We start from the raw sequence: 57,671 nt of genomic DNA, 5'->3' as shown, positions 1-57,671 counted from the left end.
AAATGTGGTGATCAGATCTAAATCACCATCATCATCTAAATCTACAACTTGGAACTCTGTATTAAAACCATACCCATTACCGTCTATAAAATGCTCAGTAAATGAAAGGGCGCCATCGTTTTCGTACCATGCAAACCTAGTATTAGATCCTAATGGCTGACATAATATATCCATATCACCATCACCATCTATATCAGAAAAAGTTACCGCTCTTCCATTAGCGTGGGTTTCTGACATGTTTTGTGGTATATAGGTTCCCGAACCAGAATTGATATACAAAACAACTCCTCCGCCATTAGTTGCTACGCCTATATCGTTCCATCCATCACCATTCAAATCGGCTACATCAGCTGCGTACGGCGCATAGCCTGAGTTTACTATCACGTTTTCTGAAAAACTGCCAGTACCATCATTTTCATACCAATTGACATAATTAAAATAATTACTTACACCCAAGACATCTGGATAACCATCACTATTAATATCACCTACCTGTATGGTAGTAGGGTTTGCATCATAAACTTCATCGCTGGCACCATAGGAGAAGTTTTCGTCTCCATCATTTTCATACCAACGCATGTTTCCATAATTACCTCCTAATATATCCAAATCATCATCACCCTCTATGTCAGCTATTTGTGTTGCTCCCGCACCTATACTGGTTACCAATTTGGCAAGGCTAAGAGGAGTAGAATATGCTGGCAAGGTCTTGACTCGAAATGTAAATGAAAAACCGTTCGTCAATGGATCGCTTCCAGTAGATTCTATGGATTCGGTCAGCGTCACTTGTATCCGATCTCCATACAAGAAATCATTCGTAGGATTCACTGTGATGACGGCTGTACCTCCGCCAGAAACAGAAAACGGCAAAGCACCTTTGACGGCACTGGTGACGATGATGTTGTCTGCCAAAGTGGTCGCATCAATAGAAGCGTTGAAGGTTATTTCGATATCCTGGTCTATTAACGCGTAATTTTCGTTTTGATTAGGAGATAAGCTCGTAATCTCTAATTGAGCATACCCAGAGAAAAGTGTAAAGACTAATAGAGTGGTAAGTAAGGTTTTCATACAGCGATTTTTAAATATTTAGATCTAAAATCGCTAGATCCCTTTAGCTCACGAATTCCCTTTTAGCAGAGGGGTATTTTCATTTAGTGAAGGGGAGGTTTGAACAAGTAAAGAAATTACAGCATGGATAGCATTTTTAAAAACTCCTTACGATAGGATTTTCCTAGTAGTACTTTGTGTCCTCTTAAAAATACATAGCCTTCTGAGATAGAATCAATATGATCAAAATTGATAAGATAAGATCTGTGGATACGCATAAAACCGAAAGGTAGGAGCTTTTCTTCTACACTCTTCAGTGTGTGGCTGATGATGAATTTGTCTTTTTCTGTATAGACATTGGCATAGTTATCAAAGGCCTCTACGTAGACGATATCTGATGACATCACAGAGACAATCTCTTGTCCGTTTCGCAAGAAGAGTTTCTCAGGAGTTTTGGCTTCTTTCGTGGTTTTCTGAACCCTGGATAGGGCAATTTCTACATTAGCGATGAGGTCACTTTCGTTGAAGGGTTTCACGATGTAGCCAGAGGGGTTAGTCTTTTTCGCTCGATCGAGTGTTTGCTGATCGTAGTAGGATGTCAGAAATACAAAGGGGATATTCAGTTTCCCTGCTAGGTCGATTCCGTCTGCATCTCCTTCTATATTGACATCAAGTAGCGCTATGTCTGGATTGTGTTTGTCAATAGATGCTAAGGCATCTGGGGCTTCATCTACTATGTCTACGACGGTGTACCCGTTTTTCTCAAGAATGCCTGCTATATCATCGGCGATCAATGGCTCGTCTTCTACTACCAACACGGAGGGTTTACTCATACGACTAATTTATATCGGGAAAGGTTCAAATACACGATTGTGCCGTTTTCATTTTTTACTATAATCTCAGCCTTCAGTTTTCGGGAGAGTGACTTAATCATTTTCCAGCCAAATGAGTTCGAGTTTCGCATCGTTTCTTCATCCATACCGACCCCATTGTCACGGACCATGACTTGTAGTATGTCATCTATTTCTTTGATCTCTATGTCCAACCGACCATGCTCAATCCCTCCAAAGGCATATTTCAGGCAATTGGTGATGAGTTCGTTTAAGATGAGACCTAATGGGATGACGGTATCGATATCCATTTTTATTTTATGTGCAGAGACACTGCTTTCCACTCGATCTCTGTCTGTGCCAAAAGCAGTAAAAAGTTCAGAGACCAGATTCTCTATATAGTCATGGATGTCGACTCCTCTGATATCGTCGGCACTGTAGAGTCTTTGATGGATCAAGGCCATTGATTTTACGCGGTTTTGTCCTTCTTTGACTGCATCTATGGCTGCTTCATCGTCTAGCGATCCTGCTTGCAGATTGAGTAAGCTAGAAATGACTTGCAGGTTGTTTTTGACACGGTGATGAATCTCTTTGAGGAGTGTTTCACGATCTTCCAATGCATGGGTGATCTCAATGTTTTTGTTTGTGAGTAGTTCGGAGGTTTTCTTTTTGGAAGTATAGCGTTGGTACAAAAAGCCTGCAAAAATGATAAGGATAGTAAATCCAGAGACGAATACATTGCGTTGGTTCTGAGAGTTGGCCAAAGCCAGTGCTGCATTTTTTTGTTCCAATTCTAGCTCTGTGATGACTCGTTCTTTTTGTTCCGCTTCGTATTTGGCATTGTACTCGTTGATGGTTTCTTTATTCTTGATGTTAATCAACGAATCACGAAGTATGAGATATTCGGACTGTAAGCGGTATGCGTTTTCATAATCCTTCATTGTCTCATAGACTAAGTATTGTGCTTGTTTAGTCTCTATGAAACGACCAATGTCTCCCAGTTTTTGTATATATTCTAGACTTAAAGTGTAGTAATCCAGCGCTTTGAGTAGTTCGTTTTTCTCACTATATAGTTCACCGAGTTTTCGATAGAGTACGCCTAACCCTTCATGATCTCCGATTTTCTTCTGGATGGCCTCAGACTTATTAAAGTAATATTCTGCACTATCGAATTCTTCCATATAGGAGAAAGTACTACCTAAGTTTAAGTAGACAATACTCTCCATCAATTGATCTGCACTCTCTACGAAAGGAGCTAGTGAGCTATGTAGGTAGAAGAGTGAGGAGTCGTACTGTTCTGTCTTGTTAAATATCAGTGCAATGTTGATCTTGGATTTGGCCACTTCCTCAGGGTTATTGAGTTGTGTCCTGATATTCATACTCTTGAGGAAATAAGTCAACGCTTGGTCATAATCATATTGTTGATAATGGAGAGCCCCTACACCATTGTAGGCCCACGCCAGATGTTTAGGAGAATTGATTTGTTCAAAAATCTCAATACTCTCAAAATGTAAGACGAGTGCGTCAGAAATATTTCCTTGAATTTCATCGACTATGGCTAGAGTCTCTTTGGATATCCCTAGTTGTAGGCTGTCATTTTCGTTGATCTCAATGGCCTTTAGTAGAAAGACTCTCGCACTATCCAAATCTTTGTATGTGTATTCATAGGCCAGGTCATTGAGTACGATTAGATTTTCGGGCTGCTCGATGAGGACAGCTTTCAGGCTATCGATATAGCTCTTGTCTTGACTCCAGCAGGTACAGGATAGAATAGATAAGGTGATCGTCAGTGTTAAACGGAAGCGGTTCATTAAGGAAATTTGCGTTAGGTATGACCAAAACTAAGAAAACAATTGAGAAACTAGATTTATGTATCAACAATTGTGCGATTCACCCAGTGCAGATGTGAAGGATTGTAGGTTGATTTGAGGATTGAAACCAAAGAACTGAAATTAATACAGAATATTAAGACATGAAAAACACATTACTAGCCGCTGGTCTATTGGCAATGGTATCTTGCACCGCACCAAAGACCTCCGAAGGGGAAGTTCAAACACCACAAGACGATATCCAACGATGGGAAGCCGAATTGTTTTATGAAGACAAAAACGAGTTAGGCGAAGGGGCCATTTGGAACCACGAGACGAATGAGCTCTGGTCGGTAGATATTGAGGGCAAGAAGTGGTTTCAGCTCGATGTGTCTAACAAGTCTCAGTTGGTACATCAGTTGGTACAGCGGATAGGAACGATCGTACCGTCTGCGGATGGACGTGCAGTAGTAGCACTAGAAGACGGTGTGTACTATTATGATCCTACTACAGGAGAACAAGAACTAATCGTGACACCTGATATGCATACGGGTAAGATTCGCTTCAACGACGGCAAGTGTGACCCGTCAGGCAGACTTTGGGTAGGCTCGATGCATCTCGATCAGATTAGTGATGCGGCAAGCCTCTATAAAATTAGCGCTGACGGTGGCTCAGAGCAGATGCTTGACAGTGTGACCATCTCCAACGGGATCGTTTGGTCATCTGACCAAAAGACGATGTACTATATCGATACACCAGATGGCAAAGTACGGGTATTCGATTATGATGACGAGACGGGTACGATCTCAAACGAGCGTAGTTTGATGGATTTTACGGCATACGGCTATCCCGATGGCAGCACAATTGATGCTGAGAACAATCTGTGGGTGTGCCTATGGAATGGCAACAAAGTGTTGCAGATCGATACCGAGTCAGGAGAGATCATTGGTGAAGTGCATATTCCTGCACACAACATCACGTCTTGTGCTTTCGGGGGAGAGAACTTGGACTCGCTATTCATCACTTCTGCTAGAGTGGATATGAGTGAGGCGGAATTGGACTCTCTACCACACGCTGGAAGTATATTCGTAGCAGTCCCGGGAGTCAAAGGGGTTAAAGCCAATTTCTTCGGTCAGAAGTAAGTTATACTTCAAGTGTAAATGTGATGATTAGATTTTGGCTATACCCACGTATGTGCAAGAGTGTTTTGGTAATGATGCTTAGGCTTGTGACTATCCAGCAGCTTGCTGCGATGCGAGGAAAATAGTTTTATATCTCATCTACTGACAAAAGCCCGACCGAATTCGTTTCAGTCGGGCTTTTGCGTTTGTAAGTAGTCTTTTGTGATCTAATTGATTGTAAATAAGGTTGAGTTGGAAATTATTTAGACGCTGAATATCAGTATACCTGCTGATAGGGGATTCCGAATGCACATTTTGGGATCAACACTTAGTCTCCCGACTCATTTATATGAAGTGTATTATTTACATAGTTATTTGTTCCTTGTTAAGTCAATGTGAATAAATGAATAGTCCAATGTTTTTCCATGCTTCATCTTTAGCGTCGGGTTTCATTATGTGATTGGTTTTAATATTGGATCGGTCTAGTGAAGTCAAATTGAAAGATGTACGATTAAAGACTAAATTATGAAAAAAACTTACTTCGCTATTGTAGCATTGTTGGTTTGCTCACTATGGGCAAACGCGCAACTCGCAGGGACAGTCACCTACGAGTTTTTGGACGAAACCATCATAGACTCAGGTACGAGTACAGATGGACTAGTAGACTGGACCGCTGGATACCACGGGGGCACTTACGGCATGAACATGAAGCTCGGTGACGAGATCAACGTCAAAGTCTCAGGAAGTAGCACCATTCGATTTTTGGGATCAAAACACTCTGGACTAGAACTCACGGGTACCGCTTTCGAATCTGGAGATTTGGGAACTCTGACCACCAAAGTAGAAACAGATCTATCTGACACCTACTCATTTGTCTATTCGGGACCAGAGACCACACTTAACTTCAAAGCAGTAGAAGGAACCGGTAGTGACATCTACCTGCCCTCTATTGAAGTGATCCCCGCACAATCAGGTGCTACAGCGACTACTGCAGAGACCAGTATCATCTACTATTATGACTTGCGAGATGGCAGCATCATCCCTACAGATACCGATGGTCAGTCGGATATCAATGCTGGTTTGATCGACGTGATCGTGGGGACAAGCAACGCATTCGGATACAATGGGGATGATCACGGTTCGGTTTTGAAAACAGGCAACCAAATTGTACTAGATGTAGCAGGCAACTCCTACATCAAAATAGGGGGATGTGTCTACTCTGGAGGCACTATTGCGATCTCTAGCGAATCAGGGGAGTTTGACATCACCGAATCTGACAATACCGCTGGCGAGTATGACAATGACAACTATACGCTAGACATCCTGTATGTAGGCGAAGCAGGGAGCGTAACTTTGGATTTCACAGGCACCAATTACGTCCCCTATTTAGAGGTAGCTCCGATTCCATACGAAGTGCAAATCGGCCCCTCGTACCCGAATTCGAACGGATTGATTGATGTATGGGATTTCGGAGCGGCACAGCTAGACGAAGCTACTTACAAAAATAATCTAACCGTCGACATCATCAATGCTTGGTATGCAGATACCGAAGCAGGCACTGCGGGACCTACACTACCAAGCTTCACGGCAGATGTACTGAGCTGGGTCGGTGGAGGAAATGACAGACTCCGCTCTACCAACGAAAGCCTGACACGATACGATGACAATATCGCTGGTGCAGAAGAGTACACGGGACGAGTCTACGTCAATGCTTCTGCAGCGACCACACGATACATGAGTTTGACTCTCTACGAAGACGATGAAGTCACGATGATTGTCAAAACCGACGCAGGTGGAAACCTAAACTTCGACTATGCAGAAGACCCTACGCTCCAATCCGATCAAATCGAACTCGGAAGTGATATCGTCGAAGTAAAATTCGTGGCTCAGCACAAAGGAATTTACCACATCTACGATGACTTAGGCAAACCAAGCTACTATAGGATCTACCGCAAGGATGCTACGTATGCAGACTTGACAGGTAGCATAGACGTCACAGCCGCGACAGACATACCTGAGGGCTACTCGATCTCCTTTACCAATGAAGTCGGCAAAACTTGGGTCGCAGATCAATCGAGCAACAGCTACAGTGTTTCATTGCCGGCGGGCTACAGCTATACCTTGGGACTGACAGATGCCAATGGGTACGTGATCAGTACGGAGAGCACATTGGCTGTGACAGCAGAAACGACTACTTATGATTTGACACTTGAGAAAGTAGAGCTCTACACCGTGACAGGGAGTATCACTGGTCTCGACGATCAGCTCATGGACTTGGAGTTGAACTACAGCGCAGATGGCAAAATCTACCAACCAGAACCAAGTATAGATACAGAAGCTGGCACATACAGTGTGCAACTCGAGCCCAACACGAGTTACACGATTACAGCCAAAGGAGTCAACGACTATGAATTGACCGAAAGTACAGTATCTATCACGGCAGATGCGACACAAGCCATTGCTTTCACAGAGAAGGCGCTCTTTGATGTTGTCATTACTACAGAAGGACTGACTGACGACCAGGTCGCCAAATTAGGCCTAGTATTCACCAACCTCTACGAGGAAGGCTATGAATATGATTTCCCATCAGCAAGTGATGTTCAACTAAGAACTGGAACTTACTCGGTAGCCTATACAGGACTGGACGAGTCGCCAGTGCAGTTGGCTCCCACTTCGAATCTGACAATAGAAGCAGCGGATGTCAGCAAAACACTTTCGTTCACCACTGTGACCCAATGGAACTTTGACGATCAAGTCATCGAAAGTGGTACAACTACAGCCTACAAGGGGCTGTTGTTCTCAGGAGCCATCGCGAACCAGATCAGCAAAGGGCACTTGACAGCAAAAGCAGACGCCACGATCCAAGTCCCTGTCAACGCGGGAGACAAAGTGACTATTACGTATTACTACGAGGCGGACTTTTCCATCGAAGGGGGTGAAGCAATCACGACTACCAGTGGCAGTACGAGCACCTTGGAGAGTGTGGACTACAACTACACAGGTTCAGAATCTGGGCACATCACGCTGACCATCGGCGCAAGTGTAGGGACGACATATATCACGCAGATAGCGACACAGCAAGCCGTAGACTATAGCGAAACATTGACGGTCGGCGCAAACAAGGATTTTGAAACGATCAATGAGGCTTTAGACGCAGTCTCAAGAATGGCTCGTGAAAGTGATCAGCGCGTCACCATCATGATTGATCCAGGCAACTATGAAGAGATGTTGGTGATCCGTGTGAATAATGTCACCTTGAAAAACGCAGCAGCTATTCCAGATATCTCCCTAGCCAACGCAGGTGTGGATATCTCTGATCAAGCCGTCAGAATCACTTCTTACTATGGGCACGGCTACAGCTATTACAGTATGGGCAATGACCAAAAATGGAATGAAGACGTACTCCGTGTCAACAAAGCCAACGGTTCACTCTCCTATGAGAATGCTGGAAGTGGCACCACCAACGGTTCGTATTGGAACGCTACGGTGGTCGTGAGTGCAGATGGGTTCGAAGCTGAAGACATCATCTTCGAAAACTCATTCAACCAATACATATCCAAAAAAGAATCCGAAGATAAAGTTGTCATGTGGGCATCAGGTAGCAAGGGAGAGAGACCTACTACTGCTGGTAGCACAGAGGTGCAAAACAAGAGTTTTGTAGAAAGAGCCGCTGCGATAGCCATTACGAACGACGTAGACAAAGTGGTACTAAACAAATGCCGAGTGGTTGGTAGACAAGACTCCTTCTATGGAGGTACAGGATCAAGAGTAGTCGTCTACAAAGGTGCTATGATGGGGGCTACAGACTACATCTTTGGTGGCATGACAGCCGTATTTTACCAAACTGACCTGGTCATGAATACCAGCGAAGACAAAAATGACAGATGCTATATCACCGCCGCCCAACAAAGCAGTGGTCGTGGGTATTTGATGTACGAATGCACCATCACCTCAGCGACTCCAGGCTCAGAAACTGCCTCAGCGTATCGCTCTAAGCCTGGGTACTTTGGGCGTCCATGGCAGGGGGCAACCAGTGAGGTAGTCTTCTACAACACGACCATCGAGACCACCAACTTCCCAGACAACGACGGAGAATCGTTGATCGCTGCAGAAGGCTGGTTGAGTACGCTGGGAGGTGAGTCTCCAGGTATGTATGAGTTTGGGACGACCGAACTATCAGGTGCTGATAATTCGGGTAGTCGAGCGAGCTGGTCTACACTCTTGACCGAAGCAGTGCTCAGTGACGATAGTGAAATCTCGAACTTTACCTTTACCAAAGGAAATGACGATTGGGATCCGTTACCGGGGTTGGTGACGGCCGAAGAGGAAGAGTTAGAGGAGGAAGAAGAAGTCCTATCTACTCCTTTGATTCCAGTTTCAGGTGTTCAAGTTTACGCTTACGAAAATCAGGTTCACGTTGGCAATGTGATGTCCAAAACACAAGTACATGTATATAACCTCATGGGACGTAAAGTGAAAACTGTAGAAACAAACCATGATATTAATTTTAGTCTCAACAACGGGCTTTGGATAGTCATGATGAACTCAGCTGACGGTCAAAAGGCAGTGAAAGTGTTAACGCGCTGATCTTAAATGTTCAAAGTGTTAGAAGAGGGTGTCTATATAGACACCCTCTTTTTTTTGTCTTAGTTACCGATCAATCACAAATTATAAAGTGTATTTTGTACACGTTATAATTTGTGCTACATTTGACGTATGGATTCAGGTCTTGAAGTAGCTAAATGGTACTGTGAAGTATTGTAATCAAGGCTGGTGCTCCCTAAAGAGGTGTTTAGGCATTGTGAGTCCTATTTGAAGTATCGGTGAAATAGAATTGAAGGGGGCTTGCAGTAGCGTGGTTTACTTGCGTTTTGGGATTAATATCCACCTTTGAGGTTATAAATAATAGATTTTTAAATTAGTTTTGGGTTTAGTAAATGCCTTGGATTTAAAAGATTTCCGAGGCATTTTTTAATTTCTAGAAACAGTACAAATGAAGACAGTAGACTTACAGGCAGCAGACAACATTAGGGCACTAGCCGTTTCGATGGTAGAGAAGGCAAAATCTGGTCATCCAGGTGGACCCATGGGAGGTGCAGATTTCATGCACATTTTATACTCAGAGTTTTTAAGATTCGATCCGGACAACATGAGCTGGCATGCAAGAGACAGGTTCTTCATGGACGCAGGCCATTTGTCTTCACTGATGTATGCGCAGTATAGCCTGTTGGGCAAGTTCTCGATGGAAGACCTCTCCAACTTCAGACAGTGGGGATCGGTCACTCCAGGCCACCCAGAAGTAGACGTAGAACGCGCGATAGAAAACACCTCAGGGCCACTCGGTCAAGGACACGCTATGGGAGTAGGAGCGGCGATCGCTGCGAAGTTTCTCCAGGCGAAGTTTGGCAACTGGATGGATCAAAAAATATACGGATTCATCTCTGACGGAGGGATCCAAGAAGAAATCTCTCAAGGGGTAGGACGTATCGCGGGTCACTTGGGATTGAACAACTTCATCATGTTCTTTGATAGCAACGACGTGCAGCTCTCTACGATGACTGACGAGGTGACTACTGAGGATACTGCGATGAAATACGAGTCATGGGGATGGAAAGTCGTCACAATCGACGCACACAACCACGACGAAATCAGAAAAGCACTCAAAGACGCAAACGCTGAGACGGAGAAGCCAGTACTCATCATTGGTAAGACCATCATGGGCAAAGGCTGTGTGACAGCTGAAGGCGAGATGTTCGAAGGACACTGCGAACTACACGGTCAGCCAATCGGCGCGACAGGTGCGGATTACGAAAAGACATTGGAGAACCTAGGATCGGATCCTAAGGACCCATTCAAAATATTCCCTGAAGTAGCTGCACACTATGCGCAAGTACTGAAGGATAAAGCGGCTGCTGCTCAAGAAGCTTACGCGAAAGAAGAAGCGTGGAGAAAAGACAATGCAGCACTCGCAGCGAAACTTGATCAGTTCTTGACAGGTAAGATGCCAGAAGGAATTGATTTTAGTGAGATCGTTCAAAAAGAGGGAGTAGCGTCAAGAGCAGCAGGCTCTGCGGTATTGGCTTACCTCGCGGACAAAGTAGAAAACATGATCGTGTCTTCTGCGGATTTGTCTAACTCAGACAAGACGGACGGTTTCTTGAAGAAAACAAGAGCCATCCAGAAAAATGATTTCGGTGGCGCTTTCTTGCAGTCAGGTGTGGCTGAGCTGTCTATGGCGGCTATCGCCAATGGGATGGCACTGCACGGTGGTGTGATTCCAGTGGTGGGTACGTTCTTCGTATTCTCTGACTACATGAAGCCCGCGATCAGACTCGGAGCGATCCAAGAGCTACCGGTGAAATATGTATGGACACATGATGCGTTTAGAGTAGGAGAGGATGGACCGACTCACCAGCCGATCGAGCAAGAGGCTCAGATCAGATTGATGGAGAAAGTTCAAAACCACAGCCACAAAAATAGCTTCCTTGCACTTAGACCTGCAGATGCTGCAGAGACAACCGTAGCGTGGAAAATGGCTATGGAAAACACAGACGTCTCGACAGGTTTGATCCTATCGAGACAAGGAATCAAAGACTTACCAGCTGTAGGTGCTTCGAGATACGAAGATGCGCTCCAAGCGGAGAAAGGTGGATACCTTGTGCAAAAAGTAGAAAATCCAGACGTGGTGTTGATCGCCAATGGTTCGGAAGTGGCGACTTTGTTTGCGGGAGCAGCTTTGCTCGAAGAGAAGAAAGGATTGAAAATCAACATTGCTTCGATTCCTTCTGAGGGACTATTCAGAAGCCAAGACAAAGCTTATCAGGAATCAGTAATCCCTACAGACAAGCCTATCTTCGGTATGACGGCTGGATTGCCTGTCAACTTGGAAGGACTCGCGGGACCAAACGGTAAAGTCTTTGGATTGGGACATTTCGGATATTCTGCTCCTGCTGGAGTATTGGATGAGAAATTCGGATTCACGGGCGAAAACGTATACAACCAAGTGGTTGAATTGTTGGGACTTTAATTCCGATGGTCTTCTTGGTTTGTTTATGACGAGCCAAGAAGATCTGATACATAGAATAAAACTTTGACTATAAACAGACAATAGACATGCAATTTTTCATCGATACCGCCAATCTTGATCACATCAAGGAGGCATATGACTTAGGAGTATTAGACGGTGTGACCACCAACCCATCGTTGATGGCCAAAGAAGGCATCACTGGTGAGGAGAACATCAGAGCACACTACAAGAAAATCTGTGATATCGTAGATGACAAGGTAAGTGCAGAGGTAATCTCTACCGAATTTGATGCGATGCTTAAAGAAGGGCTGGAACTAGCAGCGATCGATCCAAAGATCGTCGTGAAAATCCCAATGATCAAAGACGGTATCAAGACCATCAAGGCGTTGAGTGACAAAGGGATCAGAACCAACTGTACGTTGATCTTTAGCCCAGGACAAGCAATCCTTGCTGCGAAAGCGGGTGCGAGCTATATCTCTCCATTCATCGGGAGATTGGACGATATCGGGTTTGACGGGATGAACCTCATCGAGCAGATCGTAGGCATCTACGATAACTTCGGTTTCGAAACAGAAATCCTAGCGGCATCTGTGCGCAACCCACTACACTTGATCAAGTGTGCTGAGGTAGGTGCAGACGTAGTGACCTGTCCATTGAGTGCGATCATGGGCTTGTTGAAACACCCATTGACCGACAGTGGATTGGCGACTTTCCTAGCGGATTACGCCAAAGGAAACAAGTAAGGGGTTTACTTTCTAGAAATTAAAAAAGGGATACATCATTAGATGTATCCCTTTTTTGTTTGATACGAAGTGGTAGTTAACACTTCGTTGGCTTACTGTGGGGCATCTTTAGTGATGTTTGGGTTCCCAAATTAGTCTTACGAAAGAGCTTAATCTTTCATTTTCTCTTCTCACAGGAATTCCTCCCACTATTCCAATCAATAAATGGTCTGTAATACCTAAACGCATCTGAGGACGAATGGTCATGTCAAAATCACTCTCGTCGATGGTTTTATTAAATTCAACACCAATAAAATTGCGTGTACCTGGAATCATATAATGAAAACTTGTATTGACGTCATAAGTCGTATGGAATTTGTTGGTATTGAAATGCTGCTCAATCATTGGCCCTGTATAAATCAATGAATGAAAGTTGTTTCCCCAGCGTTTGGCAATCACAAAGAATGGATTGTAGATATTGCCAGTAATGAAAGGCTTTCCAAAATTCCTAAAGTCAGAGAGTTCAAATTCGTTAATGTACCCAAGCGCCATTGAAGTTGCCATTGGTTCGCTTACAAAGAATGACCATTGTGTCGCAATTTTAATACTATTCAATTCATTAGCGGGGTTCAACTCCTCACCTGTATCACTTACGGGTGAATAAAAGGTGAAAGGCAGTTCAACCTCTAACCCTAACCTATCCATGGGAGCCCATTCATATTCTATGAGTGCTTCATATGAATCAAATTTTAAATTGTCCGTGAGCCCAAATCCTAAGTTCCACTCTTTTTCACCTTTCCGTGCACCTAAATCCCGTATCAGGTCTACATAGAGAGGCTCGGCATGCAGTACTTTATCAGGTTCTTTATCGTCTTCTATTGTTTGAATGTAAATTTCATCCCTTTCAGATTTGGTCGTTTGAGCGACTGAATATATCGAAGATGCCAATAGTGTAATTAGCATCAATTTCTTCTTGATGTTCATATTGATTTGTTTTTTTAAGCATAATAAAATTGTCCCAGCACTACTTTTTAATAGTGGGGATAGTCAATTGTGAAAAAACAAATCATGCTTTCGGTGGAGGAGTGTCTATTTTGTGAAAGCCGTTAATTAGAGAAGTGTTATAGCGGGGGAATGCCCTTTTTACTGAGTCAAAGGACGGTTGATTAATGGTAGAATCAATACTGAATTGAGCAATTAGCTCTATTTTAAAGTTTGCTTTCTTGTTATGATCTTCGGTATCATGATCATCATACTCTTTAATGGCATCATCATAGCCTAGGACTTTCTCCACGATGATTTCAATGATACTTTCTTGATCATTGATTGACAAATCCTCTGGAATATGATCTGGGTACGGGTCTGCCGTATCCACACTTATATTGAGTAGGTACAGCCCCATGAATCCCCAGAGGACTTTTGAAAAGATGCTATTTTTTATTTGATCGATCAAAGCGCCAATTTAATGCTCTTTTTTTAACATTAAGCAATCTGTACCTTATCGTTTTTTTAGCACTCCATCCTTAGCGTTCGTATTTATAATCAGGGTTTAAATGTCTTGGCCGATAGTGTGGTTTATACTTTCGTTCAGTATCAAAAACAGCAGCCGTTGTTGCAAGTAGTTCAGTTACTTGCAACAACGGCTGCTGTTTTATCCGTACGAATGAAGATTGGCCGTTTAGTGATCTGCTTAAAAAGTCAATCTTTCTGTCTCAGTAGGGAAGTTGTTTATGATTACTATTCTTTAAAAGCACTTAAGGTTTCGATCTTACCATTTTCATCGTGCTTTAATTCCATCATCTTGACACTACGTAGGTGCGTTTGGCCTTCTGATAGAGATGTATCGTGATAGAACAAGTACCATTTTCCGTTGAACTCGGTAATGGAGTGGTGGTTGGTCCAGCCATATACTGGTTCTAAAATAATGCCTTGGTAGGTAAAGGGACCATAAGGATTATCACCAGTGGCATAGCAGATATTATGTGTGTCACCTGTGGAGTAGGAGAAGTAGTATTTGTCGTTGTATTTGTGAACCCATGAAGCTTCGAAGAATCGTTTGTCATGGTCATCAGCCATGATAGGGCTACCGTCTGCATCTAGTATCTCTACTTCTTTTACTTCTTCAGCAAATTGCTTCATGTCATCACTTAGTTTAGCCACCCTCGGTAGCAACGCTGGGACATCACCACTAGGCTCCTGAGCAGTAACGCTAGCGTCATAGGTATTGTCATCCCATCGCTGTAGCTGACCGCCCCATACACCCCCAAAGTACATGTAGTATGCTCCGTCATCGTCCTTGAATACAGCTGGATCCATGCTGTAGCTGTTTTTCATCGGTTCTGGCTCGGCTGTAAAAGGCCCTTCTGGTCGATCACTAGTCGCTACCCCGATCTTGAAAATATCTTGCTTGTCTTTCAGAGGGAAGTATAGATAATACGTACCGTCTTTTTCGGCTGCATCGGGCGCCCATAGTTGACGTCCAGCCCAAGCAATGTCCTTCTTGTCTAATGCTACGCCGTGATCGGTGACCTCTCCACCTACTTCGTCCATGGAGAGTATGTGATAATCTTGCATATCGAAATGACTGCCAAAATCATCTTCTGCTATGCCAGACTCCCAATCATGGGATGGATAGATGTAAAGTTTTCCTTCAAATACATGTGCAGATGGGTCAGCTGTATAGATGTGTGTCACGAGTGGTTCACTTTTAAATGCTCGTACTGCTGTGGTATCTATTACTGACGACTCTTCGGACGATGGCTTACTGGTAGGTTGGCAGGCCACCAAAAAAGTTGCAATACCTAGTGTGAGGTACATCCCTTTCATTACTTCTTTCATATTAGTTGCTCTTATTTGTATTTATACTTTGTATGCGTTTCTATCTAAGTAGGGGCTATGCAAACTAGGAGTGCATTTTTCAACATTACGAGTAGGTGGAGAGATTAAGTGTTGCTGTTTTGATTACGGTAACCTTGTGTTATAAAGCTCAAATTTATAGATAGAATGCATATCACGCAACCGATTGCGTTACTAATTTTTCTCAATCTGAGAGAGCATAAATGGCTCTTACTTATTCTTTCTTGATGGACACATAAAACGACAGTATGCCTATTTAGGGACGAGAGTATACATTGTTAGAAACTGGCAGTTTGATTCTTGTATTGACCTACCAGTTAAAGGATTTAAATCTTGAACTGGTACTGTAGTATCCACATATCCATGCGTTCGGTGACTTGGGAGTAGTCACGGGTTTGGTTGCTGTAGATCGGGCGGTTTTGGATGGCTAAGGTTAGTTTGGATCTGTGACCGTCGAATAAGAAGTTAAGCCCATAGTCATACATGATCATTTGGTCATTTAGTCCATCATAGTCGGCAACTTGTATGGAAGCATAGGGTTGAAGGTAAGGCAACTTTTCGTTTGGGCTGATACGTGTACGGTAGCCCAACTGTAGATAGGCGACCTGTCCTGTTCCGGTAGTAGGGAAGGAGTTGCCCGCCCCAGCGTATGAACCGTTCCTCACGCCATTGCTCGGGTTGTTGGCACCAGAGAGGCGGATGTAGTCTTTTCCGAAATCATAGTCGAAGTATCCAAGATAGACGGTGACAGAGCGGCTGTTCTCATTGTTGAGTGGTAGATCCATGAAAAAATCAGCCGCCAGTAGGAGCATGTCATAGCTGATGGTGTCCATCTGTGTGTCAAGTCCTGCCAGTGCGTCCTCTTGATACAAGAACCCTACACTGAGATTTATGATTTTTTTGCTGCCATGGTAGGTGCCTGCCTTGAAAGCACTGGTTTGACTCTCTCTGTCCATAAACTCATAACTGAGATAGGCAGAGTACTGGAGGTCAGGGAAGTTGCTGTAGAAATTGGCCTCCTCACTTAGCGTATTTTGATATACAGCGAGTGGACGAGCGACTACTGCGCGGTAGGCGAAGTGTCCGATGTTGCCTTTGGCATAGAGGCTGAACTTGCGCAGGAGGTCATCGCTGATACCGACTGTGGGCATGGTGAATAGTGGGCAGTCATAGCTGAGGGCAGATGAAGTGGCAGGAGCAGCATAGCGAGAGAGTCCGACGTAGGCATTTTTGCCTCCTCCTATTTCGAAAACATCGGCAAAGCGATAGGAGGTCTCTATATCCAGTATTTTCAGCGTGCTGTTGTTGTTGATGTAGTTGAGGTTGTTGGTTCCCAGTTGGAACTTGACGTACCATCGGTCGGTGATTGATCCAGATAGAATCATTCGAAACCTGCGTATGGATACATCACTGACATAGTCTTTGGTTTCTCCTTGAATGGTCGTGCCAGGGTTTAGTTCGGTAGTTCTGAGCCAGAGCTGAGCAGAGGCAGACAATTTGAGCTGAGATTGGTTCCCTAGTTTTAGCTGTGGGGGAGTGACGGGTTGGGCATAGGACATAGTCGCCCACCCATAGGTCATCGTCAATAACACAATATTCAGTACGTACACGAGTAGCCGTGAAAACTTCTTGTTATGCCCAATCATGGTGTTTGTTTTAAAAGACCAAAAAGTGTTTCTTGATCAAGCACCTCCAAGAATAGTTTGTAGTTAAGTCCTTTTTGGATGATGTATGAGGTCAAGAGTATTTTTATCTTGTGGAGGAGGTCATCTGCCTGCCATGGCTTCTCGAGATAGTAGTCAATCCCCGCCATGTTGATGGCCTGTATCGTGTCCATATGGGTAGCCTGACCTGTGAGGAGGATTTTCTTGGTATCCGAAAACCGCTGGTCATTGTGGAGGGTAGTGAGTAGTTCTACGCCTGTTTTGCCGGGCATCACATGGTCAGATACGACTACTGCGATGAAATCTCCCTTGGTGTCTATCTCTTCTATGAGTTCTTCTGCCTCGGGTGCGGATTCACACTCTTCTATGATCACGTACTGATCCAAGCTGGAGAGTTGGGTAGCGATGGTATTGAGAACCTCTCTTTGATCCTCGACACAGATGATATATATTTTTTCCATGATGTTATGCTTTAGGTAGTTGAATGTTGAAAGCGGTACGCCCCGCTTGGGAGGTCACTGATATGGTACCTCCGTAGCTGGTGATGATTTTTTGGACAATAGATAGCCCGAGTCCCAGGCCAAAGGATAGGCCAGACACTTTGGTGGTGACGTTGGGTTGGAAAATCGTCGATAGCAGGTGATGTGGTATACCAGGTCCATTGTCAATGATTTGGATCTGGATGCTGTCCTGATGCAGTTCAGAAACCAGCCGTATACTAGGGTTTGGCGTATGGGCATTGACTAGGCTTTCGGCTGCATTTTTGATGAGGTTGACCCAGATCTGTATCAAATCTCCTTCGCGAGCGACTAGCATCAATCCTTTTTCGATTGCCAAATCGATTGAGATCGTTCTTGTCATGTTGGACAGGAGTGAGAGTGACTTTTTGAAGGTTAATCGTAGATCGCATGCTTGTACGTTGCTATGGTTTTGAGATCCTAGGTCTTTGATTGAGCGAATGACATGTGTGGTGTGTGTGGATGCCACTTGCATATCATGCAGCGCCATACCTATCTCCCAAAACTCGTCCATCTCTTCGATAGCTGTGCTTTGGTTTTGTTTGGCTATTTGTTGGATTTCATCGTCTGTGAGATTGATCCTTGCTAGTTTTTTGGCTAGTCGGTCGTCTATTTTGAGTGTCTTTTTGATTTGCTCTTTGCGTTTTCTTGCTTCGGCAGTAGAGCAATGTTGCCCTTGTTCGAGCCCTTTGACGAACATCGGGTACACATGATCAAATTCTTTGTGATTGAAAATTGTCTTTAGTCGATCGGTCATCCATTGGGTTTTGTTTTGCAATACACCGATGGCATTGTTTAGTTCGTGAGCTAGCCCTGCAGCGAGTTGTCCTAGTGTCGCTAGCTTTTCGCTTTGCATGAGCTTTTTGAGTGTGACCTCCATTTGGGTAGCATTTCGTACGACGAGCATTTGTCTGAGGTAGATCTCATTGACGATGATCGGTAGGATATGCTCCGAAAACAGCAAGTGGTCGGGGTGATCTTTGGCTGGCAGGTTAGCCTTGCTCATATAGTATAGGGTCGTGTCTTCGTCTGCTGTGACAGTCGTGTAGCTGCATCCGTCTGGAGAAAAGAAACTGTAGATCCCCAATACCGCATCTGCTCCTGTCTGAAATATCAACAGTATACTCCCATTTTCGGGCTGATGGTGGCCACTGAGTTTGCCACTAGCGACATAGTAGATGCGGTCATTTTTCTCTCCCTGCTTCAGGATTGTCTCTCCTTTTTTGAGCAATACTTTCTGTGCGGGATTGGAGAAGAAATGTTTCTTCAACCAACTCGTATCGGTAAAACTGGATAGTTTGTTTCCTTTTCCTTCCATGACGTGCTATAAAAAATTGACTTTGTTCAAAACGTACATGAGTATGCCTATGAGGACTAAACCTACTATGGCCAAGGTGACGCCTACTTTGGACATATGCCGAGATTCTATCATGCCTGTCGCATGAGCGAGTGCATTGGGCGGAGTGCTGATCGGTAGGGACATGCCCAGGGATGCAGCTAGTGTGGTGGCGAGGATGAGCATTTTTGCGCCTCCGAGCGCTTCGAGGCTCATGACTGACACACCTACTGCTGTGATGATGGGCAGTAGCAGGTTGGCAGTCGCAGTGTTGGACATGAAGTTGGCCATGATCGTTGCAAGTATGGCAGCCATCGCTACGATCAACACAGGGGCATACTGATCAAAAGGGATGCTGTTGACCAAGTGTGCTGCCAAGCCGCTCTTTTCTAGCCCTAGGCCTAGAGCGATCCCTCCTGAGACGAGCCATAGGACATCCCAACTCATTTTCTTTAGATCTTCTTTGGTGATGATACCAAAGGCCAGAAAGACAGCCACAGGAATCATCGCGACGGTATAGGAGTTCATACCATGTACGAAATCAAACAACCATAGCAGGATAGTGAGGCCGAAGGTGACATAGACGATGATGGCTTTGCGAGAGGTCATGAATTTGCCTTTGATCTCTAGTGCCAAGTGTTCGGCCTTGGGAGGGAAGAATTTGAGCAAGAGAAACCAGGCTACTGCCAACAGGACGATGACAAAGGGAACACCAAATGCCATCCACTCGCCAAAGCCAATGTTGTTTTCGCCTGTCAGATATTTCAGGGCGAGGGCGTTGGGAGGTGTACCTATCGGTGTGCCTATCCCGCCGATGTTAGCCGCGAATGGGATGCTGAGAGCAAAGGCAATTCGTCCAGGGTCTTTCTCGTCGAAACAGGTCAATACAGGTGCCAGAATAGCCAGCATCATAGCCGTCGTAGCGGTGTTACTCATAAACATGGAAAATACCGCTGTGATGATCATCAGTCCTAGCATGATCATTTTGGGGCGTGTGCCAAAGGGCTTGAGCAGGACCTTGGCCAATCCCTGATCTAGTCGATATTTGGTAGAGGCCATCGCTAGGAAAAAACCACCAAGAAAGAGCAGTATGATGGGAGAGGCAAAGGTGCCCATGATGTCTTTGTAGGCAATCAACTCACCGAAATGGTCGCCCTGATTGTCGATCAGGACATTGATCCCTGAAGTGGAGATCGTCAAGAGCTCTAGTACAATGATCAAAATAGAGGTGGCATAGATAGGAATAGGCTCCAGTACCCACAGCATCGCTGCAAATACGAAGAGTGCCATCACACGTTGCTCGATGACGCTGAGCTGTGCTAGAGGAAAGTACTGGCTGGGGATGAGCACAATGGCGATGGCTACTACCAGACTAAGGATGAAATTTTTAGCTTGTGAGGTCACTTGATTTTGTTCTAGAGGTCAGTAATAGAACAAATGTAGAATCAAGCGTGGATCAAAGAGGTGACCCAAAACATGTGAAGGGCTGATCTTGATCAGTTTTATTGACTAGAAGAATGCGTCAATTTGTTAGGCCATCAGGGCAGTACAAAGGCTGAATTCCTTGGTGGTGACCTTCCTGATATCTAAGTGAGGGCCATATAAAGTATATCAAAAGCGAACGATAACTAAATCTCACTGTAATGAAAAACACAAATCTAAAGTCACTAATGGAAGACATGATCGAGCTAGGCTTAGAGCATGTCAAAGGCGTATTGTGGAATTTGACTCCCGCCGAGTTGATCACAGAAGCAGTCAAAAAAGACGAAGGTGTCTTGACTGATACAGGTGCGCTGATGTGCCGTACCGGTAAGTTCACAGGTAGATCTCCTAAGGATCGCTACATTGTCAAAGACGCCATCACCAAAGACAAAGTGTGGTGGGGCGATATCAATATCTCATTTGATGAGGACAAGTTCGACGCGTTGTACAACAAGATGGTGGCATCACTGGGTGATAAAATATTATATGTGCGTGATGCCTATGCTGGTGCTGACCCTCAGCACCGGTTGAAAGTCCGGGTGATCGATACACAGGCTTGGCACAATCTGTTTTGCTACAACATGTTCATCCAGCCTGAAAACGATGACTTGACGGATTTCCATCCTGAGTTCACTGTTTTGGCTGTCCCAGAGTTCTATGCTGATCCAGAGGTAGACGGCACACGCCAAAAGAATTTTGCGATTGTCAACTTCACCAAGAAAGTGATCATGGTGGGAGGTACGGGCTATACAGGAGAGACCAAAAAAGGAATTTTCTCAGTGCTCAATTTCCTCCTACCAGACAAAGACCATGTACTCTCTATGCACTGTAGTGCCAATATCGGCAAGGAACGTGGCGATAGCGCAGTTTTCTTTGGCCTATCAGGTACAGGCAAGACCACCCTATCTGCTGATCCGAATAGACTGCTGATCGGTGACGATGAGCATGGATGGACAGACGAGGGAATCTTCAACTTCGAAGGAGGCTGCTATGCCAAAACCATCGACCTGACGCAGGAGAAAGAACCAGAGATATGGGATGCGATTAAATTTGGTGCCATACTAGAGAATACCAAATTCTATCCTGGGACCAACACGGTGAATTATGCTGACTGCAGTATCACAGAGAATACACGGGTGTCTTATCCACTCAAAAATGTTAAGAATGCGGTCACGCCATCTGTAGGAGGGATTCCAGAAAATATATTCTTTCTGACCTGTGACGCCAGTGGGGTACTGCCTCCGATCTCTAAACTGACCGTAGGACAGGCCATGTATCATTTTATTTCTGGTTTTACTGCCAAGGTAGCAGGTACCGAGGCGGGAATAACTGAGCCAGTGAGTGTTTTCTCAGCGTGTTTTGGGGCACCATTCATGCCACTACACCCGACCAAATATGCGGAACTTCTAGGAGAGAAAATCAAAACGCATGATGTCAACATCTGGTTGATCAACACCGGATGGTCTGGTGGAGAATATGGTGTAGGACAGCGTATCAAACTGAAATACACCAGAGCCATGATCTCTGCGGCGCTAGAAGGCAAGTTGGATGATGTCAACTATAGCCAGCATCCAGTCTTCGGCCTGGCCATGCCTGATGCCGTGGCAGGTGTCCCCGCTGAGATACTCAACCCTAGAAATACATGGGCAGATCAGGCAGCCTATGACCGAAAAGCGGATAAGCTAGCGAGTCAGTTCGTCGCTAACTTTGTGAAATTCGAGGAGTATGCCAATGATGAGATTATGTCAGGAGCACCCGTCGTAGAGGATTCTGTTTTGGCCTAATGCCTAATTCGTGAGTTGTGGCCACCTTTTACTAGGGTGGCCTTTTTTTTGCCCATTTCTGTATATCGCTAGGTATTTGGTGCCGATATATATTCTCGCAGATCACATTTTTACATTTTGAGCATATTTATTATATTCACTATAGTGTGATGAGTTGATCAATGGATTGATAGTCAGCACTGTTTCGAGATTATATATTGAACTAACCCCTGAATGGCCTCATTCAGACCTAAACGAAACTATGAAAGCTAACCAACTAAAAGAGTACGATAAGGTGCAAAACCAAATCATCGAAGAATTGCTGTCCGACCCACGTTATGAAGCGTTTTTTTTGCAGTATCGTGACAACTCGATACCTCTCTTTGCCAAAGCCTATGCGCACCACAAGGCCAACCTGCTGGTGTATGGCGACTTTACCAAGTTTCAGCAACGCTACCTATGGGATATATGGCAGGATTCGGCATGGTACTGTCTGCGCGAAATCCAGCAAAAAAAGCTCTTTGACCTGTGCTGTCGCTGGCAGGCCGGGCAGGTGACAGACCTACCCGAGATTGAGATTACGCATGATTTTGTGACGGTAGGAGGGCATGTGTTAGATTATTCAGTGCTATCGGATATTTCTGAAGTAGACCTAGATCAGTATATCGATTACTACCAATCCGACGAAATAGATCACCGCGAAGTGTACGAAATGGACTATCAGCAATACCAAGATATACAAGAGCACTACATGGAGGAGGGAGAGACGGGTATTGCCTATTTTGACTTTCACAATACGCACACAGGCAATTATACGCTGCTACAGCAGCCCCCGCTCAGGTTAGAAAAGGAGTTGTTCTATATTAAAAAGAGTATGGAAAGTATACATGCTGACCATGAGGAGAAGGTGAAGAATGCGCCACCCGAAAAACCATACCTGAGTTCTTGTGATGAGGAATTGATCAAATTTGCAGAGCGGTTCAAAGACCGAAAGACCTCTCGGTTTATTACCGACTATAGCCAGTGGCTGAGGGATAATCCTGATTTGGAAATTAAGTATGCTTTGGACTATCTGAAATGGACATCCCCAGAGAAGGTCTCTATCCGAGCCCATGACGACTGGCAAGAGAGCGTCGTAGACGCTGTAGATAGGCACAAGCGACAGAAAGTGATCGAAATACTCCCCACTATCTATGAGGAGTATCTCATGAAAAAGCAAATTGGAATCAGGCTCACCCCAGAAGGTCGAAAAAAAGAATATGACTCTGCCAAATGGATGAAAGACCTCATCCTGAAAGGTCGTAAGCTACAGGGAGAACCTGAGAATTTTGACTTTTGACAAACCGCTGCCCGTGACTTCCATAGCACCATCTGGATGTTGACTCCAAACCTGTGCGGGTTTACGCCTAAACCCCCGCAGGTTTGCGCTTAAACCCCCGCGGGTTTGTTTTCAAACCTGCGCAGGTATGGAATGAAGTCTGCGGGGGTTTATAACAGTACCCGTGAGGACGTTGAGAAGCATGGGCTTGTTAAGACAAGAAAGGCCCCTGAATGAGCAGTAGGTTCGGTAGGTGTTCCTCTGTCAAGGCTCAGCAGTATGAGACTCGAAAGCATCGTACTGCCCCTACTGATCACTGCTAATTTCTTTTGATACTTTGCCGACTTTGGACTATTTTGCTACACCTAGGCCGACGCAGCAACTAAGGTCTATATCTACTGAACCCAAAGGTGTCAGTAGCCCATCGAGAAGAATTAGTGTAAAATAAGTATTGATAAAAACGGATACAGTCCGGGTAACAAGTATGTAAAGACTACTAGGGAAGTGGGATTTGTATGGTTGTTGATGATAATACTACTTAATGACACCCCTCTCCATTTATTTTTTATAACGAATAATCTTATTTGATAAAAACTATCACAAACACTGTATATAGCCAATAGGACGTTCGGTGGGTTAAGAAAGTTTGGTGGTTATCTGTCCCTCCTCTGCTCTTAGCCTCCGCTAAGACCTAGAATAAAGAAGGGCGTCCGTTCTGTTGTGGGTGTTTTCTTCCTGTCGAGCGTTTAGTCTTTTTGGGTGCACTGCGAGACTTGACCCGAGCCTACGATTACCCACTGACCGTCATTGCCCGACCAGGACGAGGGACGAGGACGCAGATCGGAGCAATCCCCCGCTATGGGCAGTACAGTTGTTACACAACTATGGTGTTCACTCCAGCGGATTCCCTTGTCAAGCAAAGGGAATGACGTGTAGCATAGAGCGGTCGAAATGACAAAAAAACAGGATGAGGGCATCTTGCAGAATAGCTAAAGGTTGGCATTGGCCAAAATCAAAGTGTGGAGATAATTGGCCGAATCTACTCCGCTACTACCCACTGCACGGGTGCGAAAGCTTCCTACAAGTTGCAGCGGCTCGTCGCATCAGTATTCTCTATACGAGTATCTTCCCGAAACTCACATATCTCTCTACTACAGCCTCTGACGAGACATCACTTGCCCCAAATTTACCTCCTATTTTCCATCGGTTTGAAAGGTAGTTTTTATACTTGCATCTTAAACCTAAGGGAAAAATGAAATTAGACTATCCTATCAAATTCGAACCGATTCTGAAATACAGAATGTGGGGTGGAGACAAACTAGTAGACGTACTCAACAAACAATCCGACGAAAAGAACCTCGGCGAGAGCTGGGAACTCTCAGATGTACCCGGTGATATCTCTGTGGTAGCCAATGGAGACCTCAAGGGCAAAGACCTCAAACAACTGCTGACGCTATATGGAGCAGACCTAGTAGGGCAGAAGAACCGAGAGCGATTCGGTACGGATTTTCCTATCCTGATCAAATACATCGATGCGAAAGTCCCACTATCTATCCAGCTGCACCCTAACGATGCTCTGGCCAAAGAGCGTCACAACTCCTTCGGCAAGACCGAGATGTGGTATGTCATGGATGCTGAGCCAGACGCAGATCTGATCGTAGGCTTCAACAAAGAAGTGACCAAAGAGGAGTATGTACAGCATGTGGATAACAATACACTAGAGGATATCCTCAATGTCGAGAAAGTCAAAAAAGGCGATAGCTTCTTCATCAATACAGGTAAGATTCACGCCATAGGTGCGGGCTGTCTGATCGCTGAGATTCAGCAGACCTCTGATGTGACCTATAGAGTCTTCGACTGGAACCGTGTCGACAAGGATGGCAAGCCAAGAGAGCTGCACACGGAACTAGCACTCGATGCGATTGACTTTGCGAAGAAGGATGACTTCTGGTTGGACTATACCAAACTGGAGAATAGTTCGAACGAAATCGCTTCATGTCCGTACTTTACCACCCACTATCTACCAGTCAAAGGCGAGACGACACAGGACTACAGTGCTACAGATTCTTTTGTGATCTATATGTGTGTGGACGGAGAAGGTACAGTCACGGCAAACGCGCACAGTGTTGCGATCAAGAAAGGCGAGACTATCCTGCTGCCCGCGGCGATAGATGAGGTGCAGTTGTCTTCCACAGGCATGGAATTGCTGGAAGTGACGGTCTAACAGCCAATGGTAATAAAAAAGCCGTCACAACCTTGATTGATTAGGTGTGACGGCTTTTTTGTGCGCCTTTGGGGAGTCTATGAACCGACGACTATCTCATCTAGTGTCACGACCTTGCCCGCGGCTAGTTGTCCCAAATGGATGTCACCGATGCGAACTCTGATGAGTCGAAGTGTGGGGAATCCCACGGCAGCAGTCATCTTTCGGACTTGGCGGTTTTTGCCTTCCGTGAGGGTGATGGATACCCAGCTAGTCGGTCCGTGTCTCTCGTCTCGCACATGGCGCGAGTTGGTCCAGCGCACTTCTTCATCTTCTAAAGCTTGCGCTTGACAGGGTAGGGTCGTGTAGGTTTCTTGTTTTACGGTGATATCCACGCCTGACTGTAGCTCGGTGATTGCTTGTTCGGTGATGATACCATCTACCAGTGCGAGGTATTCTTTTTCTACTTTTTTGCTTCGCACATCTAGGCTGACTTGGCCATCAGTGGTGAGGAGTAGCAATCCCTCAGAGGCTTCATCTAAGCGGCCTATTGCCATCGTGCCATCGGGAAAGTCGTACAGTTCTCCTAGTTTCTTTTTGTTCCTGCGCCTGCTTTCGTTGCTTACGAATTGTGAAAGATAACCGTAGGGTTTGTGTAGCATGAAGTGCTGGTGTGCGGGCATAGTATAGCATTGGCGTGACATGCGTCAAAATCGCAACGCACGGTGAAATTAGACTGCAAAAATAGTCACGCAGCTGTAGTATCCTATCGAACAGGTGACTATACCTACGGCAAGACCAATGAGTAACCTTTTTTTACGAGATCAAAATAGGCTTCTATATTGAACTGATAGTGGTATGCGCCTTTTTTGGAGGTGGATTTGTCTTTGCTATCGAGTCGATCTAGGTAGCCTGCAGATAGAATCTTCTTTCTGAAGTTTCGATCGTCTAGCGGTGCTTGCAGGATCTCTTGATAGAGCTTGAGCAGTTTCGGGATGGTAAATTTCTCCGGAAGGAGGTTGAACCCAATAGGCTTTCTGCGGGATTCATTTTGCAAGGTATGTAGCGCATCGAGAATCATTTGGTTGTGATCGATGACTAGGTCAGGAATCTCATCGATATGAAACCACTGTGCATGAAAGGACTGGACAAGCTCTTCTTTTTGCTCGTCGATACGAATGAGGCTGTAGTATCCTAACGAAATGACGCGTGCACCAGGGTCTCGGTCAATGTCAGAATAGGTGTTGAAATGCTCCAAAAACACATCCGTCAGTCCAGTGAACTTGGTTAGGATACGCTGAGAAGCCAGCTCGGCAGATTCATCGCTCTGCACAAAGCTACCGATCAATGACCAGTTGCCTGCCTGAGGTTCTACTTGTCTTTTAAACAAAAGCACTTTGAGTTTCTCTTCCACAGGATCAAAACCAAAGATAACATTGTCTACCGCCACTAAAATAGGCGTGCCATCTTGATACGTCTCGTTGTGTTTGGCTAGATTTATACCTTTGATTTCATTCATTTAGTAAAGATAATATAATTAAACGTTTCTTGTACGCTTAAATTAAAAGCGTTATTATTACGTTTAATTAGTAGAGACGACAACTATGGCAGATAAAACAATACTAGTAACGGGAGGATTGGGCTATATAGGAGCACATACCGTGGTAGAACTGATACAAGCAGGTCATCAGGTTCATATCGTAGATGATCTATCCAATACCGAGGAGGTTGTACTGGATAGGATCAAAGAAATTACAGGGGTCAAACCAGCATTTACATTGCTGGATCTGAGAGATGGAGTGGCTGTGGAGGCTTTGTTTTCGTCACAGTTTTTTGATGGAGTGATACACTTTGCGGCTTCCAAATCTGTAGGTGAGTCCTCTACTGACCCACTGCTATACTATGACAATAATATTTCAGGTTTAGTAAACTTGATTGCAAGCATGAAAAAACACGGTGTGTCAAACATCGTGTTTTCTTCATCGTGCACGGTGTACGGCCAGCCAGAGGTGCTACCAGTGACGGAGCAGACACCTATTCAGCCTGCCGAGTCTCCTTATGGGAATACCAAAAAAATCGGGGAGGATATCCTGCGTGACAGTTCACGGGCCTATGAGAATATCAATGCCATCGCACTGCGCTATTTCAACCCTATCGGGGCGCATAGTTCGTCGCTGATCGGTGAGCGACCAAAGGGGATCCCTAATAACCTGATGCCTTATCTGATGCAGGTAGCCACGGGGGAGCGCGAGATGCTCAGCGTCTTTGGCAATGACTATGATACGCCTGATGGGACAGCGGTTCGAGATTATATCCATGTGGTAGACTTAGCCAAGGCACATGTGATCGCTGTTAATCGTCAGTTGGAGAAGAAGCAAAAGACGGCCTATGAGTACTTTAACTTAGGGTCAGGTTCAGGATTTTCAGTGTTGGAAATCATCCAGTCTTTCGAGAAAATCAATGGCGTGAAGGTCAACTATCAAATCGCGGATAGAAGAGATGGAGATATAGAAAAAATATACGCTGACAATACCTACGCTACGGAGGAACTGGGCTGGACAGCACAGTTGTCTCTCGATGACATGATGTCCTCTGCGTGGAATTGGCAATTGAAATTAAAAGGTTAAACGAGAGTTATGAAAGAGGTCAATGCGAAGAAGGAAGCTATAATAGCGTGTTTCAAAGAGAAATTCGGTGGAGAACCTTTGGTGATCAAGTCACCTGGGCGTATCAACCTTATCGGTGAGCACACAGACTACAACAATGGGTATGTCATGCCCGCTGCGATCGAGCAGGCGGCCTATGTAGCCATCGCCAAGAGCGGATCCAAGGAGTGTAAACTGGAAGCGTTAGATTTAGATGAACAGTACAGTTTCTCCATCGACGATGCACTCAAACCTGTAGAGATGGGATGGGTCAACTATTTCCTCGGTGTACTCGATCAGTACAACAAGAAAGGACTGGCTCTCGAAGGATTCAACATGGTCTTTACGAGTGATGTGCCGTTGGGAGCGGGTCTGTCTTCTTCCGCAGCGTTAGAATGTTCTTTTGGGTTTGCAGTGAGTCAGTTGTTCGGGCACGAGGTGTCGTTGGTGGATGTTGCCAAGATGGGGCAGCAGGCAGAGCACAACTTCGCAGGCGTGAAGTGCGGGATCATGGATCAGTTTGCGAGTTGTTTGAGTACTGCGGATCATGCGATCATGTTGGATTGTCGCTCGCTGGAGTACACGTCTATCCCTTGTGACCTGAAAGACTACCAACTGGTGCTATTCGATACAGCGGTCAAGCACAACCTAGCCAGCTCGGAGTACAATGTACGCCGCGAGCAATGCGAATCCGGTGTAGCTGTGCTGCAAAAGAAATTTGAAGGAGTCGAGAGTTTGAGAGATGCGACAATGGAGCAGCTCGATGCGGTCAAGTCGGAACTAGATGCCGTCGTGTACGATAGGTGTGCATACGTGATCAGTGAAAACAATCGCGTACTTAAAGCTGCTGAAGCATTGAAGAGTGGTGATATCGAACTGCTAGGCAAACTCATGACCGAAACGCACGAAGGTCTGAGCAAACAATATGAAGTGAGCTGTGCAGAGCTGGACTTGTTGGCGGACATTGCTAAGGCTAACCCTGACATCATCGGCGCACGAATGATGGGAGGTGGATTCGGAGGCTGCACCATCAATATTGTCAAGAAATCGGGATTAGACACAGCAGTAGAAAGTGTCCTTGAAAGTTATAAAAAGGTCACCCAAGTGGAACTAAAGCATTATATTGTCGCCCCTGGCGATGGCGCCACTTTACTTAAAAACTAATTACTAAAACAAATGAATTTTTCTACGTTAGACTTTATTATTTTCGGCGCATACTGCGCCGTTATTTTGGGGGTTGGATTATTTGTCTCTCGGGACAAAGAAGGGCACGAAAAGAGTGCAGAAGACTATTTTTTGGCAGGCAAGTCTTTGCCGTGGTGGGCGATAGGGGCATCTCTCATCGCAGCGAATATCTCTGCCGAGCAGTTCATCGGCATGTCGGGTTCGGGCTTTGCGCTGGGACTCGCGATCGCATCCTACGAATGGATGGCTGCTATTACGCTACTGATTGTCGGTAAGTATTTCCTGCCGATTTTCATCGAAAAAGGACTGTATACCATTCCTGAGTTTGTTGAAAAACGATTCAGTACCAACCTCAAAACGATCCTTGCGGTCTTTTGGGTGGCCTTGTATGTGTTTGTCAACCTGAGCTCGGTATTGTATCTCGGTTCGCTGGCACTAGAGACCATCATGGGTATCCCGATGATGTACGGCGTGATTGGCTTGGCCTTGTTTGCGGCGGCTTATTCGCTGTACGGTGGGTTGTCTGCTGTGGCATGGACGGACGTGATCCAGGTCGTGTTCTTGGTTCTTGGAGGTTTGATTACGACCTATCTCGCGCTCGACGTTGTCTCTGATGGGCAAGGCATGATGGCAGGGTTTAAGCATTTAGTCGATGCAGCACCAGATCGTTTTCACATGATTTTAGAAGAGACTAATGAGCAATACTCCAACCTCCCAGGGATCTGGGTATTGGTAGGAGGGCTATGGGTAGCCAATATCTACTATTGGGGATTCAACCAGTACATCATCCAAAGAACTTTGGCAGCTAAGTCACTGGGCGAGGCGCAAAAAGGTATCGCATTAGCAGCCTTCCTCAAATTGATCATTCCATTCATCGTAGTGGTGCCGGGTATCGCTGCGTATGTGATCGTCAATGATCCAGCCATGATGGCGAGGTTGGGCGAAATCGCACAGTCCAATTTGCCAAGTGTAGGACAAGCCGACAAAGCGTATCCTTGGTTGCTGCAATTGTTGCCTTCAGGACTGAAGGGGATAGCATTCGCAGCACTGACAGCTGCGGTCGTATCGTCATTGGCTTCTATGCTGAACTCTACATCGACCATCTTTACGATGGACATCTACAAGCAGTACATCAACAAGAATGCTTCTGACAAGCAAATGGTAAACACAGGTCGTTTTGCGGCGGCAGGTGCATTGATCATCGCCTGTATCATGGCACCTCTCTTGGGAGGAATCGATCAGGCGTTTCAGTTTATCCAAGAGTATACAGGGATCGTGAGTCCAGGTATCTTGGCCGTATTCCTACTGGGGCTGTTCTGGAAGAAAACCACCAACGCAGCAGCGATATGGGGAGCGGTGATCTCTGTGCCGATAGCCATAGCATTCAAGTTCGTACCGGGTATGCCGTTTATGAACCAAATGGGTTTGACCGCTGTAGCTACCATGGTAGTGATCGTGATCATTAGCCAGTTGACCGGTGGAGGAAAGGACGATCCAAAAGGTATCGACTTGACCAAAGGATTGTTCAAAACCAATCCGGTATTTAACATTTCGGCATTTGTCATCTGTATACTCACCGCAGTGTTGTATGCGATGTTTTGGTAACATTATAAAAGAAGAATAAAACATGTTTGATTCAAAGGAACATTCTCATAGAAGACTCAATGTACTGACAGGGGAGTGGGTTCAGGTAAGCCCGCATCGGTCCAAAAGACCATGGCAGGGGCAGGTAGAGAAGCTGGAGCAAGAGAGACGACCTGAGCATGATCCGAACTGCTACCTATGCGCTGGCAATGAGCGCATAGGTGGAGAGCGAAACCCTGATTACAAGGACACTTTCGTCTTTACCAATGATTTTGCTGCGCTGCAAGGGGATATCCCCTCAGGAGGTGAGAGCACGGGGCTCTTGCAATCCAAGAGCGAAAGAGGACTGTGTAAAGTGATCTGTTTCTCTCCACGACACGATTTGACCATACCAGAAATGGATGTCGATGGGATCGAAAAGGTAGTGGAGCTTTGGGTCGAACAATGCAAGGAAATAGGAGCGATTGACTACATCAATCATATCCAAATCTTCGAAAACAAAGGCAGTGTGATGGGGTGCTCTAACCCCCATCCACACGGCCAAATCTGGGCGCAAGAGTCGATTCCTGTCGAGCCGATGAAAAAGCAGTTTCAGCAGGAGAAGTACCGGTTGGATCATAAGACAGACTTGTTGGAGGATTATATCCAGCAGGAGCTAGCTGCCAAGGAGCGTGTCCTATTTGAAAACGAGCACATGGTGGTCTTGATCCCGTATTGGGCGGTATGGCCGTTTGAGGCGATGATCTTGCCGAAGCGACGCATGGCGCAGATTATTGAGATGACTGCAGAGGAAAGACGTGCTTTTGCAGAAGCGTATCAGCACTTGACGATCAAGTATGACAACTTGTTCGAGACGTCCTTTCCGTATTCGGCGGGGATACACCAAGCACCGTATGACAACCGAGAGCATCCAGAGTGGCACTGGCACATGTCTTTTTATCCACCGCTGTTGAGATCAGCTACGGTCAAGAAGTTCATGGTAGGGTACGAGATGTTTGCCAATCCGCAGCGGGACATCACTGCGGAGTTTGCGGCGCAGCGTCTGAGAGATTTACCAGCAGTGCATTACGCCCAATCAGGGAATTGATCTTCAGAAGAGAGAAAACAAAGAAAGCCGATGCGATAGCGTCGGCTTTCTTTGTTTTAGAGACATGGTGCGTGTAGATAGATAGGGATTGGTTAGTCTTTAGGTTTGGAATGATTATCTTTAATTGGTGTTTAATAAGCCACCGTTACCATTAAACTCACCTGTATGAAACTAAACTTAATGAACACTCGGCGTATTAAATCTCTGAGTATGATCCTATTGGTCTTGTTGTCCTTTTCGCTAGTAGCGCAGGACACCACCGCTACCAAAGAGGATAAAAAAGCCGCAAAAGAAGCCAAGAAAAACAAAGTGCCTGAAAAAGGTGATGTCTACTTTTCCCCTGTTCCCGTATTGGGCGCTAACCCAGCTTTTGGATTCATCTATGGAGCGGGCGCAGCGGTTAGTTCATTTCTGGGTGAACCTAGCGATACCAAGTTGTCATCCGCGCTTTTAGGTTTGGCTTTTACGACCAAAAAACAAACGATTGTGACGCTGAAGTCTACGGTGTTTACCAGTTCGAATGATTGGGTATTCATGGGGGATTGGCGCTATTTGGATTCTTCACAGCCCACTTACGGTATTGGTACAGGTCCTCAGTCCGCTAGACTAGCCGATGATGGTTTTGAGTTTGATGACAAAAGCTATGATGGTACCTCTGAAGTGGATATGATGGAGTTCAACTTCTTTCGTTTTTATGAAACCGCTTTGCGCAAAGTCAACGACAATGGGTTTTATGCAGGGGTTGGTTTGCACCTTGATTTGTTCAATAATATCAATGACCAACTACTGCGTTTAGCGCCAGGTGATACGGTCATTACACCTTATTATGCATATAACGTATCCAAAGGTTTTGATCAGGACAAAAGCACACTGGTGGGACTATCGCTCAACGGGATGCTGGATACTCGTGACAACATCAACAATCCCTATGCGGGGAGATATGCCCTCATTTCATTCAAAATGAATCCAGCGTTCATCGGTAGTGACCAGAATTCTACCTCTCTGTGGTTAGAGTACCGTGACTACTTCAATTTCACGGATGACAACAACAATATCCTGGCTGTTTGGGCTTTTGGCAACTTCACCACCTCTGGCAATTTGCCCTACATGAACTTGCCAGCTTCAGCTTGGGATCAATACAGCAAATCTTCTGAGCCTTATGCACAAGGACGATTTAGAGGATATGATCTCGTTTTTGCAGGACTTGAATTTAGAAAACATCTAATAGCAACCAAGAAGAACCCTAAGTTCTTCGGTGCAGTAGCCTATGCGAACATGACCACTGCCAGTGGAGATGAAAACGGCATAGACCTGTTCGAGTACATAGAGCCAGGCTATGGGCTTGGCCTTAGGTTCAACATCAGTCAAAAATCCCGCACCAACATCGGTATTGATTATGGCTGGGGCAACTACGGGACCTCAGGTCTCTTCCTCAGACTCAACGAAAACTTCTAAACAACCAAAATATAATTAACCGCACCTTCTTAAGTCAGCCTTCATTATTAGGGATGATAACAGATCTTCTTTGGGAGTGAAACCCTAAGGAAGGTCTTTTTTATAGCAAGGCCTCTAAACCTTATAGATCTATATACAGCTGTGCCGATAGACCTATAAGGTTTGTCATAGAATAGGAGGGCTTACTCCCTAAATGCGGTCTATGCATCACAGGTCTTAGTACAGAGATGGGTTAGATTAGACTTGTCCCTTTGGCTCTATTGGGTTATTTTACTTTCTATTACCGAACCGACCAAGGCATACTTTACACCAGATTCATTAGATAAAGCATGTTTTGAAAAGAAAACAAATTAAAAGATATAAGGCGGATATGTGGCAAGGTGTTATATATCTGGTTGTTGTGTGCCATGCGAGAACGAAGAAAAACCCACCGCACATTTTAGCACATTTGTTTTTTACCAACACACAAACCCCTCCCCCAAAAAACCAAAAGAGCTAAAATCTCCCACCGCTCGGTGAAGTGTGATAATTCATCTCATTTTATAGTGAATATTCTCACAGACATTCTATATTTATATTTTTTGAAATAAAAGAAAATGAATCGCATAAAAGAAGTTCTGGAAGAACAAGGAAGAAGTCAAAAATGGTTGGGTGTTCAGATAGGCAAAAGCTATAATATGGTCAATGCCTATGTTCAGAACAGACAGCAGCCCAGACTAGAAGTACTTTATGAGATAGCAAGAGTATTGGATGTCAATCCAAAGGATTTATTGAAAGAAGGTTTGAATGACTAAAGAACATCAAATAGAAGAAAATCTGATTGAGCAACTCAAAGAGCTCAAATACACCTACCGTTCTGATATTACGGACAGGAAGGCGCTTGAACAGAATTTCAAAGAAAAGTTTGAGGCACTGAACCGTGTGCGCCTATCGGAAAGCGAGTTTCTACGCTTACGAGAAGAAATCATTGAACCTGATGTCTTTGCTGCTTCTAAAAAACTTAGAGAAAGACAGTATTTTCAAAGAGAAGATGGGACTCCACTGCATTACACGTTGGTCAACATCAAAGATTGGTGTAAAAATGAGTTTGAAGTAATTAGTCAATTACGCATCAATACAGAAAACAGCCATCAACGATACGACATCATTTTGCTGATTAATGGCTTGCCTGTTGTGCAAATTGAATTGAAGAAGCTAGATGTTACTCACCGCAAGGCCATGCAACAAATTGTGGATTACAAAAATGATCCTGGCAATGGCTATACAAATACTTTGATGTGTTACATGCAGTTGTTCATTGTAAGTAATGGGTCAAGAACAATTTACTTCTCCAACAATAAAAACCAACACTTTCAATTCAATGCGGACGAACAATTCTTGCCTGTTTATGAATTGGCAGATGTGAATAATAAAAAGATTAATCGACTGGATTTATTTGCTGAGAAATTTTTGTCCAAGTGCACACTTGGTGAAATGATTAGCAAGTATATGGTATTGGTGGAAAGCGAACAGAAATTGCTCGTGATGCGACCTTACCAAGTATATGCAGTAAAGGCGATTGTTGATTGTATTAAGGATAACCGTGGAAATGGTTATATCTGGCACACCACAGGTAGTGGTAAAACACTGACTTCATTTAAAGCCTCTACGCTACTAAAAGACAATGCAGATATTGAAAAATGTTTGTTTGTAGTGGACCGAAAAGACCTTGACCGACAAACTCGTGAAGAGTTCAATAAATTTCAGGAAGGTAGTGTAGAAGAAAATACCAATACCGAAACCTTGGTAAGACGATTACTTTCTACCGATTATGCCGACAAAGTAATTGTTACCACCATTCAAAAATTAGGCATTGCATTAGATAGCACCTCCAAGAAAAACTACAAAGAGCGTTTAGAGCCGCTGAGCAACAAACGCATCGTTTTCATTTTTGACGAGTGCCACCGTTCACAGTTTGGTGAAAATCATAAAGCGATTAAAGAGTTCTTCCCAAATGCACAATTGTTTGGATTTACAGGAACGCCCATTTTTGAGCAAAATGCTACTTATAGACAAATAACAGGTGAAGAAGAAACATTAAAAACCACAGACGCCATTTTTGAAAAGCAGTTGCACGCTTATACCATCACCCATGCCATAGATGATGAAAACGTACTCAGGTTTCGCATCGATTATTTTAAAGGAGAAGGAAAAGTACAGGCCAAACCCGGTGAAGCCATTGCGCAACAAGCCGTTGCAGAAGCGATTATCGACAAACACAATGCAGCTACCAATCAACGCAAATTCAATGCGGTGTTGGCCACTGCCTCTATCAATAATGCCATTGAATACTACCGTTTGTTCAAGGAAATACAGAAGCAAAAGCAAGCAGAAAATCCTGAATATGTGCCCTTAAATATCACTTGCGTATTTTCACCTCCTGCAGAAGGCAACAAAGACATTCTGCAAATTCAGGAAGACTTAGCGCAGGAGAAAGAAGACAACAAGCATAACCCTGAAGAGAAGAAACAAGCCCTGATAGAAATTATTGCCGATTATAACCAACAGTTTGGCACCAATCACGACATCAACAATTTTGATAGCTACTATCAAAATGTGCAAAAACGCATCAAAGACCAAAAATGGACCCGCAAGGAATTTAAACCAGAAGAAAGGATAGACATCACCATCGTGGTAGATATGCTACTCACAGGTTTTGATTCAAAATACTTGAATACGCTATATGTTGACAAAAACCTGAAATACCACGGACTAATTCAAGCGTTTTCACGAACCAATCGGGTATTAAACAACACCAAACCCCACGGTAATATCCTCGATTTCCGTTCGCAACAAGAAGCTGTAAACCAAGCTATAACCCTCTTCTCTGGTGAAGATGGAAGTAAAGCCAAAGAAATTTGGATGGTGGATCCTGCTCCAGTGGTGATTGACCAATACCAAAAAGCAGTGGAAGCTTTGGGCGATTTTATGGCAGCACACAACTTGGTAAATGAACCACAAGAAGTGTACAACCTTCGTGGAGATGCGGCTAAGATTGCTTTCGTAAAAAACTTTAAGGAAGTACAACGCCTAAAAACCCAACTCGACCAATACACCGATTTGGAAGAACAGCAGAAAAATACCATTGAAGCCATTCTGCCAAAAAACAACTATCAAGAATTCAAAAGTTCCTATTTAGAAACAGCAAAAGCCTTTAAGAAAAGGCAAGAAAAAGAAGGGACAGATGCACCCGAAGACATTCAGCAACTCGATTTTGAATTTGTACTCTTTGCCTCTGCGGTGATTGATTACGATTACATCATACGCCTGATTGCCGACAGCACGCAGCAAAAGCCTGCTAAACAGAAAATGACTGATTCACAACTCATCAGTTTGTTTAAGTCCAATTCGAATCTGATGGAAGAAGAGGAAGACTTAACCGATTTTATAAAACAGCTAGACAGGTCTAGGGGATATAGCGTTGAAGAAATATACAACATGGTCGAAACCTTTAGAGTAGAAAAATACGACAAAGAGCTGGCAAAAATTGCCAACAACCATGGTTTGCAAACCACAGCCCTAAAAACCTTTGTAGAGCAGATCATGAACCGAATGATTTTTGACGGAGAAAAACTCACCGACTTGATGGAGCCCCTGGAACTGGGTTGGAAACAAAGAAGCAAAGCTGAAACGGCACTAATGAGTGATCTGGTACCACAACTTAAGAAGTTGGCGCAAGGCAGGGAAATTAGTGGATTGGCAGCTTATGAATAGTCGTCTGAACCATGATTAATAAGGATTATTGGATTACCATGATTAAGGATAACAAAAAGGGAAAAATCAAGTCATCAAGCCAATCAAAAAAAACAAGGTTCTGACAATATGGAATATAAGGAGTTGACTCATAATATAATTGGAGCAGCCATGGAAGTGCATAAAACACTGGGCAATGGGTTCCAAGAAGTCATTTATCAAAGGGCCTTGGCAATTGAAATGGCAGAAAAGAATATTGCGTATAGCCGAGAGTATGAAATGAGCATTCAATACAAAGGGCATGACATAGGCACACGTAGAGTCGACTTTTTTGTAGAAGACAAAATCATGGTGGAAATAAAAGCAATTATCAACCTCGAAGATGTGCACCTGGCGCAAGCCATGAATTACGTGGAAGCCTATAATTTAGAAATTGGCTTGCTCATCAATTTTGGAGCAAAGTCATTACAGTTCAAAAGAGTACACAACAACAAAGTCTTGAACCATTATAAAAAAGGATTAAAGGATGGACATGATTTGATCCATCTAAGAAAATCAGGCAATCAAGAAAATCCAAAAAATTAAGGTTCAGACAATTAGCAGCTTATGAGTAAAGAGATGAAATTAATACCTGAATTTCGTTTTCCCGAGTTTGTGAATGACGGAGAATGGTCGGAAATCAAATTAAAGCAATACGCTACTTTTTACAGAGGTTTAACCTATGGGAAAAATGATACTGCAAATAAAGGCTTACTGGTATTGAGGTCAGGTAATATTCAAAATGACACACTTGTTCTAGATAAAGATTTAGTTTTTGTTGAGAAGGAATGTCCTGATGACCTAAAACTACTGAATGGTGACATAGTCATATGTATGTCAAATGGTAGTAAATCCTTAGTAGGTAAGAATGCGGAATATCAAGGTGAGTATGATGGGAAGATAACGGTAGGTGCTTTCTGCTCTATAATGAGGCCGAAAAATAGATTCACTAAGTACCTTTTACAATCTGATGCTTATCAAACATTTATTGCCTTATCAATCGGAGGCGGAAATATAAATAATTTAAAAAATTCTGACTTAGAAGAGTTTGAGTGTATTGTTCCTAAAAATCTCCCAGAACAACAAAAAATCGCCTCCTGCCTTTCTTCTTTAGATGAGCTATTGGCTGCCCACAACGATAAGCTGGGCGCCCTCAAAGACCACAAAAAAGGCTTGATGCAAAACCTTTTCCCACAAGAAGGCGAAACTGTGCCTAAGGTGCGTTTTAAGGAGTTTGAAGGTGATGGGGAGTGGAATTTCACAATATTGGATGGAATAGCAGATATATCTTCCGGAGGTACTCCAAGTCGTTCAAAAATGGAGTATTGGAATGGTAATATCCCGTGGGTTTCAACAACTTTGATTGATTTTAATGAAATAAAAAAATCAAATGAATTCATTACGACATTAGGATTAAAAAAATCATCAACTAAAATTTTTCCAAAGGGTACGATTTTAATGGCAATGTATGGACAGGGGAAAACTCGAGGCAAAGTCGCTGTTCTGGGTTTTGATGCAGCAATTAATCAGGCATGTGCAGCTATAAAATTGAATGCAGGAATGAATGTCAATTTCGTGTTTCAAAATTTAGCTTCCAGATATGATGAAATTCGAACTATTAGTAATCAAGGTGGACAAGATAATTTAAGCGGTGAGCTTGTAAAAAATATTCCTATTTGTTATCCAAGTACTAAAAGCGGTGAACAACAAAAAATCGCTTCCTGCCTTTCAGCGTTGGATGAATTAATCACAGCCCAAGCAGAGAAAATTGAGCAATTGCAGCAGCACAAAAAAGGTTTAATGCAGGGTTTGTTTCCAAAGATTAATGATTAGAAAAATGAAAAAATCGATAACAAGCAAACGATATCAGGTCTAACGCCCCTAAATTGTTATAAACATGACTTTTTCTACGATGATATCGGGGCTATGCCCCTTAACAAAGTTGATATACAGGGGCGTTAGCCCTAAAATCTTCGTAGAAAAATATAACCAATAATAGAAGGGGCGTAGCCCTGACATCAAAAAAATGGCAAACACCTACACACAACTATACATTCAATTCGTTTTCTCGGTTAAAGGGCGAGAAAATCTTATCAAGGAATCGTTTAGAGATGAATTGGAAAAGGTAATGTGTGGCATTGTCACGAACCAAAAATGTAAAACGTATGCCATCTATTGCAATCCCGATCACACCCATATTTTTGTAGGAATGCATCCAACCATTGCACCTTCAAAATTAATGGAGCAAGTTAAATCAGGTTCTTCTAAATGGCTTAATGAGAAAAAATACATTCCCGGTAAATTTTCGTGGCAAGATGGATACGGGGCATTTACCTATTCGAAATCACATATCGATAAGGTGGTAAAATATGTTTTGAACCAACCCGAACACCATAAAAAACAATCGTTTCGAGAAGAGTATTTGTTATTGCTTGAAAAATTTGACGTTGATTTTAACCCAAAATATGTATTTGAATGGTACGATTAGAAAAGATATCAGGGCTAACGCCCCTTATAAATTCCGTGTACACATTCGGCTATGAAGACAACAGGGCTATGCCCCTTTTTTATTTCATTAGAAAATCACTCTTAGTTTGTGAGGGTTCATAAGTCACTTTATATCTGTCGATTGCCTTATTCACTAGAAACTCATCAGCTAATTTTATCAAACACAATATGACACAAAAAGAACAACATAAAAAACTGGGCGATACGCTGTGGGGCATTGCAAACGATTTAAGAGGTGCTATGAATGCGGATGATTTCCGTGATTACATGCTGTCGTTTTTGTTTTTACGCTACCTATCACACAATTACGAAGAATCTGCCAAAAAGGAATTGGGATCTGATTACCCAAAAGTAGCAGAAGATGATGGTCGCACGCCTCTTGGTATTTGGTATGCTTCTAACGAAGAAGATGTACTTGAGTTTGAAAAGCAAATGCGCAGAAAGGTGCATTATGTGATCAAACCAGACCATCTATGGAGCAACATTTCAGAATTGGCTCGTACCCAAAATGGCGAGTTATTGGTCACGTTGGAAGAAGGTTTCCGCTATATCGAAAATGAATCCTTCGACAACTCCTTTCAAGGGCTATTTTCAGAAATTAACTTGAACTCTGAAAAGCTAGGGAAAACACCTGTAGAACGGAACAAAAAGCTTTGCAACATCATACAAAAGATTGCAGAAGGCATTGCAGATTTCTCAACCGATACCGATACACTTGGAGATGCCTATGAATATTTGATTGGTCAGTTTGCAGCAGGTTCGGGAAAAAAAGCAGGCGAGTTTTATACGCCACAACAAATCTCAACCATCCTTTCTGAGATTGTCACCTTAGACAGTCAAGACCCCTCAACCGGCAAGAAAAGCAAGTTGGATAAAGTATTGGATTTTGCCTGCGGCTCAGGTTCCTTATTGCTGAACGTAAGAAAGCGGATCAAAGACAATGGCGGTACAGTAGGTAAAATTTACGGACAAGAGAACAACATCACTACCTACAACTTGGCAAGAATGAACATGCTTTTACATGGCATGAAGGACACGGAATTTGAAATCTATCATGGGGATACCTTAAAAAACCAATGGAACATCTTAAACGAGATGAATCCATCCAAGAAAACAGAATTTGATGCCATTGTAGCCAATCCACCTTTTAGTTTGCGTTGGGAACCCAACGATACAATGGCGGAGGATTTCCGCTTCAAAAGCTATGGTTTAGCACCCAAGTCAGCGGCCGATTTTTCTTTTCTATTACACGGTTTTCATTTCCTAAGTCAAGCAGGTACAATGGCGATCATTTTGCCTCATGGTGTTTTATTCCGTGGAGGAGCAGAAGAACGCATTCGAACCAAACTTTTGAAAGGCAATAACATTGACACAGTTATTGGTTTACCTGCTAATTTATTCTATTCAACAGGAATTCCAGTTTGCATTCTGGTTTTAAAGAAATGTAAAAAAGAAGACGATGTGCTGTTCATCAATGCCAGTGAGCATTTTGAAAAGGATGGACGCTTGAATCGTTTGCGTGAAGGAGAAGATGATGAACCGAATGACATTCAAAGCATTGTCGAGACCTACAAATACAGAAAAGAGGCAGAACGCTATTCGCGTAAAGTCTCGATGGATGAAATAGAAAAGAACAGTTACAACCTGAACATTTCAAGATATGTAAGTACATCAGAGGATGAAATACAGATTGATCTTAAGGAGGTGAATAAGAAACTTACAAACATCAATGAAACTATTGAGGCCAAGACAAAGGAACATAATAAGTTTTTGAAGGAGTTGGGGTTGAAAACGATCTAATCAAAATGACACAACCCGCCCTTCTCAGCCATACACATTGCTAAGTCGCGCAAGGCAAACCCGCAAACCAAAACTTGCCGGTAGCGTATGTCTGCCCATCGCACGGTGGTAAACCGAAACTTTCTGCTACTAAAAGAAAATAGCAAATGACTGAATGTTAGAATAGTACAATGTCACTGACTAGCGTTTGATGCCGAATGGTTATCGTATACATTCAAAGGTATTTTCAAATAGTGCGTTTCAGTCGAATAGAGCAGGGTTTTTTAGGCCACATGTTCATGTAGCTCCGAACACAGGTGATTGAGGCTCGGAACACACGTGTTTGACCGTCCGAACACAGGTCTTTGGCGCTCGAAACACACGTGGTTGAGGGTGGAAAGACAAGTGGTTTTTTTAACTTTGAATAGTACAATTATTAAAACATCTATGATACGCCCATTTATGGTCCATAATACCCATCGAAAAGACCACTCAACCCCTCACTTTTCATAGTGATGATAGCCCAAAAAATGGGATAGTGAGTTTAGTTCAGAAATGGCGATTGAATTTATTGATATGACGCGTAAAAAGTACACCTCAAAATTCCATACCAACATCGGTATAGATTATGTCTGGGCCAACTACGGGACTTCAGGTCTCTTCCTCAGACTCAACGAAAACTTCTAAAACAACCCAAATGAAATTAAGCCTCCACACTTTCTCCAGTCAGCCTTCATTATATGCATAGGACTTCATTCAAAAAAGCATCAATTAATCAATGAACTATCAAACATTTCGACCACATTCAGATTTAGCATCTCTTGTAAGTTGTTATTGGACTTTAGAAGTTCCTGCGGATAACGATTCGGAAAGACAGCGGATTATACCTGATGGTTGTATAGAAATGGCATTTATTCTCGGAGACGATATTAAGCGTTATACATCGAAAGATGAATTTATACTGCAACCGCGTGCAATGGTACTAGGACAAACTATTGAACCATTTTATATCGAACCAACAGGTTACGTAAATACATTTGCAATTAGGTTTTACCCTTATGGGTTTGCAAATTTCGTTACAATGCCAATTAAAGATTTGGCAAATAAAGAAACACCTATAGAATTACTGTTCGGAGCAAACACCGCCAAAGAATTGGAACAAAAAATAATTCAAGCAACGGACATCGAACAACGAATTGAAATTATAGAAAACTTTCTTTTAGAAAAGTTAAGTGACAAAATCACCATTGATAATATCGTAAAACAAACCGTTGAGGCTCTTTTATCATCAAATGGAACTGAATCAATCACCACCATTCTTAAAGAAGATTTATCCAAAAGAAGACAACTCGAAAGAAATTTTAAAAAGCAAATTGGTGTCAGCCCAAAACAATTAGGTAAAGTAATTCGACTTCAAACCGCTTTAAAAATGTTGCTAAACAAAAAAAAGGATAACCTAATCAACATTGCATACGAAAGTGAATATTTCGACCAAGCACATTTTATAAAAGATTTTAAGGAGTTTACAGGTGTCAACCCGAAGGAGTTTTTAGCTAACGAAAATATGGCTCTTTCAACACTCTTCTACAAGTAAAACCACGTGTCGCATTTTTACAATTTTAGACTTTTCAAATAATTCATATTTGTACCGAGAACTTAAAAAAATCAAATATGAAAAAGAGAATACTTTGTAGTGCGGTTATACTTTCCTTTTGCATTATAGCTTGTAAAGGTCAAGGCAAATCCAGTACCGAGAACCAACAAACAGATTCAAAGGAAGCACAAAAAACGAGCGATATGAAAAGTTTTATTTCCATTTTTGAAATTCCAGCTACAGATATTTCAAGAGCAGTCGATTTTTATCAGGCAATTTTAGACCTTAAGATTGAAAAAATGGAATTCCCAGAAATGCAAATGGGAATATTCCCATACGAAGGGCAAATGATAACGGGAGTTATTATGAAAGCAGAAGGTTATAAACCCTCTGCGGATGGAGTGACCATATATCTAAATGGAGGAGATAATCTTCAAATAATTCTTGATAAGGTCGAAGAAAATGACGGAAAAATAATTGTTCCAAAATCACCTCACGCAGATGAAAGCGGATATTACGCAATATTTCTCGATTCGGAAGGGAATAAAATTGGTCTGCATTCCCCAAACTAAACGTGGAAAAAAGAACTCATGTAATATGAGGAGCACTTGTATAACAATGCCAGAGACAGTACTGGATTGATGAGTTACTTGATTTCTGAAAAAATCCGTACGATAACCGTTCCGTGGCATACAGGCCACGGAACGGACAAGGGATAGACTTGTTTAGAGATTACAACCATTGTAATTACCAAGAGACAGGTTACCTGTATCTAAAACGTTATCATTTACTCAGCCCACTAAAGCGATAGATAGGCTCCAGCTGGTCGATACTTGCGTATTTGCAGTTGAGATCTATTATTTTTCCGTCATTGAGCGAATAGACCCATCCATGTATTTCTAGTTCTCGTTTCATCCATGCTTTTTGGACAAACGACGTTTTGGCCAGGTTGTGCACCTGTTCGATGACATTGAGCTCGACCATTTTGTTTTCACGTTCTTCTTCAGTTGAGAGGCTGTCGAGTGTGGACTTGTTGTTTTGGTAGATGTCTTTGAGATAAGCCAGCCATCTACCCACGAGCCCGACATAGGAGTTGCTCATAGCAGCCTTGACCCCACCGCACCCATAGTGTCCACATACAATGACATGTTTGACATGCAAGTATTCGATCGCATACTGCAATACACTCAGCATATTGGTGTCAGAGTGTATGACTTGGTTGGCGATGTTGCGGTGTACGAATATCTCACCTGATTGAGTTTTGGTTATTTCATTAGCCGGAACTCGGCTGTCCGAGCACCCAATCCATAGAAAATTCGGCTCTTGTCCCTTCGCCAACTGTACAAAATAATTAGGATCGAGTGATAGTTTCTCTTGTACCCATTCTTCGTTTCCTTTGATCAGTTTGTCATATGAAGTTTTCATTGTAGTAGTGTTTTGGTGTAGTACGATTTCAGTGCGGAATTTAGGTTTTGCTAAATAGTGGTGGTTCCATATATAGGGACTTCATTGAATGTATACTCATGGTCAATGAATAGTCCGATACACTCCAATTCACCAGATTCAATCCGATCACCTAAGAGAGGACTATCCAAAAACTTTTGGCCTTGAGATTTAAGGAAAAGGCTAGACAGTAGACGGATTTTTTCGCTGATCCTGTTGAGAGGTATTAGCGCTTCGATGTTTTCAAAATACAGGTTGTTGAGAGTGTCTTCGGCGTAGGTGGCTTTGAGTTTTTTCCCAACAATGACATTTTGGAAGAATGAGCAGTGATGGGAGTTTACGATATAAATGCGGTTTATATTTTGGTTAGAGATCAATTGAGACACCTCTTCATATTCATCAAATGATTCGAACTGATATAGACCTCCTAACGCACTAATAAAGACAATGTCATCGCCGTATTTGGCTTGTAATTTATGTTCTAAATGACATTCGGGGCATACTACAAAGAGGGGTTTCGATTTTTTGATTGAACTCATTGTGTCAGGGGCTGTAGTTTTTTGCTTTTAAGTGCAGTCAACGATTGTCTTGTTAGAGTGATATTGGTTAGCTCTTGTAGAGTCGGGTACCGCTATATGGGACTAATGTATTAAATGTATCAATGTGATATATGTCACAAATATAGTAATATATATCACACACTTGCTTGGTACTTTATTTTTATCATTAGTACTTATTTCGTTTGTTTGTTCTTTCTAAGAAACATCTCCTATGAATAGATTATATAGAAAGTTTGATTTTATGAGTAATTTCTTGCTTCAAGAGTTATCAGAACCCGATAAAAGGAAGGTGATGAGTTGCTTTGAACCAATGACGTTCAAAAGAGGAGATAGACTGTTTTATGAAGATGGGATACCAACGGGTATTTTTTATATAACGAAAGGCACGGTCAAGAAGTACAAGAAGGTAGTGGGGGATCAAGAGCAGATATTCTATATATACAAAGAGGGGGATTTATTGGGCTATCATGCATTGCTCTCCGATGAGCGGTACCAAGATTCCTGTGAAGCCCTAGAGTCCATAACGACCGAGTTCATTAGTAAAGACAATTTCATGGAGTTGATGGAAACGATTCCATCCCTTAAAGCGGCTGTCATAAAGAATATGGCGCACGAGTTTGGGGTACTCGCCAATACCATAGCGGTATTAGCGCAGAAAGCGCAAACACCTAGGTTAGCTCTGTTCCTATTGATACTGAACAATAGGTATGATAGTATGGGCATAAAGCTTTCTAGACAGGATCTATCGAACTTGATTGGAGCGACTAGAGAAAGCGTGGGTAGGACTTTGAAGGAGTTTAAGGATGATGGCTTGATCGAAATACGCGATAAGAAAATATTTTTGGTGGACATGGATAAGATCATTTCTAAAGTGGAAATGCCGTTAAGTGTTAATAGAAGATTGATTGACAGCTAGTCACGGGTTCTTCATAACCTGCTGTATATCGGTTATAAAGAGGTCAAGGTGATTATTTCTGGTGAGAAGGTATGTAGTTTATTGTCTCTACTTATGCATGATCTATTACAATACGTTTATATTTACTCTAAACTAACTAACCTTTTCTCCTGTCTAAATGCCCTCGACCGCAACTACTTATAGATTCTCTAGATATGTTTGTTTAGCGTGTGGTTTTTTGTTGAGTTTGACTGTGTTGGTGAGCATTCCGTCTTATGCTCAAATGCAACGATCCCCCAAGGACTCTACTAAGAAAGTGACTTTTGCAGCGATTCCGATGCCCAATTACAACAGGTCTTTTGGTTTTATGCTGGGGGTGATGGGCTCTATGTATTATAAGGTTGCTCCTAAAGATACTATTTCACCTTCTTCATCTACCATGCTCATGGGGATGTATTCCACTAGTAATACCTACATGGCCTTGGTCGTACAGCAGCTCTATTTGAGAGAGGATAGATGGAGGCTGAAATTGATAGGAGGGACAGGGGAGATTTTCTTTCAGTACTTTCAAGGTTTACCCAATTTGCCCCCCTCGATTGGAGAGGTGCATGACGGAGGTGTTTGGGTCGATTTTACCACCAATACCCAGTTTGCAGTTCTAGATGCGAAACGGCGAGTATTGCCTAACCTTTACACAGGAGCGCTGCTCAATGCCCAGTGGGCCAACACCGTATATGATATAGAGAACCCCATTACAGGTGAGCTACCGTCTAAGAGTGCTAGGATGATGAGTTTGGGCTACAGCCTACTTTACGATAGTCGTGACAATGTCAATTATCCAACCAAGGGATATTTTATACAGTTCAAGAACTCTTTTATCAGAGAAGGGTTGGGAGCGAGCAGTGACTACAACCAATACGAATTGGCTATCAATAATTTTTGGGACATCAAGAAGAATAGCAACACCATATTGGTATCCCGTATCTATGCCAACATAGCTGATGGAGATGTGCCTTTCCAAGGGGAGAATTTTATCGGGAGAGATGACCTGAGAGGATATTCGCAGGGAAAGTTTCGAGGGGCTCAAGTGTATGCGATTCAAGCAGAACTTCGTCAGCATATTTACAAACGTTTTGCCATGATTGGTTTTCTAGGTGTAGGAACAGCAGTCGATCAGATGAGTGAGGTATCGGATGGGCCATTGCTCCCTAGTGTAGGAGCAGGAGTGAGGTATAGAATGATCCCTTCAGAAAAAATTAACATCGGGCTCGATGTAGGAGTCGGGCGAGATGATTGGAGTTTAGCTTTTAGAATAGGAGAAACATTTGGAAGGTAAAAAGAAGCCAATAAAGTGAATCAGAAAAAGTTTGGTATTGTTCTCCATTTGAGAAATCATATATGCAATGTGTCAACATGTTATGATATGGATTTAGATTTCTTTTTTGGTTCGAAATGAAAATACAAGGCTTTAAGAATGAGAAAGTTTTGGTAAATTTAATTTAGCAGGTGAGAGATATCAATTAGAAGACTATTGTAACATGTATTATTCGAATAACATTTAATCAATTTAACTATGAAAAAAAGGACTGTATTTTTTAATACTGCATTTTCTTTAGTGCTCATGTTGCCTATGTTGGCAATGGCACAAAAGAAGAAACCGAATATCCTTGTGATATGGGGAGACGATATAGGTCAATCAAATATTAGTGCCTATACGATGGGTGTAGTAGGTTATACCACACCTAATATAGATCGAATTGCCAAAGAAGGAATGATTTTTACAGACTACTATGCAGAACAGTCATGTACTGCGGGGCGTTCTTCATTTATTCTTGGCCAAAGCGTATTCCGAACAGGGTTGAGTAAAGTGGGAATGCCTGGAGCCAAAGAAGGGATTTCTGAGAAAGACCCTACAATTGCAGAATTACTTAAGCCTGCTGGATATGTGACTGGTCAGTTTGGTAAAAATCACCTAGGAGATAGAGACGAACACTTGCCAACTAACCATGGTTTTGATGAGTTCTATGGTAACCTGTATCATCTCAATGCTGAAGAAGAACCCGAATTGCCAGATTATCCAGATCCTAAGGAGTACCCTGATTTCAGGAAGAATTTTGGGCCTAGAGGGGTTATCCATTCAACTGCAGATGGAGATATCAAAGACACAGGACCTTTGACCAAAAAAAGAATGGAGACCATCGATGATGAGTCTTCTGAGGCAGCCATCAAATTTATCAGAGATGCAGTCAAGGCTGACAAACCCTTCTTTGTATGGTGGAATGGCACCAGAATGCACTTCAGAACACACGTAAAGGATGAACTAAGAGGGATTTCTGGACAGAACGAATACGGTGATGGTATGGTAGAGCATGACATGCACGTGGGTAAATTCTTAGACTTACTCGATGAACTTAAGATAACTGACAACACGATCGTGATGTACTCGACAGATAATGGACCCCATAAAAACACTTGGCCAGATGCTGGGCTCAACCCATTTAGAGGGGAGAAAAATACCAACTGGGAAGGCGGTTGGAGAGTGCCTGCTATGGTCAGATGGCCTGGAACAGTCAAGCCTGGATCTATATGTAATGAAATCATGTCAGGAATGGATTGGATGCCCACTTTCTTAGAAGCAGCTGGTCAAAAGGATGTTCCTAAAAAATTACTTAAGGGGTATTCAGCTAATGGAAGAAATTTCAAAGTGCACCTAGATGGCTATAGTTTTGTTCCTTATTTTAAGGAAAGTGTAGATAAAGGGCCGAGAAAGGAACTATTCTATTTCTCCGATGATGGTGATTTGACAGCATTAAGATATGAAGATTGGAAATTGATCTTTATGGAGCAACGTTCCCCAGGGACTTTGCAAGTTTGGGCAGAGCCATTTATTCCTCTAAGATTACCTATGATTTATAATTTAAGACGAGATCCTTACGAGTTTGCTACGATAACGTCTAACACTTATTATGATTGGTTATTGGATCATGCATTCTTGTTAGTGCCAGCGCAAAAGGTAGTAGGAGACTTCCTGATGACTTTCAAAGACTACCCACCAAGGATGAAAGCAGCAAGCTTTAGTTTAGACAAGGTGATGGAGAAGTTGAATACTCCTGCGAATAACTAAAGACTGTAAGATTAACCTTATTTATTTCAGCCCGAAACATAGTGTTTCGGGCTGAAATATTATCGATCCCATCCTATGAAAATATTCCGATCAAGCTTAATTCTTGTTCTTATCTTGGCAATTTTTGCTTCGTGCCAAGAACAAAAAAAAACTACCGCTTCGCCAGAAGAAAGGGTAGTCAGTGATCCGCTTCCTTCTTGGAATGACGGGATTAACAAAGACGCGATTTTAACATTCGTAAAAGCAGTGACTGACAGTACCAGTACAGATTTTGTATCTGTGGAGGATAGAATAGCAGTCTTTGACAATGATGGTACGCTGTGGAGCGAGCAGCCTGCTTACTTTCAGCTCTTTTTTGCGATTGATCGCATCAAAGCAATGGCATCCGACCATCCTGAATGGAAAAAACAACAACCCTATCAAGCTATTTTAGAAGGAGATATGAAAGCCCTTATGGCCTCTGGAGAAAAAGGACTCTTGGAACTCGTACTGGCGACACACACGGGCATGACTACAGACGAATTTGAGACGATTGTTTCTGATTGGGTAGCGACAGCCAAGCATCCCAGGTTCGACAAACCTTATAAAGAACTTGTGTTTCAGCCCATGTTAGAGCTTTTAGCTTATCTAAGAGCCAATGATTTTAAGACCTTTATAGTGTCTGGGGGAGGTATTGAATTTATGCGTCCTTGGGCAGAGGTAGTCTATGGTATTCCTAAAGATCAAATTGTAGGAAGTACCATCAAAACAAAATTCGAGATCAAAGAGGGTAAGGCACAAATCATACGATTACCCGAGCTTGATTTCATCGATGATAAAGCGGGTAAGCCTGTAGCAATTAATCGTTTTATCGGGAGAAAACCAATTTTCGCTGCTGGCAACTCGGATGGAGATTTACAAATGCTTCAGTGGACAGATTCTCGTGGAGGTAAAACCATGAAATTATACATACACCATACTGATTCGGTACGCGAATGGGCCTATGATAGATCATCACACATCGGTCAGTTCGACAAGGGGTTAGATGAGGCACTTGACAAGGGGTGGACTATAGCCAGCATGAAAGAGGACTGGAAAGTGATTTACCCGTTCGAGATGAAGTAATTGTTGTTATCCTCTATAGAAAATCGGAGGGGAAAATATATAAACTATGACTGCATTAGAATCAATACAAGAACTGGAGAAGCGAATGTCAACCTCTATCATTGGTCAAGATCAATTGATTGAGCGTATCATTCTAGTACTACTTGCTGATGGTAATATGCTGTTAGAGGGATTGCCAGGACTGGCAAAGACTCGTGCAATTAAAACGCTTGCTAAGGAATTAGATTGTGGATTGAGCAGGATACAATTCACCCCTGACTTACTCCCTTCAGATGTGACAGGGACAGAGATTTATCAGCCAGATGCAGCGGAGAAATTCATCTTTCAAGAAGGACCTATATTTAGTAATTTGATTCTAGCAGATGAAATCAATCGCTCACCTGCCAAGGTGCAATCGGCGCTGCTAGAGGCCATGGAAGAACGTCAAGTCTCAGTGGCGGGAAAGACCTACCCCATGGAACCATTATTCATGGTGATGGCAACTCAAAATCCAGTGGAGCAGGAAGGAACATATCCTTTGCCTGAGGCACAGATGGATCGTTTTCTGATGCACGTGGTGATTAGCTACCCAGACGATGATGCCGAATTGGCCATTATGCGACTCAACCGATCAGAGCATGTCAAAAGCAGTGAGACTGAAAAGGTTCGTTTATCCCCGGAGGTGATTTTTGCTGCGCGAAAGGAAATCGCTGAAGTGAAGATTTCTGAAAGCATGGAGAAGTATATTGTGGATTTGATTTCCGCGACACGCTTTCCCGAAAAGTATAATGAGACGCTGAGGTCATGGATTGATTATGGTGCTAGTCCTCGCGGTACGATAGGACTGGATAGATCTGCTCGTGCACATGCTTGGATGCATGGACGAACCGCGGTGACGCCAGATGATATCCGTGCAGTGGTACATGACTGCCTACGCCACCGTCTGATCCTCAGCTATGAAGCCAATGCTGATGGTATCACCGCTGATCAAGTCCTAGATGAGATTTTGAAACAAGTCGCTGTGGTGGGGTGATGTATATTGACTACATATATGTTTGTCATTCCGACGATAGGAGGAATCAAAGCGACAACTGCATGTATGCTTTCACATATTAGACCTCTCCTTTCGATCAGATCAGTTTCTACAAATGACTAAACAAAACCCACATATCGACTACCCCCAAAACGTATTCATCTCGTTGCGAGAGTTGTTGACGATGGAGCGGTTTGCTCAGGTGATGAGCTTGCTGTCTAACAGGCAAAAGGTGAAAAGTGTGTTAGGAGGTAAGCATGCTTCTAAACTTCGTGGGCGTGGGTTAGATTTTGAGGAGGTTAGAAACTATGTTAAAGGAGATGACATTCGAAATATCGATTGGAAAGTAACGGCCAGAACCAAGGTCACACACACAAGAGTTTTTAGCGAGGAAAAAGAAAAACCAGCCCTTATCGTGGTGGATCAGTCTAAGTCTATGTTTTTTGGTTCACAAAAGCGTACCAAGTCTGTCGTAGCTGCTGAGTTGGCCGCTGTTTCAGCCTTTCGGGTACTGAAGCAAGGTGATCGTGTGGGAGGTGTCGTTATCGCCGACGATGGAGTAGATATCATCCAGCCCAAGCGTGACCGGAGAAATATCTTGCGCTTTCTGGAGAAAATCGTGATGAGGAATCAAGGGCTCAAGGATTCTGTGGTGGAGTCTAGAGAAGACATACTCAAAGATGCCATGGTAAAGATTCGAAACATTGTCACACATGATTATCTAGTGGTGGTGATTAGTGATTTTAATCACTATGATGCTGGTGTGGTTCGTTTTATTTCCCAGATTGCCCAGCACAACGATGTGATTTTAGCTAAAGTCACTGATCCTATGGAGCGTAAAATTCCAGTGGCAAAGTTTGTCGCGGGAGATCGCAAAACACAGGTAACTGTAGATGGTAGGCGCAAGGCTTTGCGTGATCATTTTGAGACGGGGTTTGAGGAGGATTACCAACAGTTTCAGTCCCAAATGAAAAAGCACAGAATTCCAGTTTTTTCGATCAATACGGTAGACAGTATAGAGGAGCAATTGAAAGACGTTTTTGCAGGTAGGAAGAAATGATATTACAAAATCAAGATATCGCAGATAGTGTTCAAACAGCCAATGATGTGCGAGATGTTGCCCTGCAAGGATTGTACGAGCCACCGCCAATACCATTTGCTTTTGAGACTGTAGGTTGGAGTATTTTGGCAGTGCTTATAGTGATGATGTTACTGATTTTGATCTTTTTTCAAATCCGTAAGTATGTGCGGAATCGCTATCGTCGAGAGGCTATACAGGAAATGGAGGCACTGCAAGAAGCTCCTTTGTTGTCAAGCTTTTTGATTATCAAACGAGTAGCCATACAGGTGTTTGGTCGTGAGGAAGTGGCAACACTACATGGTCGTGAATGGTTGGAGTTTTTAGAAAAGAGTGCCAAAGGAGTAGAGTTACTTCGCTACGAAGAGGGGATTTATGACGTGCTATATGCGGATCAATCTATGACAGACGCTACACAACAAGATATTATGTCCAACGTGAAAAAATGGATACGGACTCATGCCAGATAATTTCCATATCGCATTTCCGTGGGCACTGACTGCACTTCCTTTGCCGCTGTTGGTGTACTGGATACTGCCATCGCTTCATATGCGCAGTGCCGCGTTATTGTTGCCTACTTATCACAAAGCAGTAGAATATACAGGGCAAAAGCCACGGAAGTCTGCTTTTGTTAAGCGGAGAGGTTTTTTTAGTTGGCTGATCTTGATGATGATTTGGTGTCTGTTGGTTGCAGCGATGGTCAATCCTCAGTTGGTCGGTCAGCCAGAGATGAAAATCAAAACTTCGCGTAGTTTCCTCATTGTTGCAGATATTTCTTTTAGTATGGCTAAGGATGACTGGAAGATAGAGGGGAAGAAAGCTCGTCGATGGGATGCCGTGAAGGACGTGATGCATGATTTTATAAAGAAGAGAAAAGGAGACCGTATGGGTTTGGTTTTTTTTGGGACGAATGCTTATATACAGGCACCCTTTACACCAGATTTGGAGACGGTAGATCAAATGCTAGAGGAAGCCGATGTAGGGATGGCAGGGCAGATGACGCATGTCGGTAAGGCGATCAATAAAGGACTCGAGATGTTCGAGAATGATACGATCAAAAGTAAAGTAATGCTTTTGCTGACAGATGGTATAGATGCAGGAGATGGTGTATTACCATTGGATGCTGCGGATATGGCACGCAAGGATTCGGTGATGATTTACACACTGGGGATTGGCACGCCGGGTCATGGAGGTTCGGATCTAGACGAGCGGACGCTTCAGCAAATTGCAGAGATGACAGGGGGGCATTATTTCCTTGCTAAGGACGAAGAACGACTCAAAGAAATATACACAGAGCTGGATAAGTTAGAACCTATGGAGTACGAAGAGGCGCAAAACAAACCGATCACTAGGCTTTACCCTTATCCGCTAGGAATAGCACTGGTGATAGTTTTGTTATCGACTTTGATAGCTGTATTGGTGAGTGCGATTAAAGTATTTAGAGACCGAAAGGAGACTTATGTTTGACGGATTATTTCCTATCGATTGGGAAGCATTTCACTTCCTCAGACCCATCTTTTTGTGGTTACTAGTGCCTGTAGGGGTGATACTACTTATCGGACTGATTAGCTTTGCGCAGGAGGTTCGGTGGAAAACCGTCATCGCTCCACATCTGAGGCCTTATGTGATCCAAAAAGGGAATCAAAGAACGAAAGTTTGGATGAGTTTGGCTTTGCTATTGATGCTTAGCCTGGGCGTAGTGGCATTGGCAGGGCCTGCTTGGAAGAAAATTAAACTACCTGGGCGCATATTAGAGACGCCTATGGTGATTCTACTCGATTTGTCACAGAGTATGATGGGTGATGATCTACAACCAAACCGCCTCGAAAGAGCTAAGTTTAAGATCCAGGATTTGCTCACCAAGAACCCAAGAGCACGTGTGGCTTTGGTGGGGTTCGCAGGTACTGCACACACGATTGTGCCCTTGTCATGGGATTATAAAATCATCAACAGTCACGTCAAAGGACTCAAGCCGTCCGTGATGCCGTTTTTAGGCTCTGATATAGGTGCTGCTTTGGCATTGGCTGATACGATCATGTCAGTGACGGATGCGCCAGGAACAGTGGTGATTTTGTCGGATGACTTTGAAGAGGCTCAGTTTAGTCTCTTCAAGGATTTTACAGAAAGGACAAATAACAAAGTAGAAATTCTAGTGATGAATACGCTAGGAGGGAGTACGATTCCTAATCGATGGGGACGAGGAACGATGAAAGACAAGGAAGGGCATCCAGCTTTTTCATCACTCAATCAACCCGCTCTGAATATGCTCGGCTCTCTGGAAGGGGTAACGGTCAATGCCCTGACGCTCGATGACAGTGACGTGGAGGTGATCAGTAAAAAGATCGCTGCACACCTGAAGTTTACCGAGCAGCCCAAGGAGAAAAAAGATGACTGGAGAGATGCAGGTCTGTTGTTAATATTTCCGATGGCACTGTTGTCTTTGCTTTGGTTTCGAAAAGGCTGGGTGATCTATGCGGTATTATTGCTTTGTTTCTCCTCCTGTGGAGAGGTGGAGTCTTTCGAGGATTTGTGGTTTTCGAAAGACTATCAAGGGCAGAAGCTCAGTGATGAACAGGCCTATGAATTAGCAGGTGATCGATATACTGAACCCATGCACAAAGGAGTTGCTTTCTATAAAGCGGGTGATTTTGATCAAGCAGTCAAGGCGTTTAATCAAGATACAACTGCCAATGGTGCATACAATTTGGGCTTGGCTTATTTCCAAAATGGAGACACCATAGCGGCATTGATGGCTTTTAATAAAGCAGTGGAGTTAGATCCAGATTTAGCGTCTGCTCGAAATAATAAGCAGCTAATTAGCCACTTGGTAGGCGTAGATCACATGAGCGTAGGCACTGCTACTGAAGAGGTCAATAAACCCAATGCTAAAAACGAGCGCAACAAAAGTATGGAAGACCTGAGTGGAGGTGGTCAGGAAGCAACCAAAAAAGACATGGAGAAAAAGCGTCTAGAAGAAAATGTAGCCAGTGATGTTCACAAAGGCAAAGAACTAGATGCGCTACCTAAGGATATTGAAATGCAGAAGCCGAATAAGACGAAGATCGTTATGCAAAAAGTGGATGACGACCCATCCATGTTTCTCCAGAGAAAGTTTGAGTATCAAGTAAAAAAAGATAAACTAAAACCGAAGGGAAATGAGACCAAGTGGTAAAGGCAATATCGTAGGGGTGTTGTTGCTGTGCATGATCAGCACCACAGGGCTACATGCGCAAAAACTATGGAGTCAGGTGCAGCTCAACCGCTCGTCGGTGTATGTAGGAGAGCCTGTGGAAGTGAGTATTACAGTTTACACTTCCACGTGGTTTACTGATGGGTTAGATCTCGGTAATATCCAAGTAGATGGTGCTTACACAGTTTATTTCAGACCTGTGAGTGTTTCGATGTATGATGCAGGGACGACCTATCCGGGTATTCAGCTGATCTATCATGTCTTTCCCTATGAGGAACAGGATATTGTATTTCCTTCTTTGACGCTGGAGGTAGAAACACCTAAGGAGGGTGATTATATAGGGGTGAGACGGAGACTAAAAACAAAAGAAAGAATTATTAAAGTGCGACCGGTTCCTCCAGGGTTTGATAAGGCGGACTGGATGGTGGCTACAGGGATGTATGTGTCTGATCATTGGTCAGGGAAGTTAAATGAGGTGAAGGTCGGGGAGGTGTTCGAACGTAAAATCACTCGAACTGTATATGGAACGGTGGCAGAGTTGATTCCGCCTGTAGGCTGGGATAGTACGGCTAAGGTCAGTATGTACCCTGATCGTACGGTGACGCACAATAATAGAGGAAAGACGAGTATTAGCTCGTCCCGAACAGAGCGTATGCGATACCTGTTCGAGAAGGAGGGGACGGTCACCATACCTGAGATGGTCTATACTTATTTTAATCCCTATAAGAAACGGTTGTTCAAGCGGACACTCAAAGCAGTAACGATCGAGGTACAGCCTAACCCTGATCTGGGTGTGCTCAAAAGTGTGCGAGACAGCTTGCTGGTTCAGCAGCAGAAAGAAGTAGCCGCTGAGGAAGAAGAACAGCCTTGGATGATTTTGGGCATGACACCAGAGCAATTTGCAGTTGTAGTACTGTTTTTAGGAGTGATAGCTTACTTTTTTATCAAGCTCCTAGTGAAAATCTATAGGTCTTTGAAACACAAGCGAGCGATTTATCTTCAGTCAGAAGCATATTATTTTGATCAGGTGAAAAAAAGCATCAGGAGAGGTAGTCGTCAAAGCGTGATGCAGGCGCTTTATCGCTGGATAGATGAGTTGGAGTTAAGAGAGCCTAGCGTTGGTGCTTTTGTAAAGCAGTATGGAACGCTTTCCTTACATAAAGAATGGGAGACTTGGCAGAATGAAAAGACGCCAAAAAGTAGGTTGACATTCAAGTTGTGGCAAGAAGCGCGCGACCGCAGAAATAAGTCATATCAAGTCGAGAAACCAACTGCTATTTCTATCAATCCATAGTTTAGGAGAATACTAGAAGGAGTTGTTTTTAGGAGAAACAAAGTAAAAAAGGCAGACCCCAATGGAGTCTGCCTTTTTTACTTTGTTGTTGTGTTATTTATTGTTTGATCAATCGACGAACCAGTCGATCATTAGAAGTTTGGATTTCGATGATGTAGACTCCTTGTGGTAATTCACTTATATCATATTTGTTTTGTGATGTAGTGAAATACTTCAAAATATGACCGCTAACATCTAGAACTGTCAACTCTCTAATGTTTTTCTCAGATATGCTAAAGCTAGTAGTTACGGGGTTAGGGTAAACCACTAACTCTATCGTCTCATCTGTCACTGCCAAAGTATTACATTCAGTAACCACGACTTCTTGTGTCTGAGTATGACTGTTACCTGATTCATCAGTAAATGTCCAAGTCACAGTTGTAGAAGCCGTGATCGGGAAAGTCACATCGGTGGTTGCGTTGATAGCACCTGAGCAATTGTCAGTAGCTGTAGGCACCGTCAAGTCAGCTGCAGTTATTGAGCACTCCCCATTGACAGTAGTCAAAGTGGTCGCATCAGCTACAGGAGCAGTGGTGTCAGAGATGACTACTTCTTGCGTTTGAGTCGTCAGGTTACCAGAGTCGTCAGAAAATGTCCAAGTCACAGTCGTAGAAGCCGTGATCGGGAAA

The 57,671-nt window shown here is 43.4% G+C and carries 45 protein-coding genes (1 of these 45 running past the window's edge); 30 read left to right on the top strand and 15 right to left on the bottom strand.

Features of this window, described 5'->3' with window-relative positions; genetic code table 11:
• The 3 genes from BUB99_RS09565 to BUB99_RS09555 form a co-directional block, all read right to left on the bottom strand.
• Positions 1-1,068, bottom strand: partial view of an FG-GAP-like repeat-containing protein gene (locus BUB99_RS09565; RefSeq protein WP_073121926.1) — the 5' end (the start) only. Its footprint begins 7,311 nt before the window's first position; only the first 1,068 of its 8,379 coding nucleotides appear in the window; it begins with the start codon at positions 1,066-1,068; its stop codon lies beyond the left edge, outside the window.
• Positions 1,069-1,184: 116 nt separating this feature from the next.
• Positions 1,185-1,880: a LytR/AlgR family response regulator transcription factor gene (locus BUB99_RS09560; RefSeq protein ID WP_073121924.1), complete on the bottom strand. Its 696-nt coding sequence runs from the start codon at positions 1,878-1,880 to the stop codon at positions 1,185-1,187.
• Entirely contained in the window at positions 1,877-3,688 is a 1,812-nt protein-coding gene (locus BUB99_RS09555; protein ID WP_073121922.1) for a histidine kinase dimerization/phosphoacceptor domain -containing protein, read from the bottom strand. Before BUB99_RS09555 ends, BUB99_RS09560 begins: the two co-directional genes overlap by 4 nt.
• Before the next feature lie 161 nt (positions 3,689-3,849).
• Between BUB99_RS09555 and BUB99_RS09550 the strand changes: the two genes are divergently transcribed.
• The 4 genes from BUB99_RS09550 to fsa all read left to right on the top strand — a co-directional run bounded on the left by BUB99_RS09550 (position 3,850) and on the right by fsa (position 12,576).
• Positions 3,850-4,827, top strand: a complete 978-nt coding sequence (locus BUB99_RS09550; RefSeq protein ID WP_084190478.1) for an SMP-30/gluconolactonase/LRE family protein — start codon at positions 3,850-3,852, stop codon at positions 4,825-4,827.
• Between the two features lie 504 nt (positions 4,828-5,331).
• On the top strand, positions 5,332-9,393 hold the full coding sequence (locus BUB99_RS09545; protein WP_073121920.1) for a pectinesterase family protein: 4,062 nt from the start codon (positions 5,332-5,334) through the stop codon (positions 9,391-9,393).
• Between the two features lie 406 nt (positions 9,394-9,799).
• Entirely contained in the window at positions 9,800-11,833 is a 2,034-nt protein-coding gene (locus BUB99_RS09540) for a transketolase family protein (protein WP_073121918.1), read from the top strand.
• Positions 11,834-11,919: 86 nt separating this feature from the next.
• Positions 11,920-12,576 carry a fructose-6-phosphate aldolase gene (gene fsa / locus BUB99_RS09535; RefSeq protein ID WP_073121916.1) on the top strand — a complete coding sequence of 219 codons (657 nt, stop codon included), beginning with the start codon at positions 11,920-11,922 and terminating at the stop codon, positions 12,574-12,576.
• A gap of 108 nt (positions 12,577-12,684) precedes the next feature.
• On the opposite strand, the gene BUB99_RS09530 is transcribed toward fsa, so the two are convergent.
• From BUB99_RS09530 to BUB99_RS09500, 7 genes are all read right to left on the bottom strand, one after another.
• On the bottom strand, positions 12,685-13,539 hold the full coding sequence (locus tag BUB99_RS09530) for an HAEPLYID family protein (protein WP_073121914.1): 855 nt from the start codon (positions 13,537-13,539) through the stop codon (positions 12,685-12,687).
• An 82-nt stretch (positions 13,540-13,621) separates the two neighbouring features.
• Positions 13,622-14,008, bottom strand: coding sequence for a hypothetical protein (locus BUB99_RS09525; RefSeq protein ID WP_084190477.1), 387 nt, complete (start codon positions 14,006-14,008; stop codon positions 13,622-13,624).
• A gap of 284 nt (positions 14,009-14,292) precedes the next feature.
• Positions 14,293-15,393 carry a glycoside hydrolase family 43 protein gene (locus BUB99_RS09520; RefSeq protein WP_073121910.1) on the bottom strand — a complete coding sequence of 367 codons (1,101 nt, stop codon included), beginning with the start codon at positions 15,391-15,393 and terminating at the stop codon, positions 14,293-14,295.
• Between the two features lie 344 nt (positions 15,394-15,737).
• The gene (locus BUB99_RS09515) at positions 15,738-17,057 is read right to left on the bottom strand and encodes a hypothetical protein (protein WP_073121908.1); all 1,320 of its coding nucleotides are present in this window, start codon (positions 17,055-17,057) and stop codon (positions 15,738-15,740) included.
• Complete coding sequence (locus BUB99_RS09510) at positions 17,054-17,536, bottom strand: response regulator (protein ID WP_073121906.1); 483 nt, start codon at positions 17,534-17,536, stop codon at positions 17,054-17,056. The genes BUB99_RS09515 and BUB99_RS09510 overlap by 4 nt, the downstream gene beginning before the upstream one ends.
• A 4-nt stretch (positions 17,537-17,540) precedes the next feature.
• Entirely contained in the window at positions 17,541-18,911 is a 1,371-nt protein-coding gene (locus BUB99_RS09505; RefSeq protein WP_073121905.1) for an ATP-binding protein, read from the bottom strand.
• Positions 18,912-18,917: 6 nt separating this feature from the next.
• Positions 18,918-20,333, bottom strand: a complete 1,416-nt coding sequence (locus BUB99_RS09500; RefSeq protein WP_073121903.1) for an SLC13 family permease — start codon at positions 20,331-20,333, stop codon at positions 18,918-18,920.
• 239 nt (positions 20,334-20,572) lie between these two features.
• On the opposite strand from BUB99_RS09500, the gene pckA reads away from it, so the two are divergent.
• The 3 genes from pckA to BUB99_RS09485 all read left to right on the top strand — a co-directional run bounded on the left by pckA (position 20,573) and on the right by BUB99_RS09485 (position 25,716).
• Complete coding sequence (pckA, locus tag BUB99_RS09495; RefSeq protein WP_073121901.1) at positions 20,573-22,195, top strand: phosphoenolpyruvate carboxykinase (ATP); 1,623 nt, start codon at positions 20,573-20,575, stop codon at positions 22,193-22,195.
• A 241-nt stretch (positions 22,196-22,436) separates the two neighbouring features.
• Positions 22,437-23,513: a hypothetical protein gene (locus BUB99_RS09490; RefSeq protein ID WP_139280962.1), complete on the top strand. Its 1,077-nt coding sequence runs from the start codon at positions 22,437-22,439 to the stop codon at positions 23,511-23,513.
• Positions 23,514-24,744: 1,231 nt separating this feature from the next.
• Positions 24,745-25,716: a type I phosphomannose isomerase catalytic subunit gene (locus tag BUB99_RS09485; RefSeq protein ID WP_073121897.1), complete on the top strand. Its 972-nt coding sequence runs from the start codon at positions 24,745-24,747 to the stop codon at positions 25,714-25,716.
• A 77-nt stretch (positions 25,717-25,793) separates the two neighbouring features.
• On the opposite strand, the gene BUB99_RS09480 is transcribed toward BUB99_RS09485, so the two are convergent.
• Positions 25,794-26,378 (bottom strand): pseudouridine synthase, encoded by a 585-nt coding sequence (locus BUB99_RS09480; protein ID WP_073121895.1) that lies wholly within the window; start codon positions 26,376-26,378, stop codon positions 25,794-25,796.
• Between the two features lie 104 nt (positions 26,379-26,482).
• Positions 26,483-27,214 carry an NUDIX hydrolase gene (locus tag BUB99_RS09475; protein ID WP_073121893.1) on the bottom strand — a complete coding sequence of 244 codons (732 nt, stop codon included), beginning with the start codon at positions 27,212-27,214 and terminating at the stop codon, positions 26,483-26,485.
• Positions 27,215-27,299: 85 nt separating this feature from the next.
• Between BUB99_RS09475 and galE the strand changes: the two genes are divergently transcribed.
• The 13 genes from galE (at position 27,300) to BUB99_RS09410 (ending at position 43,875) form a co-directional block, all read left to right on the top strand.
• The gene (gene galE / locus BUB99_RS09470; protein WP_073121891.1) at positions 27,300-28,322 is read left to right on the top strand and encodes a UDP-glucose 4-epimerase GalE; all 1,023 of its coding nucleotides are present in this window, start codon (positions 27,300-27,302) and stop codon (positions 28,320-28,322) included.
• A 9-nt stretch (positions 28,323-28,331) separates the two neighbouring features.
• Positions 28,332-29,504, top strand: a complete 1,173-nt coding sequence (galK, locus tag BUB99_RS09465; RefSeq protein ID WP_084190476.1) for a galactokinase — start codon at positions 28,332-28,334, stop codon at positions 29,502-29,504.
• A gap of 12 nt (positions 29,505-29,516) precedes the next feature.
• The gene (locus BUB99_RS09460) at positions 29,517-31,130 is read left to right on the top strand and encodes a sodium/sugar symporter (RefSeq protein WP_073121889.1); all 1,614 of its coding nucleotides are present in this window, start codon (positions 29,517-29,519) and stop codon (positions 31,128-31,130) included.
• Positions 31,131-31,152: 22 nt separating this feature from the next.
• Positions 31,153-32,196: a UDP-glucose--hexose-1-phosphate uridylyltransferase gene (locus BUB99_RS09455; protein WP_073121887.1), complete on the top strand. Its 1,044-nt coding sequence runs from the start codon at positions 31,153-31,155 to the stop codon at positions 32,194-32,196.
• Between the two features lie 165 nt (positions 32,197-32,361).
• Positions 32,362-33,651 (top strand): BamA/TamA family outer membrane protein, encoded by a 1,290-nt coding sequence (locus BUB99_RS09450; protein WP_245816821.1) that lies wholly within the window; start codon positions 32,362-32,364, stop codon positions 33,649-33,651.
• Between the two features lie 596 nt (positions 33,652-34,247).
• The gene (locus tag BUB99_RS09445) at positions 34,248-34,445 is read left to right on the top strand and encodes a helix-turn-helix domain-containing protein (protein ID WP_073121882.1); all 198 of its coding nucleotides are present in this window, start codon (positions 34,248-34,250) and stop codon (positions 34,443-34,445) included.
• Positions 34,438-37,404 carry a type I restriction endonuclease subunit R gene (locus BUB99_RS09440; RefSeq protein WP_073121879.1) on the top strand — a complete coding sequence of 989 codons (2,967 nt, stop codon included), beginning with the start codon at positions 34,438-34,440 and terminating at the stop codon, positions 37,402-37,404. The genes BUB99_RS09445 and BUB99_RS09440 overlap by 8 nt, the downstream gene beginning before the upstream one ends.
• 108 nt (positions 37,405-37,512) lie before the next feature.
• Entirely contained in the window at positions 37,513-37,968 is a 456-nt protein-coding gene (locus BUB99_RS09435) for a GxxExxY protein (protein ID WP_073121877.1), read from the top strand.
• 21 nt (positions 37,969-37,989) lie between these two features.
• The gene (locus tag BUB99_RS09430) at positions 37,990-39,255 is read left to right on the top strand and encodes a restriction endonuclease subunit S (protein ID WP_073121875.1); all 1,266 of its coding nucleotides are present in this window, start codon (positions 37,990-37,992) and stop codon (positions 39,253-39,255) included.
• A gap of 193 nt (positions 39,256-39,448) precedes the next feature.
• Entirely contained in the window at positions 39,449-39,910 is a 462-nt protein-coding gene (gene tnpA, locus BUB99_RS09425) for an IS200/IS605 family transposase (RefSeq protein ID WP_073121873.1), read from the top strand.
• Between the two features lie 188 nt (positions 39,911-40,098).
• Entirely contained in the window at positions 40,099-41,730 is a 1,632-nt protein-coding gene (locus BUB99_RS09420) for a type I restriction-modification system subunit M (protein WP_073121871.1), read from the top strand.
• Positions 41,731-42,487: 757 nt separating this feature from the next.
• Positions 42,488-43,303 (top strand): AraC family transcriptional regulator, encoded by an 816-nt coding sequence (locus tag BUB99_RS09415; RefSeq protein WP_073121867.1) that lies wholly within the window; start codon positions 42,488-42,490, stop codon positions 43,301-43,303.
• A gap of 77 nt (positions 43,304-43,380) precedes the next feature.
• On the top strand, positions 43,381-43,875 hold the full coding sequence (locus BUB99_RS09410) for a VOC family protein (protein WP_073121865.1): 495 nt from the start codon (positions 43,381-43,383) through the stop codon (positions 43,873-43,875).
• 211 nt (positions 43,876-44,086) lie between these two features.
• Here the strand turns inward: BUB99_RS09410 and BUB99_RS09405 are convergent, their stop codons facing one another.
• Both BUB99_RS09405 and BUB99_RS09400 read right to left on the bottom strand, forming a co-directional pair.
• A complete protein-coding gene (locus BUB99_RS09405) occupies positions 44,087-44,728 on the bottom strand; it encodes a carbonic anhydrase (RefSeq protein WP_073121861.1) in 642 nt (213 codons plus the stop codon).
• A gap of 50 nt (positions 44,729-44,778) precedes the next feature.
• Entirely contained in the window at positions 44,779-45,285 is a 507-nt protein-coding gene (locus BUB99_RS09400; RefSeq protein WP_073121858.1) for a hypothetical protein, read from the bottom strand.
• 232 nt (positions 45,286-45,517) lie between these two features.
• Between BUB99_RS09400 and BUB99_RS09395 the strand changes: the two genes are divergently transcribed.
• The 10 genes from BUB99_RS09395 (at position 45,518) to BUB99_RS09350 (ending at position 57,003) form a co-directional block, all read left to right on the top strand.
• Entirely contained in the window at positions 45,518-46,222 is a 705-nt protein-coding gene (locus BUB99_RS09395) for a Crp/Fnr family transcriptional regulator (RefSeq protein ID WP_073121856.1), read from the top strand.
• Between the two features lie 262 nt (positions 46,223-46,484).
• Positions 46,485-47,537, top strand: a complete 1,053-nt coding sequence (locus BUB99_RS09390; RefSeq protein ID WP_073121853.1) for a BamA/TamA family outer membrane protein — start codon at positions 46,485-46,487, stop codon at positions 47,535-47,537.
• Positions 47,538-47,774: 237 nt separating this feature from the next.
• On the top strand, positions 47,775-49,325 hold the full coding sequence (locus BUB99_RS09385) for an arylsulfatase (RefSeq protein WP_084190473.1): 1,551 nt from the start codon (positions 47,775-47,777) through the stop codon (positions 49,323-49,325).
• A 75-nt stretch (positions 49,326-49,400) separates the two neighbouring features.
• The gene (locus tag BUB99_RS09380; protein ID WP_073121849.1) at positions 49,401-50,429 is read left to right on the top strand and encodes an HAD family hydrolase; all 1,029 of its coding nucleotides are present in this window, start codon (positions 49,401-49,403) and stop codon (positions 50,427-50,429) included.
• 46 nt (positions 50,430-50,475) lie between these two features.
• Positions 50,476-51,441, top strand: a complete 966-nt coding sequence (locus BUB99_RS09375; protein ID WP_073121848.1) for an AAA family ATPase — start codon at positions 50,476-50,478, stop codon at positions 51,439-51,441.
• A 115-nt stretch (positions 51,442-51,556) separates the two neighbouring features.
• Entirely contained in the window at positions 51,557-52,501 is a 945-nt protein-coding gene (locus BUB99_RS09370) for a DUF58 domain-containing protein (protein ID WP_073121846.1), read from the top strand.
• The gene (locus BUB99_RS09365) at positions 52,498-52,989 is read left to right on the top strand and encodes a DUF4381 domain-containing protein (RefSeq protein WP_073121844.1); all 492 of its coding nucleotides are present in this window, start codon (positions 52,498-52,500) and stop codon (positions 52,987-52,989) included. Before BUB99_RS09370 ends, BUB99_RS09365 begins: the two co-directional genes overlap by 4 nt.
• Complete coding sequence (locus BUB99_RS09360) at positions 52,979-53,986, top strand: VWA domain-containing protein (protein ID WP_073121842.1); 1,008 nt, start codon at positions 52,979-52,981, stop codon at positions 53,984-53,986. The genes BUB99_RS09365 and BUB99_RS09360 overlap by 11 nt, the downstream gene beginning before the upstream one ends.
• Entirely contained in the window at positions 53,979-55,691 is a 1,713-nt protein-coding gene (locus tag BUB99_RS09355) for a VWA domain-containing protein (protein WP_073121840.1), read from the top strand. Before BUB99_RS09360 ends, BUB99_RS09355 begins: the two co-directional genes overlap by 8 nt.
• Positions 55,675-57,003, top strand: coding sequence for a BatD family protein (locus BUB99_RS09350; RefSeq protein WP_073121838.1), 1,329 nt, complete (start codon positions 55,675-55,677; stop codon positions 57,001-57,003). The genes BUB99_RS09355 and BUB99_RS09350 overlap by 17 nt, the downstream gene beginning before the upstream one ends.
• Before the next feature lie 97 nt (positions 57,004-57,100).
• On the opposite strand, the gene BUB99_RS09345 is transcribed toward BUB99_RS09350, so the two are convergent.
• Positions 57,101-57,671 (bottom strand): T9SS type A sorting domain-containing protein (locus BUB99_RS09345; protein WP_139280961.1); only part of this gene is annotated, 571 nt, incomplete at its 5' end.

It is taken from the genome of Reichenbachiella agariperforans (genome assembly GCF_900142205.1).
Lineage (GTDB): Bacteria > Bacteroidota > Bacteroidia > Cytophagales > Cyclobacteriaceae > Reichenbachiella > Reichenbachiella agariperforans.
This window is presented reverse-complemented; position numbering and strand designations above follow the sequence as displayed.

Bases quoted from the DNA above. Each gene is read 5' to 3' on its own strand.
- BUB99_RS09560 (WP_073121924.1), bottom strand. From the start codon at position 1,880: ATGAGTAAACCCTCCGTGTTGGTAGTAGAAGACGAGCCATTGATCGCC.
- BUB99_RS09555 (WP_073121922.1), bottom strand. From the start codon at position 3,688: ATGAACCGCTTCCGTTTAACACTGACGATCACCTTATCTATTCTATCC.
- BUB99_RS09550 (WP_084190478.1), top strand. From the start codon at position 3,850: ATGAAAAACACATTACTAGCCGCTGGTCTATTGGCAATGGTATCTTGC.
- BUB99_RS09545 (WP_073121920.1), top strand. From the start codon at position 5,332: ATGAAAAAAACTTACTTCGCTATTGTAGCATTGTTGGTTTGCTCACTA.
- BUB99_RS09540 (WP_073121918.1), top strand. From the start codon at position 9,800: ATGAAGACAGTAGACTTACAGGCAGCAGACAACATTAGGGCACTAGCC.
- fsa (WP_073121916.1), top strand. From the start codon at position 11,920: ATGCAATTTTTCATCGATACCGCCAATCTTGATCACATCAAGGAGGCA.
- BUB99_RS09530 (WP_073121914.1), bottom strand. From the start codon at position 13,539: ATGAACATCAAGAAGAAATTGATGCTAATTACACTATTGGCATCTTCG.
- BUB99_RS09520 (WP_073121910.1), bottom strand. From the start codon at position 15,393: ATGAAAGAAGTAATGAAAGGGATGTACCTCACACTAGGTATTGCAACT.
- BUB99_RS09515 (WP_073121908.1), bottom strand. From the start codon at position 17,057: ATGATTGGGCATAACAAGAAGTTTTCACGGCTACTCGTGTACGTACTG.
- BUB99_RS09510 (WP_073121906.1), bottom strand. From the start codon at position 17,536: ATGGAAAAAATATATATCATCTGTGTCGAGGATCAAAGAGAGGTTCTC.
- BUB99_RS09505 (WP_073121905.1), bottom strand. From the start codon at position 18,911: ATGGAAGGAAAAGGAAACAAACTATCCAGTTTTACCGATACGAGTTGG.
- pckA (WP_073121901.1), top strand. From the start codon at position 20,573: ATGAAAAACACAAATCTAAAGTCACTAATGGAAGACATGATCGAGCTA.
- BUB99_RS09490 (WP_139280962.1), top strand. From the start codon at position 22,437: ATGAAAGCTAACCAACTAAAAGAGTACGATAAGGTGCAAAACCAAATC.
- BUB99_RS09485 (WP_073121897.1), top strand. From the start codon at position 24,745: ATGAAATTAGACTATCCTATCAAATTCGAACCGATTCTGAAATACAGA.
- BUB99_RS09480 (WP_073121895.1), bottom strand. From the start codon at position 26,378: ATGCCCGCACACCAGCACTTCATGCTACACAAACCCTACGGTTATCTT.
- BUB99_RS09475 (WP_073121893.1), bottom strand. From the start codon at position 27,214: ATGAATGAAATCAAAGGTATAAATCTAGCCAAACACAACGAGACGTAT.
- galE (WP_073121891.1), top strand. From the start codon at position 27,300: ATGGCAGATAAAACAATACTAGTAACGGGAGGATTGGGCTATATAGGA.
- galK (WP_084190476.1), top strand. From the start codon at position 28,332: ATGAAAGAGGTCAATGCGAAGAAGGAAGCTATAATAGCGTGTTTCAAA.
- BUB99_RS09460 (WP_073121889.1), top strand. From the start codon at position 29,517: ATGAATTTTTCTACGTTAGACTTTATTATTTTCGGCGCATACTGCGCC.
- BUB99_RS09455 (WP_073121887.1), top strand. From the start codon at position 31,153: ATGTTTGATTCAAAGGAACATTCTCATAGAAGACTCAATGTACTGACA.
- BUB99_RS09450 (WP_245816821.1), top strand. From the start codon at position 32,362: ATGAAACTAAACTTAATGAACACTCGGCGTATTAAATCTCTGAGTATG.
- BUB99_RS09445 (WP_073121882.1), top strand. From the start codon at position 34,248: ATGAATCGCATAAAAGAAGTTCTGGAAGAACAAGGAAGAAGTCAAAAA.
- BUB99_RS09440 (WP_073121879.1), top strand. From the start codon at position 34,438: ATGACTAAAGAACATCAAATAGAAGAAAATCTGATTGAGCAACTCAAA.
- BUB99_RS09435 (WP_073121877.1), top strand. From the start codon at position 37,513: ATGGAATATAAGGAGTTGACTCATAATATAATTGGAGCAGCCATGGAA.
- BUB99_RS09430 (WP_073121875.1), top strand. From the start codon at position 37,990: ATGAGTAAAGAGATGAAATTAATACCTGAATTTCGTTTTCCCGAGTTT.
- tnpA (WP_073121873.1), top strand. From the start codon at position 39,449: ATGGCAAACACCTACACACAACTATACATTCAATTCGTTTTCTCGGTT.
- BUB99_RS09420 (WP_073121871.1), top strand. From the start codon at position 40,099: ATGACACAAAAAGAACAACATAAAAAACTGGGCGATACGCTGTGGGGC.
- BUB99_RS09415 (WP_073121867.1), top strand. From the start codon at position 42,488: ATGAACTATCAAACATTTCGACCACATTCAGATTTAGCATCTCTTGTA.
- BUB99_RS09410 (WP_073121865.1), top strand. From the start codon at position 43,381: ATGAAAAAGAGAATACTTTGTAGTGCGGTTATACTTTCCTTTTGCATT.
- BUB99_RS09405 (WP_073121861.1), bottom strand. From the start codon at position 44,728: ATGAAAACTTCATATGACAAACTGATCAAAGGAAACGAAGAATGGGTA.
- BUB99_RS09400 (WP_073121858.1), bottom strand. From the start codon at position 45,285: ATGAGTTCAATCAAAAAATCGAAACCCCTCTTTGTAGTATGCCCCGAA.
- BUB99_RS09395 (WP_073121856.1), top strand. From the start codon at position 45,518: ATGAATAGATTATATAGAAAGTTTGATTTTATGAGTAATTTCTTGCTT.
- BUB99_RS09390 (WP_073121853.1), top strand. From the start codon at position 46,485: ATGCAACGATCCCCCAAGGACTCTACTAAGAAAGTGACTTTTGCAGCG.
- BUB99_RS09385 (WP_084190473.1), top strand. From the start codon at position 47,775: ATGAAAAAAAGGACTGTATTTTTTAATACTGCATTTTCTTTAGTGCTC.
- BUB99_RS09380 (WP_073121849.1), top strand. From the start codon at position 49,401: ATGAAAATATTCCGATCAAGCTTAATTCTTGTTCTTATCTTGGCAATT.
- BUB99_RS09375 (WP_073121848.1), top strand. From the start codon at position 50,476: ATGACTGCATTAGAATCAATACAAGAACTGGAGAAGCGAATGTCAACC.
- BUB99_RS09370 (WP_073121846.1), top strand. From the start codon at position 51,557: ATGACTAAACAAAACCCACATATCGACTACCCCCAAAACGTATTCATC.
- BUB99_RS09365 (WP_073121844.1), top strand. From the start codon at position 52,498: ATGATATTACAAAATCAAGATATCGCAGATAGTGTTCAAACAGCCAAT.
- BUB99_RS09360 (WP_073121842.1), top strand. From the start codon at position 52,979: ATGCCAGATAATTTCCATATCGCATTTCCGTGGGCACTGACTGCACTT.
- BUB99_RS09355 (WP_073121840.1), top strand. From the start codon at position 53,979: ATGTTTGACGGATTATTTCCTATCGATTGGGAAGCATTTCACTTCCTC.
- BUB99_RS09350 (WP_073121838.1), top strand. From the start codon at position 55,675: ATGAGACCAAGTGGTAAAGGCAATATCGTAGGGGTGTTGTTGCTGTGC.